Origin of the sequence: Pseudomonas sp. PLMAX, assembly GCF_046042685.1 — a bacterium.
GTDB lineage: Bacteria > Pseudomonadota > Gammaproteobacteria > Pseudomonadales > Pseudomonadaceae > Aquipseudomonas > Aquipseudomonas putida_AE.
The window spans coordinates 690,374-748,044 of record NZ_CP064949.1; the positions used below are offsets into that span (position 1 = coordinate 690,374).

Consider the following 57,671-nt stretch of genomic DNA (forward strand, 5'->3'; position numbering starts at 1 on the left):
TCTGCCGCCCCTGAACCCTCGAGCCCCGGCCTCCCATAAAGGTCGGTTCGGCCATGTCCTGCTGATCGGTGGCGACCGCGGTTTGGGCGGGGCGATCCTGTTGAGCGCGCAAAGCACACTGCGCAGTGGTGCGGGCATGGTCTCGGTGGCGACCCGTCCCGAGCATGTGCCCGCGGCGCTGGCGCGGATCCCTGAGGCGATGGTGTTGGGCACAACGTCGGCCAATCAATTAATGGATTTGCTTCAAAAGGTGTCCGTGTTGGTGGTTGGCCCTGGACTGGGGCAGGGCGCCTGGGGACGAAGCCTGTTATCGGCGGCCGCCAACGCACCCCTGCCGCAAGTCTGGGACGCCGATGCGTTGAACCTGCTGGCCGAGGGCCGGGTCAGCTTGCCCAAGGGCTGTGTGATCACGCCGCACCCGGGGGAAGCCGCGCGGTTGCTCGGGCTCAGCACGGCCGAGGTTCAGGCGGATCGCCCGGCGGCGGTTCATGCACTGAGCAAAAAATACAACGCAGTCGTCGTGCTCAAGGGCGCCGGCAGTCTGATCGCCTGCCCTGACGGGCGGCTTGCCCTGTGCCATCAGGGCCATCCGGCGATGGCCACCGCGGGGCTGGGTGATGTGTTGGCCGGTCTGGTCGGTGCACTGCTGGCACAGGGCATGGCGGCGTTTGACGCGACTTGCCTGGCGGTCTGGCTGCACGCCAACGCCGGTGAGCAACAAGGAAAATCGGGCCGTGGGCTGGCGGCCAGTGATCTGATACCAGCCATTCGTCAGTTGTTGGAGGAGCAAGCACCGTGTCTGAAGTAACCCTGTACCTGGCCGATGAGCAGGCCATGAGCGACTTTGGCGCACGCATCGCCCGTATCACCGAGGGGCATGGCCTGATCTTCCTTGAAGGTAATCTTGGCATGGGCAAAACCACCTTGTCCCGGGGTATCATCCGGGGCCTGGGGCATGTCGGCGCGGTCAAGAGCCCGACCTTCACCCTGGTCGAGCCCTACGAGATCGGCGACATCCGCGCCTTCCATTTCGACCTGTATCGCCTGGTCGATCCGGAGGAGCTGGAGTTTCTCGGCATCCGCGACTATTTCGAAGACGATGCCCTGTGCCTGATCGAGTGGCCCGATAAAGGTGCAGGCTTTTTGCCAAAGCCCGACCTGACCATTACCATTAGCCCGCAAGACAGCGGGCGTTCGCTGAAAATTTTATCCCAGGGCTCGCGTGGCGAGGCCTGGTGTGCCGCATTGGCATTGGAATCCAAATAGATGATGGGGTTAGGTATGCGCTTTCGCGCGTTGGTGGCTGCCGTAGGGGTGTTGTTTCTGGCGGTGACCGTCGACGCTGTGGCCGAGACGAAGGTCAACAGTGTTCGCCTGTGGCGGGCGCCGGATAACACGCGACTGGTGTTTGACCTGACCGGCCCCGTGCAGCACAGCGTCTTTACGCTGACGTCCCCGGATCGCCTGGTCATCGACATCAATGGCGCGAGCCTCGGTGCGCCGTTGAACGTCAACAGCGCGAACACCCCGATCACCGCCATGCGCTCGGCGCAGCGTACGCCGACCGACCTGCGGGTGGTCATCGACCTGAAAAAGGCCGTGACGCCAAAAAGCTTCTCCCTGGCGCCCAACGCCCAGTATGGCAATCGACTGGTGGTCGATCTGTTCGACAACCCGGCCGACGCCGCGCCGCCGCCAGCGCCAACCCCTTCGGTCGCCACAGTGCCGGCCGTGCCGGTCACGCCCTCGGAGCCGGCCATCAAGTTGCCGCCAGCACCGGCTGGCAAGCGCGACATCATTGTGGTGATCGACGCCGGTCACGGTGGCGAAGACCCGGGCGCCTCCGGCTCCCGCGGTCAGCGCGAGAAAGACGTGGTATTGGCCATCGCTCGCGAACTGCAGCGCCAGGTCAATGGCATGAAGGGTTTCCGTGCCGAGCTGACCCGCACCGGCGACTACTTCATTCCTCTGCGTGGCCGTACGGAAATCGCCCGCAAGAAAGGCGCCGACCTGTTCGTCTCGATTCACGCCGACGCCGCACCCTCTACCGCGGCCTTCGGTGCCTCGGTGTTCGCCCTGTCCGATCGCGGCGCCACTTCGGAAACCGCGCGCTGGCTGGCCGACAGTGAAAACCGTTCCGACCTGATCGGTGGTGCCGGCAACGTCAGCCTCGACGACAAGGACCGCATGCTGGCCGGTGTGTTGCTCGATCTGTCGATGACCGCGTCCCTGACCTCCAGCCTCAATGTCGGCCAGAAAGTCCTGAGCAACATCGGCCGGGTCACGCCGTTGCACAAGCAACGGGTCGAGCAGGCCGGGTTCATGGTGCTGAAGTCGCCGGACATCCCGTCGATCCTGGTCGAAACCGGGTTTATCTCCAACGCCAACGAGGCCTCGAAACTGGCTGCCGCGAGCCACCAGCAGGCGCTGGCACGTTCCATCAGCAGTGGCGTGCGCCAGTTCTTCCAGCAGAACCCGCCACCGGGCACCTACGTTGCCTGGCTGCGTGACTCCGGGAAGATCGCCCAAGGCCCCCGTGACCATCGGGTCAACCCGGGCGAGACGCTGGCGATGATCGCCGTGCGTTATCAAGTTTCTCCAGCCGCTGTGCGCAGTGCGAACAACCTGTCGAGCGATGAGCTGAAGATTGGTCAGCACCTGACCATCCCGGGTAATGATCTGGCGGCCAAAGAATGAATCAGGTCGTGAACAACGGCGCTCGCATCGAGCTGCTCAGCCCGCGACTGGCGAACCAGATTGCTGCGGGTGAGGTGGTCGAGCGCCCGGCTTCGGTGATCAAGGAGCTGCTGGAAAACAGCCTTGACTCCGGTGCGAAGCGCATCGATGTCGATGTGGAGCAGGGCGGCGTCAAGTTGTTGCGGGTGCGCGACGATGGCAGCGGCATTTCCGCCGATGACCTGCCGCTGGCCCTGGCGCGCCACGCCACCAGCAAGATCCGTAACCTGGAAGACCTCGAACAGGTCATGAGCCTGGGTTTTCGTGGTGAGGCCCTGGCATCGATCAGTTCAGTGGCGCGCCTGACCCTGACGTCTCGCACCCGTGATGCCGACCAGGCCTGGCAAGTCGAAACCGAAGGCCGTGACATGGCGCCCCGGGTGCAACCCGCGGCCCATCCGGTGGGCACCTCGGTCGAGGTGCGCGACCTTTTCTTCAATACTCCGGCGCGCCGCAAGTTTCTCAAGACCGAAAAAACCGAATTCGATCACCTGCAGGAAGTCATCCGGCGCCTGGCGCTGGCGCGGTTCGACGTGGCCTTTCACCTGCGCCATAACGGCAAGACCATCCTCAGCCTGCACGAAGCCCACGACGACGCGGCTCGCGCCCGGCGCGTGGCGGCCATCTGCGGGCCGGGTTTCCTGGAGCAGGCGCTGCCGATCGAAATCGAACGCAATGGCCTGCACCTGTGGGGCTGGGTCGGGTTGCCGACGTTCAACCGCAGCCAGGCGGATTTGCAGTATGTCTTCGTCAATGGCCGTGCCGTGCGCGACAAACTGGTGGCCCACGCCGTGCGCCAGGCTTATCGCGACGTGCTGTTCAATGGCCGGCATCCGACGTTCGTGCTGTTTTTCGAGGTCGATCCAACGGGCGTCGACGTCAACGTGCACCCCACCAAGCACGAAGTGCGCTTCCGTGAAGGGCGTATGGTCCATGATTTCCTCTATGGCACCTTGCACCGTGCCTTGGGCGATGTGCGGCCCGACGATCAGCTGGCGGCGCCGGTTACCACGGCCATCGTCCGGCCTACCGGCCTCGAAGCCGGTGAGTTTGGGCCCCAGGGCGAAATGCGCCTGGCCGCCAATGCGCTGCTGGAGCAACCCCAGGCCCAGCCGTCGTTCAATGCGCCAGCCGGTTCAGGCTCTGGCGCCGGATATCAGTATCAATACACTCCGCGACCGCAGTCAGCGGTTCCGGCTGCAGAAGCGCAGGCGGCCTATCGAGAGTTCTTCGCGCCGTTGCCCGAGGCCAACGCGGTTGCGCTGCCAGCCGGACAGGACGACATCCCGCCGCTGGGCTATGCGCTGGCCCAGCTCAAGGGCATCTACATCCTCTCGGAAAACGCCCAGGGGCTGGTGCTGGTGGACATGCATGCCGCTCATGAGCGGATCATGTACGAACGCCTGAAAGTCGCCATGGCCAGCGAGGGCTTGAGCGGGCAACCGCTGCTGGTGCCCGAATCCCTGGCGGTCAGCCAGCGTGAAGCCGATTGCGCCGAAGAACACATTGCCTGGTTCCAGCGCCTGGGCTTCGAGCTGCAGCGTCTCGGTCCGGAAACCCTGGCCATTCGGCAGATACCGGCCTTGCTCAAACAGGCTGAGGCCAATCGCCTGGTGGGTGACGTGTTGGCCGACCTGATGGAATATGGCACCAGCGACCGGATCCAGGCGCACCTGAACGAACTGCTCGGGACCATGGCCTGCCACGGTGCGGTCCGGGCCAATCGGCGTCTGGCCCTGCCGGAAATGAACGGTCTGCTGCGTGACATGGAAAACACCGAGCGCAGCGGTCAATGCAACCATGGCCGACCGACCTGGACCCAGCTGGGCCTGGACGATCTGGACAAACTGTTCTTGCGCGGTCGTTGATGAGCCAGCTCCCTCCTGCGATTTTCCTGATGGGCCCGACCGCCGCCGGCAAGACCGACCTGGCCATCGAACTCACCAAGGTCCTGCCTTGCGAGCTGATCAGCGTCGATTCGGCGCTGGTCTACCGCGGAATGGACATCGGCACCGCCAAGCCATCAAAAGAGCTGTTGGCGGAGTTTCCGCACCGTTTGATCGATATTCTCGATCCGGCCGAGGCTTATTCGGCGGCGGATTTCCGTCGCGATGCCCTGCAAGCCATGGCTGAGATCACCGCGCGGGGTAAGATTCCGCTGTTGGTGGGCGGCACGATGCTCTATTACAAGGCCTTGATCGAAGGGCTCGCGGATATGCCGGCCGCCGATCCGGATGTCCGCGCACAGATCGAGGAAGAGGCCGCCCGCCTTGGCTGGCAGGCGTTGCACGATCAGTTGGCGATCATTGACCCGGTTTCCGCGGCGCGTATTCATCCGAACGATCCCCAGCGTCTGAGTCGAGCACTGGAAGTTTTTCGTGTTAGCGGTCAGAGCATGACCGAGCTACGCTTGCAACAATCTGCGCAAAGTACTGAAGCAGCCGCTTCGGGACGGCAACAATTGCCCTATACTGTCGCGAACTTGGCCATTGCTCCGGCGAATCGCCTGGTACTGCACGAACGAATTAAACAAAGATTCACCTTAATGTTGGAACAGGGGTTCATTGACGAGGTCGTAGCCCTGCGTAATAGAAGTGACCTGCATACCGGGTTGCCGTCTATACGTGCGGTAGGCTATCGCCAAGTCTGGGATTACCTGGATGGCAAGCTGACGTCAGCCGAGATGCAGGAGCGTGGAATCATTGCCACGCGCCAATTGGCGAAGCGCCAGTTCACCTGGCTTCGCAGTTGGGCTGATTTACACTGGCTGGACAGCCTCGATTGCGACAATCTGCCGCGCGCCTTGAAATACCTGGGGACCATCTCCATATTGAGCTGAGTCCTTGCAATTGCCGTCTATCCTTGGGGGTGGGGCGGCCAAAGCCATCTGTTTACCTATTTTTTTATTTTGAATCCTTAAAGGAGTGCGGCACATGTCAAAAGGGCATTCGCTACAAGACCCTTACTTGAATACTTTACGTAAAGAGAAAGTTGGGGTGTCCATCTACCTGGTCAACGGTATCAAACTGCAAGGTACGATCGAGTCTTTCGACCAGTTCGTTATCCTGCTGAAAAACACCGTCAGCCAAATGGTCTACAAACACGCTATCTCTACAGTAGTGCCGGTTCGTCCAATTCGTCTGCCTAGCGCAACCGAATCGGAAGCGGGTGATGCTGAGCCAGGTAACGCCTGATAGGAGTCTCCTTTGTTCTTTGAGCGCCACGGTGGTGGTGAGCGAGTCATACTCGTTCACTTGGATGGACAGGACCCTGAGGCGCGCGAAGACCCGCAGGAGTTTCAGGAATTGGCTAATTCGGCCGGCGCCGAGACCGTTGCGTTTTTTAACGTGCCGCGTCATCGGCCAACCGCCAAATTCCTGATTGGCAGCGGCAAGGTCGAGGAACTGCGCGACCTGGTCAAAGCCGAAGAAGCCGATCTGGTGATCTTCAATCACGTCCTCACGCCCAGTCAGGAACGTAACCTCGAACGTGTTTTCGAGTGTCGCGTGATCGACCGTACCGGTCTGATTCTCGATATTTTCGCCCAGCGCGCCCGTACCCATGAAGGCAAGCTCCAGGTAGAACTGGCCCAGCTTGACCACATGAGCACCCGGCTGGTTCGCGGCTGGACTCACCTTGAGCGCCAGGGTGGCGGTATCGGCATGCGTGGCCCGGGTGAAACCCAGCTGGAAACCGACCGCCGCTTGCTGCGGGTTCGCCTGCGCCAGATCAAGGGCCGGCTGGAGAAGGTGCGCAGCCAGCGCGAACAGTCGCGCCGTGGTCGTTCGCGTGCGGATATCCCTACCGTGTCGCTGGTGGGCTATACCAACGCCGGTAAATCCACGCTGTTCAACAATGTGACGAAATCCGACGTCTACGCGGCTGACCAGTTGTTCGCCACGCTGGACCCGACCCTGCGTCGTCTGGATCTGGACGATCTGGGGCCGATTGTCCTGGCGGACACGGTAGGTTTCATTCGCCACTTGCCCCACAAGCTGGTCGAGGCATTTCGGTCTACCCTCGAAGAGTCGAGCAACTCCGACCTGTTGTTGCACGTGATCGATGCGGCGGAACCGGATCGCATGTTGCAGATCGAGCAGGTGATGGTGGTGCTGGGCGAGATTGGTGCCCAGGACTTGCCGATCCTCGAGGTCTATAACAAACTCGATTTGCTTGAAGGCGTTGAGCCACAAATCCAGCGCGACGAAAATGGCAAACCCCAGCGGGTCTGGCTGTCGGCGCGTGATGGCACTGGTCTGGAATTGCTTGAGCAAGCCATTGCCGAATTGCTTGGCAGTGATTTGTTTATCGGTACCCTGCGCTTGCCGCAACGATTCGCCCGACTGCGTGCGCAGTTTTTCGAACTCGGTGCGGTGCAAAAAGAAGAGCACGACGAAGAAGGCATCAGTTTGCTGGCCGTTCGTTTGCCCCGGGTCGAGTTGAATCGACTGGTAAGCCGCGAAGGATTGCAGCCGATGGAATTCATCGAGCAACACACTTTGCAATAAAAGCCTGAGAAAGCGGTTGTGCCGTGGTGACAGGCATTCTGTAGCATTGGTCGGCGCGCCGTGGGTGCGTCTTTGCTTTATCAGATGGAGAGCGCTATGGCTTGGAATGAGCCGGGTGGCAACTCGAATAATCAGGATCCATGGGGTGGCAAGCGCCGCAATAACGGCGACCGCAAGGGACCACCAGATCTCGACGAGGCCTTCCGAAAGCTGCAGGAAAGCCTGAACGGGTTGTTCGGTGGTGGCAAGAAACGCGGGGATGATGGGGGCGGTTCGGGCAAGAGCGGCGGCTTCGGCGGCCTGCTGGGCATCGGCCTGGTCGTGTTGGCGGCCGTTTGGCTGTACAGCGCGGTCTATGTCGTCGACGAGCAGGAGCAAGCTGTGGTGCTGCGCTTCGGCAAGTACTACGAAACCGTCGGTCCCGGCCTGAATATCTACTTCCCGCCGATCGACAAGAAGTACATGGAAAACGTCACGCGTGAGCGGGCGTATACCAAGCAGGGTCAAATGCTGACTGAAGACGAGAACATCGTCGAAGTGCCGCTGACCGTGCAGTACAAGATCAGCAACCTGCAGGACTTCGTGCTGAGCGTCGATCAGCCGGAAATCAGCCTGCAGCACGCGACCGACAGCGCCCTGCGCCATGTGGTGGGTTCCACCGCGATGGACCAGGTGCTGACCGAAGGTCGTGAGTTGATGGCCAGCGAAATCAAGGAGCGCCTGCAACGCTTCATGGATACCTATCGCACCGGTATCACCGTCACCCAGGTCAACGTACAGAGCGCAGCGGCACCGCGTGAAGTGCAGGAAGCCTTCGATGACGTGATCCGCGCCCGTGAAGACGAGCAGCGTTCGCGCAACCAGGCTGAAACCTATGCCAACGGCGTCGTGCCGGAAGCCCGTGGTCAGGCCCAGCGCATCCTTGAAGATGCCAATGGCTACCGTGACGAAACCGTCTCGCGCGCCAAGGGTGAGGCCGATCGCTTCACCAAACTGGTCGCCGAGTACCGCAAGGCACCTGAAGTCACCCGCCAGCGTCTGTACCTGGACACCATGCAGGAAGTCTTCAGCAACACCAGCAAGGTTCTCGTGACCGGCAACAAGAATGGCCAGAGCAACCTGCTGTACCTGCCTCTGGACAAGATGGTCGAAAGTGGTCGCAGCACCAGCACCCAGGTGACCGGTGCGGCAGCCAGCAGCAATGAAGCGAATGCGCGTGCGGCAGCTGATCTGCAGCAACAGCAAGCACGTACCAGGGAGAGTCGCTGATGAGCAATAAATCGCTGATCGCCCTTATTGTCGGCGTCGTCGTGGCGATCGCTGCCTGGAACTGCTTCTACATCGTGGCTCAGACCGAGCGTGCGGTGTTGCTGCAGTTCGGTCGCGTGGTCCAGGCCGATGTTCAGCCAGGCTTGCATGTGAAAGTGCCCTACGTTAACCAGGTGCGTAAATTTGACGCACGCCTGATGACGCTGGATGCACCGACGCAACGCTTCCTGACGCTGGAAAAGAAAGCCGTGATGGTCGATGCCTACGCCAAGTGGCGGGTGAAGGACGCCGAGCGTTTCTACACCGCGACTTCCGGTCTGAAGCAGATTGCCGACGAGCGTCTGTCCCGTCGTCTCGAGTCGGGCCTGCGTGACCAGTTCGGTAAGCGCACCTTGCACGAAGTGGTGTCCGGTGAGCGTGATGCGCTGATGGCGGATATCACCGCTTCGCTGAACAAGATGGCCGAAAAGGAGCTGGGCATCGAGGTTGTCGATGTTCGGGTCAAGACCATCGACCTGCCGAAGGAAGTGAACCGCAGCGTGTTCGAACGTATGAGCACCGAGCGTGAGCGTGAAGCTCGCGAGCACCGCGCCAAGGGTAACGAGCTGGCTGAAGGCATCCGTGCCGACGCCGATCGTCAACGCCGCGTGCTGCTGGCCGAAGCCTATCGTGAATCTGAAGAGATTCGCGGTGACGGTGACGCCCAGGCCGCTTCGATCTATTCCAAGGCCTACGGTCAGGATCAGGAGTTCTACGCGTTCTACCGTAGCCTGCGCGCCTACCGTGAAAGCTTCGCGAACAAATCCGACGTCATGGTCCTGGACCCAAGCAGTGACTTCTTCCACTACCTGGAAAAAGCCAAGCCTTGATACGACGTTGACCTGATTCATCCCGCCGGGCGGCTAAAACCTCTGGCGGGGTGATCCTTTGGGAAAACGTGTGTATGATGCGGCAGCCGGGAAATTCCCGGCTTTTTTGCGTCTGCACGTTTGATTGCTGTTTTGTGCAGGTGCCCGAGCTGAATGCTCGACAGGTTTTTCGAGGAAAGTGATTGGCGAAGCCGGTAGCAGGCGTTTCGCTTCGTTGCTCCTGCGTCCGATTTATGACCATGGGCTGATCATTTTCTGCTTCACTCAAGGCTCGGCCAAAGGCTGACCGCCCGGATACAGGGGAAGGCGTAATGGCAACGGTAGACCGCTGGCTTCTGCCAGATGGCATCGAAGAAGTACTGCCACCTGAAGCGGCGCGCATTGAAGTTGCGCGTCGTCAGGTGTTGGATCTGTTCCAGAGCTGGGGTTACGAGTTTGTCGTGACTCCCCATATCGAGTACCTGGAATCCCTGCTGACCGGCGCGGGCCAGGACCTGGACCTGCGGACCTTCAAGGTCATCGACCCGCAATCGGGCCGGCAGATGGGTTTCCGTGCCGACATCACGCCGCAAGTGGCGCGCATCGATGCGCACACCCTGCGTCGCGAAGGTCCGAGCCGCCTGTGTTACGCCGGCAGCGTGCTGCATGCCCAGCCGCGTGCCTTGTCGTCCTCGCGCAGCCCGATCCAGTTGGGCGCCGAGTTGTATGGCGATGCCAGCCCGAGCAGCGACGTGGAAGTCATCAGCCTGATGCTTGCCATGCTGCAACTGGCCGATGTGCCGGATGTGCACATGGACCTGGGGCATGTCGGTATCTACCGCGGCCTGGCCCGCGCCGCCGGTCTGTCCGGCGAAGTTGAACAACAGTTGTTCGATGCGTTGCAACGCAAGGCCATCGACGAGGTCATTACCTTGACCGAAGGCTTGCCGGCTGATCTGTCGGGCATGCTGCGTGCGTTGGTCGATCTGTGTGGCGGCCGTGAAGTGCTGGCGGCCGCGCGTGAGCGACTGGCCAAGGCCCCGGCCCCGGTGCTGGCGGCACTGGATGACTTGCTGGCGATTGCCGAGCGTCTGTCCGTGCGTTTCCCGGAGCTGCCGCTGTACTTCGACCTGGGCGAGCTGCGCGGTTACCACTACCACACCGGTGTGGTGTTCGCAGTGTTCGTTCCGGGTGTTGGCCAGTCCATCGCCCAGGGCGGTCGCTACGACGACATCGGCGCCGACTTCGGTCGTGCCCGTCCGGCCACCGGCTTCTCCACCGATTTGAAAACCCTGGTGACCCTGGGGCGTGCTGAGATCGAGCTACCGTCTGGCGGTATCTGGATGCCTGACAGTACGGATGCGGCACTCTGGCAGCAGGTTTGCCAGTTGCGCAGTGAGGGTCAGCGTGTCGTCCAGGCGTTGCCTGGGCAGCCATTGGCCGCCGCCCGTGAAGCGGACTGCGACCGGCAATTGATTCAGCAGAACGGGCTTTGGCAAGTATCGCCACTGGCTTCTTGAGTTTTCCTGCCGGCTGCCGCCGGCACCAAGTTTGCGCGAATGAGGACAAGTGTTATGGGTAAGAATGTCGTAGTCCTGGGCACCCAATGGGGTGATGAGGGCAAAGGCAAGATCGTTGATCTGCTGACCGAACATGCTGCCGCCGTAGTGCGCTACCAGGGTGGCCACAACGCAGGTCACACTCTGGTGATCGATGGCGAAAAAACTGTCTTGCACCTGATCCCGTCGGGCGTACTGCGCGAAGGCGTGCAGTGCCTGATCGGCAACGGCGTGGTGGTTGCACCTGACGCCCTGCTGCGCGAGATCACCAAGCTGGAAGAAAAAGGCGTACCGGTGCGCGAGCGCCTGCGTATCAGCCCGTCCTGCCCACTGATCCTGTCCTTCCACGTAGCGCTGGACCAGGCCCGTGAAAAGGCCCGCGGCGAGCTGAAGATCGGCACCACCGGTCGCGGCATCGGCCCGGCCTACGAAGACAAGGTTGCACGTCGTGGCCTGCGTGTGGGTGACCTGCTCAACATGCCGCGCTTTGAAGACAAACTGCGTGAACTGGTGGATTACCACAACTTCATGCTGGTGGGTTACTACAAAGAGCCAGCCATCGAATTCGAAAAGACCCTGGCCGAATGCAAAGAATACGCGGAGCTGCTCAAGCCGCTGATGCTGGACGTGACCGCCGAGCTGCACGACCTGCGTCGCGCTGGCAAAGACATCATGTTCGAAGGCGCCCAAGGCTCCCTGCTGGACATCGACCACGGTACCTACCCGTACGTGACCAGCTCTAACACCACCGCTGGCGGCGTAGCGACCGGTTCGGGTGTTGGCCCCATGTTCCTGGACTACATCCTGGGCATCACCAAGGCTTACACCACGCGTGTAGGTTCGGGTCCATTCCCGACTGAGTTGTTCGACGAAGTCGGTGCGCACCTGGCTAAACAAGGTCACGAGTTCGGCGCAACTACCGGCCGTGCCCGTCGCTGTGGCTGGTTCGACGCCGTTATCCTGCGTCGCGCTATCGACGTGAACAGCATCTCGGGCATCTGCCTGACCAAGCTGGACGTGCTCGACGGTCTGGAAACCATCAACATCTGCGTCGGCTATAAAGATGCAGAAGGCAACGCCGTTGCCCCGACTGATGCTGACAGCTACGTGGGCCTGCAGCCTGTGTACGAAGAAGTGCCGGGCTGGACCGAGTCGACCGTGGGTGCCAAAACCCTGGAAGAGCTGCCAGCTAACGCCCGTGCTTACATCAAACGCGTCGAAGAGCTGATCGGCGCGCCGATCGACATTATTTCGACGGGTCCGGACCGCAACGAAACCATCGTTCTGCGCCATCCGTTCGCTTGATAAGCTGTTGATGTAAAACACAAAGGCCCCTCAATAGGGGCCTTTGTCGTTTATGCCTGTCGAACGGCATGACCTTTGCTATTAGCTTTGCCTAAAGCGTCATTTTCGGGCGTGCCATCAATTTAATGGCGCTAATGCAGAGGGATTTCAAGTGTCGGCCGTTCTCTCATTGTTACAAAGCCGTTTGTTGCGGCCCGTATTCGTTACCCTCGGTATCGCCCTTTTGGTGCAGGTGCTGGTGGCCGTCGCGCTGACCCGGAGCACCGTGACCGCGCTGGAGGCCGATCTCGGTCAGCGCTTGGGCGCGGACAGCCAAAAACTCTCCGGTGAACTCGAGCAGGCGGGACGTGAAGTCACGTCGAGCCTCGACAGCCTGTCTGCCAGTACCCGTCAGCGCCTCACGGCTGGCTTGTCTACACGGCTGAAGGACGAGCAGGCGCAGTTGCGTGCGACCCTGGAAAAAGACCTGAAGGATTCCGCCAGCGACATGGCGCAGCTTCTGGCCTCGGTGGCTCCTCGTGCCATGTGGGACAACGACGTTCCGACCTTGTCCGAGTTCGCCCGTCGGGCCCAGCGCAACCCCAACGTCCTGTTCGTGGTGTATGACGACGCCACCGGCCAGCACCTGACGCGTTACCTCAACCGGGAAAACCCGATCAACAAGGCCCTTTTGGAAAAAGGCCAGGGCGAGCGTGCGCTGGACAAGGTGCTGGATGCGGCGAAGAACGATCCGTCGGTCTTCTACATCGAGGCATCGATCAACCCGAATGGCGTGGAAATCGGCAAGGTCCTGATGGGCGTCTCGACGGCCTCGGTGGAGGCTGATCTGGCAGCCCTGGACAAGCGCTTCTCGGCCTTGATCGCCAGCGGCGACCAGCTGGTGGGTGACAGCCTCAAAGGCGCGGCGGCGGACAGTGCAGCCGCCATGCGTGCGCGTCTGCAATCGGCCCAGTCCACAGCCGCTGAAATGAAAGCCAACACCACCAGCACCGTGCAGGAGGCCGCAGCAACCTTGCGCTGGCGTATCGGTGTGAGTCTGGCCGTGGTGGGCTTTGGTGTCCTGCTGTTGCTGGCGGTGGTGCTCGGGCGTCGAGTGGTCAATCGCCTGAAGATGCTGATTGTCGCCATGGATGACCTGGCGGCGGGCGAGGGCGATCTGACCAAGCGCGTGCAGATCAGCAGCAAGGACGAAATCGGTGATATGGCTTCGGCGGTCAATCGCTTTGTGGATAAATTGCAGCCGATCGTGCGCGAGGCGGGTGATGTCGCTCAGCGTACCGGTGTGGAAATCGGTGCCATGACGTTGCGTAACGCCGGGGCCGATGCGGCGGCAGGCATGCAGCGCGATGAGGTGGCGGAAAGCCTGCGGGCCCTGTCGCGAATGGCGGATGAAGCACAATCTGAAAGCCATGCCATGCAAGCGGCGTTGAAGCAGGTGGTGGATATTCGCCAGGCCACCGACGAAAACACCCGGACCTCGGCCAAAGTCGGCAACCTGATCGAAGCGTTGGCAGGCCAGGTCGAAACCGGCGCGCAAGTGATCGAGCGCCTGGCGCAGCAGAGCGAACAGATCGAGGTGGTGCTGACGGTGATCCACGGGATTGCCGAGCAGACCAACCTGCTGGCGCTGAACGCGGCCATTGAAGCAGCGCGCGCTGGCGAAACCGGGCGCGGCTTTGCAGTGGTGGCGGATGAGGTGCGCGCATTGGCGAGCAAGACGCAAAGCTCCACCGGCGATATCCAGGCGCACATCGTGGCGTTGCAGCAAGGCGCACGCGAAGCCGTGGCGGCCATCGGCCAGGCCGGGCGTCAGGCCAGCGAGGGCCTGTTGGTCCTGCGTGACAGCGCGCGGTTGCAGCAATCAGTGCAGGCTTCGGTCGAGCAGGTGCACACGGCGATCGGCCTGGCGACCCAGGCCGCCGAGCACCAGGCCCGCGGAGCCCAGGCGGTGCGTGGTCGGGTCGAGACTATTCATGTGCAGGCCGAGAAGGCGGCCCAGGCGGTGGTGGAAACCACTGCCAGCGGCAAAGTGCTCGATGGCCTGGCGGCGCAGCTGAAAGCGAGCCTGGGGCAGTTCAGGGCTTGATGTATTGCCTGGCCTGGCCCCTTCGCGAGCAAGCCCGCTCCCACAGTTGATCCATCGAACCTGTGGGAGCGAGCTTGCTCGCGATGACGGCCTCAACGGCTCAAATACATCCGAGTCGTCAGCAAATAAACCGGCAACCCCGACACCAGAATCAACAACGCCGCATAAGGCGCCGCCGCCGCAAACTCCACGTTCGCGGTATGCGCCCAGACCTCGGTAGCCAGGGTATTAAGCCCGGTCGGGCTCAACAGCAAGGTCGCCGTCAGCTCCTTCATCGCATCCAGGAACACCAGCGCAAACGCCGCCCCCAACGCCGGGAAAATGATCGGCAACGTCACCCGGCAAAACGCGCTGAACGAAGACGCGCCCAATGTGCGCGCGGCCTCTTCCAGTTGCGGTGCCGCCTTGTTCAGCGCCGTGCGAATAGGCGCCTGGGCCAGCGGCAAGAACAGCAGCGCGTAAGCGATCAGCAGCAGCGCCGACGTCTGGTACAGCACTGGCACATAGTGCAACGCGAAATACACCAGGGTCAGCGCAATCACCAGGCCTGGCAGCGCGTGCAGCAGATAGGGCAGGCGTTCGGCCCAGATCGCCAGCCGGCCTTTGTAGCGCACCACCAGCAATCCCACCGGCACCGCCAGGACAAGGCATAGCGCCGCGCCGCCCAATGACAACGCCAGGGACGAGAGCAACGCCTCACCGATGGCTGCCACCGGGAATGCCGCCGACGAGCCCACGGCCAGCCAGTAGGCCAGCATCCCCAGCGGAATGCCGCTGCCGATGATCGCCAGCAACAGGCAGTAGAGCTGCCCGGCCACCATCCAGTGGCCCAATCGGACCTGTTCTGCCTGTCGCGCCGCACCCTGGCCTGTACGCACGTGCCGGCCCTTACCGCGAACTCGCAGTTCCAGCCACAGCAACATCAGGCACAGCGCCAGCAGCACCGCCGAGAGCATCGCGGCGTTGGCGTTGCTGAACTCCAGCTCGAACTGCTGATAGATCGCGGTGGTGAAGGTTTGCAGGCCGATGATCGACAGCGCGCCGAATTCCACCAGCATGTGCAGGGCAATCAGCAGCGACCCCGCCAGCAGCGAAGGCCAGAGCAGGGGCAGGGTGACGCGGAAAAATACCCCCCAGCGATTCTGCCCCAGGGTGCGGGCAGACTCTTCCAGCGAGGGGTCGAGATTGCGCAGGGTGGCCGCCACCGGCAAAAAGATCAGCGGGTATTTGGACAGGCTCATCACCAAAATCGCCCCGCCGAGCCCTTCGAAATGCGCGCTCAGCGATACCCAGGTAAAACTGCTGACAAACGCCGGCACGGCGAACGGCAAGCACAGGATTACGCCCCACAAGCGCCGCCCCGGCAGACTGCTGCGCTCCAGCAGCCAGGCCAGCGACAGGCCAATCACGCCGCAGGCCAGCGTAACGCCGATCATCAGCGCCAGGGTATTGCGCAACAGGCCAAACACATAAGGCCGCCACAGCAAGTGCAGCGCCTCGGCCCAACCCGCTTGCCAGGCCTTCAGGCCGACGTAAGCCAAGGGCAGCAAGCTGAGCACCACCAGGAGCAGAACCGGCAGTACCAGCCAGGTGGAAGGCCGCTTGCGCCCTGGCACGTACCGCCCATGAGTGGCGGAGGCGGATAGCGAGGCGCTCATCAGTTCAGGCCAACCTCGCGTTCAAGTTCCAGGGCTTCTTCGGCATTGCCCAGGTCGGCGGGCGTGACGTTCGGCGCTTGCAGCTCGCTGAAAGGCTTGAGGCCGCGATCCGATTGCATGCCTTTGTGCAGCGGGTATTCGGCGGTGGTCTGGGTGATCACGCGCTGGCCTTCTTCGCTGGCCATGTAGGCGAGCAATTGCTGGGCTTCTTTTGGATGTTTGCTGGATTTCAGCACGGCCGCACTCGATACGGTAATCAGGCCGCCAACGTCGCCGCCGGTGAAGTAATGCAGTTTCGAATCGAGCTGGCCTTTTTCACGCTGCAAGGCGAACCAGTAGTAGTTGTTCACCAGTACCGTCGCCACTTCGCCGTTTTCCACGGCTTTGAGGGCGACCATGTTGTTGCTGTAGGTCTTGCCGAAGGCGCGCAGGCCGGTCAGCCATTCTTCGGCTGCTTCCATGCCATGCACCTTGATGATCGCCACGGCTTGTTCCTGGAACGCGCCGCTGGTGGGTACGAAGCCGACCTTGCCTTGCCATTTTGGATCGGAAAATTCCATCACCGACTTCGGCAGGTCTTTTTCGTCGATCAATTTAGGATTGAACGCGACGACGCGCACCCGGGCGGTGACGCCAATCCAGGTGCTGTCAGCGGCGACATAGTCCTTGGGCAGGACCGCCAGCGTGGCGTCGTCGGCCTTGGCCAGCAGGCCTTGCTCGCCAAGCTTGTTCAGGGGCGGCGACTCTTCGGTGTAGATCACGTCGGCGGGGGAGCGGTCACCTTCTTCGACGACCTGGCTGGCGAGCTGGTTGCTGCTGCCTTTGCGCACATTGACGTGAATGCCGGTCTTGGCTTCGAAGGCTTTGGCGACCGCGTCGCCGACTTCCTTGTGTTGGCCGTTATAGAGGGTCAGGGAAACAGGGTCGGCAGCCTGGGTGAGGGGAGTGGCGAGTGCCAGGCCGAGCAGGGTGGTGGTCAGGCCGCGGCGCAGGGTATTTCGAAACATCATTCGCAGGGTTCCTCACTGTCGCATTGCAAAAACTTGCAACAATGATAAACGATATTGTTTCTCAAATGGGCCTTGCGAGGCGCTTTGACCTTGTAGGAGCTGCCGCAGGCTGCGATCTTTTGATCTTAAAAACCAAAATCAAAAGGTCGCAGCCTGCGGCAGCTCCTACAGGGGGCGTATGCTTTTCAAAGGCCAGAAACGCAAAAACCCGCTTTCGCGGGTTTCTGTGAAATCCAAGGCCGTAACCTTGAATTTGAATTGGTGCCCAGAAGAAGACTCGAACTTCCACGACCTTGCGGTCACCAGCACCTGAAGCTGGCGTGTCTACCAATTTCACCATCTGGGCATTTCGTCTTCAGCGTTGCCGCTGTTGATGTGGCGCACTATACGGAGCGCAATTTGATCTGTAAACCCCTGATTTAAAATTATTAAATCAGATCTCAAAAATGCTTGAACCAGATCTCGAAAATGCAAAAACCCGCTTTCGCGGGTTTTTGTGTGAGCCTTGAAATTGAACTAATCTCAAGCTCGAAATTGGTGCCCAGAAGAAGACTCGAACTTCCACGACCTTGCGGTCACCAGCACCTGAAGCTGGCGTGTCTACCAATTTCACCATCTGGGCAGTATCGGCAACGTTGTCCGTCGTCGATGGCGCGCACTATACGGAGCGTCTTTTTAACTGTAAACCCCCGACACCAAAAAAACCTGAAAAATTTCACCAGTGGTATTCAAATCAACATTCTGGTGTCGATACAGGGCTTTAGATGGGGCGTCTTAGCCTGAAATTTCCCGTTTCATTACGCCTATGCCAAACTAACCCGTATATAGACAAGGTGAAAACTCTCTAATGGCCGATTGGCAGTCCCTCGATCCCGAGGCCGCTCGTGAAGCGGAAAAATATGAAAACCCCATTCCTAGCCGCGAACTGATCCTTCAGCACCTTGCTGATCGGGGTTCGCCTGCTAACCGCGAGCAACTGGTCGAAGAGTTTGGTCTGACCACGGAAGACCAGATCGAAGCCCTGCGCCGCCGCCTGCGCGCCATGGAGCGCGATGCTCAACTCATCTATACCCGTCGCGGCACGTATGCGCCGGTGGACAAGCTCGACCTGATCCTGGGTCGCATCAGCGGTCACCGCGACGGCTTCGGTTTCCTGGTGCCGGACGACGGCAGTGACGACCTGTTCATGAGCCCGGCGCAAATGCGCCTGGTGTTCGACGGCGACCGTGCACTGGCGCGTGTTTCCGGGCTGGACCGTCGCGGGCGCCGCGAAGGCATGATCGTCGAAGTGGTGTCCCGTGCCCACGAGACCATCGTCGGTCGCTATTTCGAAGAAGGCGGTATCGGTTTCGTTGTCGCGGATAACCCGAAGATCCAGCAGGAAGTGCTGGTGACGCCGGGCCGTAACGCCAACGCGCAGATCGGTCAGTTCGTCGAAGTGAAGATCACTCACTGGCCGACGCCACGCTTCCAGCCGCAAGGCGACGTGGTTGAAGTCGTGGGCAATTACATGGCGCCGGGCATGGAAATCGACGTTGCCCTGCGTACCTACGACATTCCGCACGTCTGGCCTGACGCCGTGCTCAAGGAGGCCGGCAAGCTCAAGCCGGAAGTCGAAGAGAAAGACAAAGAGAAACGCATCGACCTGCGTCATCTGCCGTTCGTCACCATCGACGGCGAAGATGCCCGCGACTTCGATGACGCGGTCTACTGCGAAGCCCGTCCGGGCAAGCTGCGCCTGTTCTCCGGCGGCTGGAAGTTGTACGTGGCGATTGCCGACGTATCCAGCTACGTGAAGCTCGGTTCGGCGCTGGATGCCGAGGCGCAGGTTCGCGGCAACTCGGTGTACTTCCCCGAGCGCGTGATTCCGATGCTGCCTGAGCAGTTGTCCAACGGCTTGTGCTCGCTGAACCCGCAGGTCGATCGCCTGGCCATGGTTTGCGAGATGACCATCTCCAAATCCGGCGAGATGACCGACTACTGCTTCTATGAAGCGGTGATCCACTCCCACGCCCGCCTGACCTACAACAAGGTCAGCGCGATGCTGGAAACGCCGAAAGCCACCGAAGCGCGCAAGCTGCGTGGCGAATACACCGATGTGGTGCCACACCTCAAACAGCTGTATTCGCTGTACAAAGTGTTGCTGGCCGCTCGTCATGTACGTGGCGCGATCGATTTTGAAACCCAGGAAACCCGGATCATCTTCGGTTCCGAGCGCAAGATCGCGGAAATCCGTCCGACCATCCGCAACGACGCGCACAAGCTGATCGAAGAATGCATGCTGGCGGCCAACGTGGCCACCGCCGAATTCCTCAAGAAGCACGAGATTCCTGCGCTGTACCGCGTGCACGACGGCCCGCCACCGGAGCGCCTGGAAAAACTGCGCGCCTTCCTCGGCGAGCTCGGCCTGTCCCTGCACAAAGGCAAGGACGGCCCGTCGCCGAAGGATTACCAGGCGTTGCTGGCCGGCATCAAGGATCGTCCGGATTTCCACCTGATCCAGACCGTGATGCTGCGTTCGTTGAGCCAGGCGGTGTACAGCGCCGATAACCAGGGCCACTTCGGCCTGAATTACGAGGCGTACACCCACTTTACTTCGCCGATCCGCCGCTACCCGGACTTGCTCACGCACCGGGCGATCCGCAGCGTGATCCATTCCAAGCAGGACACTCCGCACGTTCGCCGTGCCGGTGCGATGACCATTCCGAAAGCGCGCATCTATCCGTACGATGAGGCGGCCCTGGAGCAGCTCGGCGAGCAGTGCTCGATGAGCGAGCGCCGTGCCGACGAAGCGACCCGCGATGTGGTGAACTGGCTCAAGTGCGAGTTCATGAAAGATCGCGTGGGCGAGTCGTTCCCGGGTGTGATCACTGCCGTCACCGGCTTTGGCCTGTTCGTCGAGCTGACCGACATCTACGTCGAAGGCCTGGTGCACGTCACCGCGCTGCCGGGCGACTACTACCACTTCGACCCTGTGCACCACCGCCTGGCCGGTGAGCGTACCGGTCGCAGTTTCCGCCTGGGCGACACCGTTGAAGTGCGGGTCATGCGCGTCGACCTCGACGAGCGCAAGATCGACTTCGAGATGGCTGAAAAAACCATCAGCGCGCCGATCGGCCGCAAAAAGCGTGGCACCGAAACCGCAGCGCCTGCAGCGAAAGCCGAAGCAGAGCCGGCCCCGGCGAAAACCGGTCGTCGTCCTGCCAAGGAAAAGGCCGTCGAGGCTTATCGCCCGAGTGATGCGGCGGCGAAAAACGCTGAAGTGCGCAAGAGCCGTGAAATGAAGCAGGCGTTGCTCGCCGGCGCGAAAAGCGGCGGTAAAGCGGCGTCTGCGGGAAAGACCGGACGGTCGGCGCCTGAAAAGGCTGCCGGCGGCAAGCCAGCCAAACCGAGCAAACATCGTAAAGGCCCGCCAAAAGCGGGCTCGGCTCCAGCCAAGAGTGGCGGGGCGCGTAAACCTAAGGCCAAGCCATGAGTCAGTTGGAAAAAATCTATGGCGTGCATGCTGTAGAAGCGTTGTTGCGTCATCACCCGAAACGCGTCAAGCAGATCTGGCTGGCCGAAGGTCGCAATGACCCTCGGGTCCAGACGCTGATTGAGCTGGCCAACGAAAACCGCGTCCAGGTCGGCCAGGCCGAGCGCCGCGAAATGGACGCCTGGGTTGAAGGCGTGCACCAGGGCGTGGTCGCGGACGTGAGTCCGAGCCAGGTCTGGGGCGAGGCGATGCTTGACGAGTTGCTTGATCGCACCGACGGCGCGCCGTTGTTGCTGGTGCTCGACGGTGTGACCGATCCGCACAATCTTGGCGCCTGCCTGCGTTCCGCCGATGCGGCGGGCGCGCTGGCCGTGATCGTGCCGAAGGACAAGTCAGCGACCCTGACTCCTGTTGTACGAAAAATCGCCTGCGGTGCCGCGGAAGTGATTCCGTTGGTGGCCGTGACCAACCTGGCGCGCACCCTGGAAAAACTCCAGCAGCGTGGTTTGTGGGTTGTCGGTACGGCCGGTGAAGCCGAGGTCAGCCTGTATGACCAGGACCTGACCGGCCCGACCATCCTGATCATGGGCGCCGAAGGCAAAGGCATGCGTCGCCTGACCCGCGAGCATTGCGACTACCTGGTGAACCTGCCGATGGCCGGTAGCGTCAGCAGTCTCAACGTGTCCGTGGCGACCGGTGTTTGCCTGTTTGAAGCGCAGCGTCAGCGCAGCGTCAAAGCCAAGGCTGCCGCCAAAAAGGCTTGAGTCGTACGCGATCAAAATGTGGGAGCGGGCTTGCTCGCGAAAACGGAGTGTCATTCAGCGAAAATGCTGGATGTGATACCGTATTCGCGAGCAAGCCCGCTCCCACATTGGTTTTGTGCAAGGGCAAAGATAGGGGGTTGTTCAAATAATCACCAATTCCCTTGCGCCTCCCACGCCCCTTCTCTACAATTGCGCCCCTTGCTGTGATGGCAGGCACCCACGTGTCTAGCGTCCTCAAGTCCATAAGTGTCATTCACTCCTTGTCTGACCGCTTTTGAGCGGCAGGCTACAACCCGTAAGGAGCATTCATGCGTCATTACGAAATCATCTTTTTGGTCCACCCGGATCAAAGCGAGCAAGTCGGCGGCATGGTTGAGCGTTACACCAAGCTGATCGAAGAAGACGGCGGCAAAATCCACCGTCTGGAAGATTGGGGCCGTCGTCAACTGGCCTACGCAATCAACAATGTTCACAAGGCTCACTACGTGATGCTGAACGTTGAGTGCACCGGCAAGGCCCTGGCCGAGCTGGAAGACAACTTCCGCTACAACGATGCAGTGATCCGTAACCTGGTCATCCGTCGCGAAGAAGCCGTTACCGGCCAATCCGAGATGCTCAAGGCTGAAGAAAACCGCAGTGAGCGCCGTGAGCGTCGCGACCGTCCTGAGCACGAAGGCGCTGAAAGCGCTGATAGTGATGACAGCGACAACAGCGATAACGCTGACGAGTAATCCACGGACCTTTTAAGGAGCCTATCAAATGGCACGTTTCTTCCGTCGTCGTAAATTCTGCCGCTTCACCGCTGAAGACGTGAAAGAGATCGATTACAAAGATCTCAACACTCTGAAAGCCTACGTATCCGAGACCGGCAAAATCGTTCCAAGCCGCATCACCGGTACCAAAGCACGTTATCAGCGTCAGCTGGCCACCGCTATCAAGCGCGCCCGCTTCCTGGCCCTGCTGGCCTACACCGACAGCCACGGCCGCTGAGACCGGGCAGTCGACACGTAGCAAAGGATTGAATGTATGCGTGCCTTAGCTGAGTTCATCATGCGGGGCCGTATGCAGGCCACTCTCGTAGTGGCTGGATGCGCGGCATTGCCGTTGTTGTATTGGTTGGGTGCTGCCGCCGGATGCCTTGTGCTCCTGCGGCGCGGATTGAAGGACGCCCTCGGCGTTCTTGCTCTGGGACTGCTGCCGGCATTGATCTGGTGGCTTTACTCCGACGACCCACGGGCACTTCTGGTGCTGCTGGGGTCTGCGAGCCTTGCGTTGGTTTTGCGCGCAAGCGAGTCCTGGAACCGCGTGCTGCTGGTCAGCATAGCGATGGGAGTGGTGTTTTCAGTGGTGCTGGGGATGGCTTTTGGTCCCCAGATCGAGATGCTGGCGCAGGCTTTGATAAAAGTCATGCCGTCGTTACTCGGTGATGTCTACCAGCAGATGTCGGTAGACGAGCAAGCGCGTTTCGCGTCCCTGATTACACCGATCCTGACCGGCCTGATTGCGGCCCTGTTGCAAATCGTCAGTGTGCTGAGCCTGATTGTCGGGCGCTACTGGCAGGCGTTGTTGTACAACCCCGGTGGTTTTGGTCGCGAGTTTCGCGCCGTCCGAATCCCGCTGGGTCCCGCGATGTTGCTGCTGGCGGGCATGGTTGTGTCACCGAATCTCGGTGTCCAGATGTCCATGCTTGTACCGTTGTGCAGCGTACCGCTGGTTTTCGCCGGGCTGGCCCTGATTCACGGGCTGGTGGCGCAAAAGCGACTGGCCAAATTCTGGCTGGTGGGGTTGTACGTCACGCTGTTGCTGTTCATGCAGCTGATCTATCCGTTGCTGGTGGTCCTGGCCATCGTCGACAGCCTGATTGATTTTCGCGGTCGTCTGGCGCCGAAAGACGCCGATGATGCGAACGGTGAAGGTTAAAAGTTAAGAGGATTTTCACATGCAACTGATCCTTCTGGAAAAAGTCACCAACCTGGGCAACCTGGGTGACAAAGTGAACGTTAAGGCTGGTTACGGTCGTAACTACCTGCTGCCTTACGGCAAAGCTACCGCTGCGACCCCAGCCAACCTGGCTGCGTTCGAAGAGCGTCGTGCCGAGCTGGAAAAAGCCGCAGCAGATCGTAAATCGTCGGCTGAAAGCCGCGCTGCCCAACTGGCCGAGCTGGAAGTGACCATCACTGCCACCGCTGGCGACGAAGGCAAGCTGTTCGGTTCGATCGGTACTCACGACATCGCTGACGCACTGACCGCCTCCGGCGTTGAAGTAGCGAAAAGCGAAGTTCGTCTGCCGAACGGCACTATCCGTAACGTAGGTGAATTCGACGTAGCCGTGCACCTGCACGCCGAAGTTGAAGCCACCGTACGCGTTGTCGTGGTAGCAGCTTAAGCAGCACTTGTCGGCTGGCACCCTCGGGTGCTTGCCGGTAACATCGGGCACGATCCTGTTCACAGGTCGTGCCCTTTGTCTTTCTGGTAACACCTGTTTTCAAACCCCTGCTTTTCCTTAACAAACCAAGTGGCCATGAACGAAATTTCCGCTCCTGAGCAATACGATCTGCAAACCGCCGCGCTGAAGGTGCCGCCGCATTCCATCGAAGCCGAACAGGCTGTACTCGGTGGTCTGATGCTGGACAACAACGCTTGGGAGCGCGTGCTCGATCAAGTCTCCGACGGCGATTTCTATCGACATGACCACCGTCTGATCTTCCGTGCGATCGCCAAGCTGGCCGATCAGAACATGCCGATCGACGTCGTGACCCTGTCCGAGCAACTGGACAAGGAAGGCCAGACGTCCCAGGTCGGCGGCCTTGGTTACCTGGGCGAACTGGCGAAAAACACGCCATCGGTCGCCAACATCAAGGCCTATGCGCAGATCGTTCGTGAGCGGGCCACCTTGCGCCAGCTGATCGGCATCAGCACCGAAATCGCCGACAGCGCGTTCAACCCGGAAGGCCGCACCGCCGCCGAGATTCTCGACGAGGCCGAGCGGCAGATCTTCCAGATCGCCGAGGCCCGGCCGAAAACCGGTGGCCCTGTGGGTGTGAATGACCTGTTGACCAAGGCCATCGACCGCATCGACACCCTGTTCAACACCGACAACGCCATCACCGGCCTGTCCACTGGCTATACCGACCTCGACGAGAAGACCAGCGGCCTGCAGCCGGCCGACTTGATCATCGTCGCCGGCCGTCCGTCCATGGGTAAGACCACCTTTGCCATGAACCTGGTGGAAAACGCCGTGTTGCGCAGCGAGAAGGCGGTTCTGGTTTACTCGCTGGAGATGCCAGGCGAATCGCTGATCATGCGTATGCTGTCGTCCCTGGGGCGTATCGACCAGACCAAGGTCCGTTCCGGTCAGCTGGAAGACGACGATTGGCCACGCCTGACCTCGGCGGTCAACCTGCTCAACGATCGCAAGCTGTTCATCGACGATACCGCGGGCATCAGTCCGTCGGAAATGCGTGCGCGGACCCGGCGTCTGGTGCGTGAGCATGGCGAAGTCGGCCTGATCATGATCGACTATCTGCAGCTGATGCAGATCCCGGGCTCCAGCGGTGACAACCGAACCAACGAGATTTCCGAGATCTCCCGGTCCCTGAAAGCCCTGGCCAAGGAATTCAACTGCCCGGTGGTGGCACTGTCCCAGCTCAACCGTTCCCTGGAACAACGCCCGAACAAGCGCCCGGTGAACTCCGACTTGCGCGAATCCGGAGCGATCGAGCAGGACGCCGACGTGATCATGTTCGTGTATCGCGACGAGGTGTATCACCCCGAGACCGAGCACAAGGGCATTGCCGAGATCATCATCGGCAAGCAGCGGAACGGGCCGATCGGCTTTATTCGCCTGGCCTTTATCGGTAAGTACACGCGGTTCGAGAACCTGGCGCCGGGTAGCTATAACTTCGACGACGACGAATAAGTTTTATGGCGTCCTGAAAGGGGCCCATCGCTGGCAAGCCAGCTCCTGCAGGGGGCGCGTCCTACCTGTAGGAGCAAGCTTGCTCGCGATAGGGGCGACGTAATTTCCGACCACAGCCGTCGGAATTGGTCAAAATTTGTGCTATATTCCGCGCCCGCGAAATTCAATGAAAGCCAACACCGGTTATCGACATGCAAGCAGCCAAGCCGTTATTTGACTATCCCAAGTACTGGGCCGAATGTTTCGGGCCAGCGCCATTCCTGCCCATGAGCAGGGAGGAGATGGATCAGCTTGGCTGGGATTCCTGCGACATCATCATCGTCACCGGTGATGCGTACGTCGATCACCCGTCGTTCGGCATGGCGATCATCGGCCGGCTGCTGGAGTCCCAGGGCTTCCGCGTCGGCATCATTGCCCAGCCGAACTGGCAGTCCAAAGACGACTTCATGAAGCTCGGCGAGCCGAACCTGTTCTTCGGTGTCGCGGCCGGCAACATGGACTCGATGATCAACCGCTACACCGCCGACAAGAAAATCCGTTCCGATGACGCCTACACCCCGGGTGGTATGGCGGGCAAACGTCCGGACCGCGCGAGCCTGGTGTACAGCCAGCGCTGCAAGGAAGCTTACAAAAACGTGCCGATCGTTCTTGGCGGCATCGAAGCGTCCCTGCGCCGCATCGCCCACTACGATTACTGGCAGGACCGGGTGCGCAACTCGATCCTGATCGACGCCTGCGCCGACATCCTGCTCTACGGCAACGCCGAGCGTGCGATCGTCGAAGTCGCCCAGCGCTTGTCCTACGGTCACAAGATCGAAGACATCACCGACGTGCGCGGCACCGCGTTCATCCGTCGTGACACGCCAAAAGACTGGTACGAAGTCGACTCCACGCGCATCGACCGTCCGGGCAAGATCGACAAGATCATCAACCCGTACGTCAACACCCAGGACACCCAGGCCTGCGCCATCGAGCAGGAAAAGGGTCCAGTTGAAGACCCGCAGGAAGCCAAGGTCGTGCAGATCCTGGCAAGCCCGAAGATGACCCGCGACAAGACGGTGATCCGCCTGCCTTCGGTGGAAAAGGTCCGCAACGACGCGGTGCTCTACGCCCACGCCAACCGCGTGCTGCACCTGGAAACCAACCCGGGCAACGCCCGTGCCCTGGTCCAGAAGCACGGCGAAGTCGATGTCTGGTTCAACCCGCCACCGATTCCGATGACCACTGAAGAAATGGACTACGTGTTCGGCATGCCTTACGCCCGTATTCCGCACCCGGCGTACGGCAAGGAGAAGATCCCGGCCTACGACATGATCCGTTTCTCGGTGAACATCATGCGTGGCTGCTTCGGTGGCTGCACCTTCTGCTCGATCACCGAGCACGAAGGCCGGATCATCCAGAACCGTTCCCACGAATCGATCATTCGCGAGATCGAAGAAATTCGCGACAAGGTCCCCGGTTTTACCGGCGTGATTTCCGACCTGGGTGGCCCGACCGCGAACATGTATCGCATCGCCTGCAAGACCCCGGAAATCGAATCCGCGTGCCGCAAGCCATCGTGCGTGTTCCCTGGCATCTGCCCGAACCTGAACACCGACCACTCTGCCCTGATCAAGCTGTACCGCAGCGCCCGTGAATTGCCAGGTGTGAAGAAGATCCTGATTGCCTCCGGCCTGCGCTATGACCTCGCGGTCGAGTCGCCGGAATACGTTAAAGAGCTGGTGACCCACCACGTCGGTGGTTACCTGAAGATCGCCCCGGAACACACCGAGGAAGGTCCGCTCAACCAGATGATGAAACCGGGCATCGGCAGCTATGACAAGTTCAAGCGCATGTTCGAGAAGTACTCCAAGGAAGCAGGCAAGGAGCAGTACCTGATTCCGTACTTCATCGCTGCCCATCCGGGCACCACCGACGAAGACATGATGAACCTGGCGCTGTGGCTCAAGGGCAACGGTTTCCGTGCCGACCAGGTACAGGCGTTCTACCCGTCGCCGATGGCCACCGCCACCGCGATGTACCACTCGGGCAAGAACCCGCTGCGCAAGGTTACCTACAAGAGCGACGCGGTGACCATCGTCAAGAGCGAAGAGCAGCGCCGTCTGCACAAGGCGTTCCTGCGTTATCACGACCCGAAGGGCTGGCCGATGCTGCGTGAAGCATTGACCCGCATGGGCCGCGCCGACCTGATCGGGCCGGGCAAGAACCAGTTGATCCCGCTGCACCAGCCGTCCACCGACAGCTACCAGAGCGCCCGTCGCAAGAACTCGACGCCGGCCGGCAGCCACAAGGTTGCAGGGGAAAAGACCACCAAGATCCTGACCCAGCACACCGGTCTGCCACCACGCGCCAGCGATGGCGGCAACCCGTGGGACAAGCGTGAGCAAGCCAAGGCGGCGGCATTCGCCCGCAACCAGCAGGCGGCCAAGGAGCGCAAGGAAGCGGCCAAAGGCAAAGGGCCCAAGCCTGCGCGCAAGCCGGTTGTGCCGCGCTAAGCCGCGCTTGAGTTGAACAAAACGCCAACCTTCGGGTTGGCGTTTTGCATTGCGTACTGCACTGATCCCTGAAATGTGTCGGGGCGACTGGCCTCTTCGCGAGCAAGCCCGCTCCCACAGGTTCTGTTGCGAACACATAATCGCAGGCAACCTCAAACATTGTGGGAGCGGGCTTGCTCGCGAAGAGGCTGGTACAGCCAACGCTGAAGCAGGGTGACTACCCCGATCGCCACATTTACGTGCAACTCTCTCAAACCAATTTCCCGCATCGCCCGATTTTGGTGCTGTACTGCCTCCTGCAACGGGAGAAAGCGCCAGCACTGCGCGATGGCATAAGTCTTGCGCGCTTTCCAATACGCTTAGGGCTCGCAGGAGGCACGCCGTGTCGATTCATGTCGCATTGCATCACGTCACACATTATCGCTATGACCGCGCTGTCGAGCTGGGTCCGCAGATTGTTCGCCTGCGTCCGGCCGCCCACAGTCGCACGCGGATACTCTCCTATGCGCTGAAAGTCTCGCCCGAACAGCATTTCATCAACTGGCAGCAGGACCCACAGGGTAATTACCTGGCGCGGTTGGTGTTCCCTGAGAAAACCGACGAGCTACGCATCGAAGTCGATCTGCTGGCGGAAATGGCGGTGTTCAATCCGTTCGACTTTTTCCTCGAGCCCTACGCCGAAAAGATCCCATTCGCCTACGCCAGCGACGAGCGCAAGGAATTGGCCCCGTACCTGGAAACCCTGCCCCTGACGCCAAAGTTCCAGGCCTACCTGGACGGCATCGACCGCACACCTTTGCCGGCCGTGGATTTCCTCGTCGCGCTCAACCAGCGCCTGAGCGAAGACATCAACTACCTGATCCGCATGGAGCCGGGAGTGCAAACGCCCGAGCACACCCTGGAGCAGGCTTCCGGCTCCTGCCGCGATTCGGCATGGCTGCTGGTACAACTGCTGCGCAACCTGGGATTGGCCGCGCGTTTCGTGTCGGGTTACCTGATTCAACTGACCGCCGACCTGAAAAGCCTCGATGGCCCTTCCGGGACCGACGTGGATTTCACCGACCTGCACGCCTGGTGCGAGGTGTATCTGCCCGGTGCCGGCTGGATCGGCCTGGATGCGACCTCGGGGCTGTTTGCCGGTGAAGGACACATACCATTGGCCTGTAGTCCCGATCCGTCCTCTGCGGCACCGATCAGTGGCTTGGTGGAGCCCTGCGAGTGCGAATTCAGCCACGAAATGTCGGTGGAACGGATCTGGGAAGCTCCGCGGGTCACCAAGCCTTACACCGAAGAGCAGTGGCAGGCGATCCAGGCCCTTGGCCGGCAGATCGACGCCGACCTGTTGGCGGGCGATGTGCGCCTGACCATGGGCGGTGAGCCGACGTTCGTGTCCATCGATGACCCGGACGGCGCCGAGTGGAACACCGCGGCACTGGGGCCGACCAAGCGCCAGCTGTCCGCCGAACTGTTCCAGCGCATGCGTAAACGTTATGCCCCCCAAGGCCTGGTGCATTTTGGCCAGGGCAAGTGGTACCCCGGCGAGCAACTGCCACGCTGGTCGCTCAATTGCTATTGGCGCCGCGACGGTGTGCCGATCTGGCACAACAGCGCGCTGATCGCCGACGAGCAGCAGGATTATGGCGCCAATGGCGAACTGGCCGGGCGTTTCCTGGCGAGTGTCGCCGAGCGGTTAAAAATTCCGACACGCTTTGTGTTTCCCGCCTACGAAGACAATTTCTATTACCTCTGGCGCGAAGGCACTTTGCCGCAGAACGTCAGCGCCGAAGACTCGCGACTCGAGGAGCCCCTGGAGCGCGCGCGGTTGCGCAAAGTCTTCAGCCAGGGCCTGGACAAGGTGATTGGCCAGGTCCTGCCGCTCGCGCGCACCGCCAAGGGCGATCAATGGCAAAGCGGGCGCTGGTATCTGCGTGACGAGCACTGCCGGCTGGTGCCGGGGGACTCGCCGCTGGGGTATCGCCTGCCACTGGGTTCACAACCGTGGGTGAAGGCGGCGGAGTATCCGTTCATTCACCCCAACGATCCGAACCAGGATTTCCCGCCGCTGCCTGACACCGGGCAACTGCAGCGCCAGGGCACGGCGGCGCTGATTGAAGATCGGCCACCGAAGATCGATGAGTCCGCCGACTGGCTGACCCGCACCGCGTTCTGCGCCGAAGCGCGGGAAGGCCGGTTGTACCTGTTCCTGCCGCCGCTGGAGCGGGTCGAAGACTATCTGGAACTCGTCGCTGCCATCGAAGCCACCGCCGAGGAGCTGCATTGCCCGGTGTTGCTGGAAGGTTACGAGCCGCCGAGCGATCCGCGCCTGAGCAACTTTCGCATCACCCCTGATCCGGGCGTGATCGAAGTCAACGTGCAGCCCTCCGCGACCTGGGACGAACTGGTTGAACGCACCGAGTTTCTATATGAGGAAGCGCGCCAGACCCGGCTCACCACCGAGAAATTCATGATCGACGGCCGGCATACCGGCACCGGTGGGGGTAACCACTTCGTACTGGGGGGCGCGACACCGGCTGACTCACCGTTTCTGCGGCGTCCGGATTTGTTGCGCAGCCTGATCAGCTACTGGCATAACCATCCGTCGCTATCCTACCTGTTTTCCGGGCTGTTCATCGGGCCCACCTCCCAGGCCCCGCGTATCGACGAAGCACGCAACGACGCCTTGTATGAACTGGAAATTGCCTTCGCCCAGATGCCCGTGGGCGAGGAGTGCGCGCCCTGGCTGGTGGATCGATTGCTGCGCAACCTGTTGATCGACGTGACCGGCAATACCCATCGCGCCGAGTTCTGCATCGACAAACTCTATTCGCCGGATGGCGCGACCGGTCGCCTGGGCTTGCTGGAGTTGCGGGCCTTTGAAATGCCGCCCCATGCACGCATGAGCCTGGCCCAGCAGCTATTGCTGCGGGCGTTGGTCGCACGGTTCTGGCGCGAGCCATATGCACCACCAAAACTGGCGCGCTGGGGCACGGAGCTGCATGACCGGTTCCTGTTGCCGCACTTTATCGACCAGGATTTCGCCGACGTTATCGTCGATCTCAATGCCGCCGGTTATCAGGTGCGGGCAGAGTGGTTTGCGGCGCACCTGCAATTCCGCTTTCCCAAGGTCGGCGACTACGCCGTCAATGGCATCGAGCTGGAACTGCGCCAGGCCCTTGAGCCGTGGCATGTGCTGGGCGAGGAGGGCGCGGTCGGTGGCACGGTGCGTTACGTGGACTCGTCCCTTGAGCGCCTGCAGGTCAAGCTCAGCGGACTGCCGCCGCAACGCTACCTGCTGACCTGCAACGGCATACCTGTGCCGTTGCAGCCCACCGGGCGGGTCGGCGAGTTCGTCGCCGGGGTGCGCTTCCGTGCCTGGCAACCGGCCAACTGTCTGCAGCCGACCATCCCGGTCCATGCGCCGCTGGTGTTCGACCTGCTCGACACCTGGATGGGCCGTTCGCTGGGCGGTTGCCAGTACCACGTCGCCCATCCGGGCGGGCGCAATTACGAGACCTTGCCCGTCAACGCCAATGAAGCCGAGAGTCGGCGAATGGCGCGTTTTTTCCGTATCGGACACACGCCGGGGAAACTTCCGATACCGAATATGGAAATTAACGACGAGCTGCCGATGACACTCGATTTGCGACGTTTCTAATTCGTACGCGACGCCCGGATTTTTCGTCTATCCGGGTGTCATGAGCGTGCGTTAGTCTGACCGTTCATTGCTGTCTGCCGAGCTTTCCATGCCAGACCTGCTAGACCGCTACCCGCTGACGGCGGGCACCTATCACGAATTGCTCGACGACAGCGGGGCCGTACGGCCGCACTGGCGTCGGCTGTTCGACCAGTTGCAGCGCAGCACGCCCGCGCAGTTGGTGCAGCGTCAGGCGCTGTTGGCCCGGCAGATCCAGGAAAACGGCGTCACCTATAATGTCTATGCCGATCCCAAGGGCGCCGATCGACCCTGGGAGCTGGACTTGCTGCCCCATGTGATTGCCGCCGATGAGTGGGAGCAATTGTCCGCCGGCATCGCCCAGCGTGCGCGCTTGCTCAATGCCGTGCTGGCCGATCTCTATGGTCCGCAGCGCTTGATCGCCGAAGGTCTGCTGCCGACCGAGCTGGTCTTTGGCCACAACAATTTCCTCTGGCCCTGTCAGGGCATCCAGCCGCCTGACGGCGCCTTTTTGCATCTGTATGCCGTGGATCTGGCGCGTACGCCCGATGGCCGCTGGTGGGTAACGGCGGACCGCACTCAGGCGCCGTCCGGAGCTGGCTACGCCCTGGAAAACCGCACTATCGTGTCCCGGGCCTTTCCCGAGTTATACCGTGACCTGAAGGTGCAGCACCTGGCCGGATTTTTCCGTACCCTCCAGGAGACCCTGGCCCGCCAGGCGCCCAGCGATGAAGAGGCGCCCCTGGTGGTCCTGCTGACGCCGGGGCGTTTCAACGAAAGCTATTTCGAACACCTGTACCTGGCGCGGCAGCTCGGCTATCCGCTGGTGGAGGGCGGCGACCTGACGGTGCGTGATGCCACGGTCTACCTGAAGACCCTGAGCGGCCTGCGTCGGGTCCACGCGATCATGCGCCGGCTCGATGACGACTTCTGCGACCCGCTGGAATTGCGCACCGACTCCGCCTTGGGCGTACCGGGTCTGCTTGAGGCCGTGCGGCAGGGGCGGGTGCTGGTGGCCAACGCCCTCGGCAGCGGGGTGCTGGAATCGCCGGGCTTGCTGGGTTTCCTGCCGAAGATCAATCAATTCCTGTTTGGCGAAGAGCTGATCCTGCCGTCCATTGCCACCTGGTGGTGCGGTGAAGCGCCGGTGCTGGCCCAGGCCCTGGAAAAACTGCCGGAACTGCTGATAAAGCCAGCATTTCCGTCCCAGAGCTTTGCACCGGTGTTTGGTAGGGATTTGAGTGAATTACAGCGCGATGAGCTCGCCGAGCGCATGCAGGCGCGCCCTTATGCTTATGTTGCGCAAGAACTTGCCCAGCTGTCACAGGCGCCTGTCTGGCAGGCCGAGGATGGGCAATTGCAACCCCGGGCCATCGGCATGCGTGTGTATGCGGTGGCCAGTCGCGAAGGTTATCGGGTGTTGCCCGGTGGGTTGACCCGTGTGGCCGCCGAGGCGGATGCCGAAGTGGTGTCGATGCAGCGCGGCGGCGCAAGCAAAGACACCTGGGTGCTGGGGAATCGCCCACCCAGCGGCGAACAGTGGAAAACCCAACGCAACATCGGCGTGCATGATCTGGTGCGTCGCGATCCGTATCTGCCCTCACGGGTCGTGGAAAACCTGTTCTGGTTCGGCCGCTACTGCGAACGCTGCGATGACAGTGCACGGTTGCTGCGCATCATGCTGGCGCGGTATGTCGACGGCGATGACCCACAGGCCCTGGACGCCGCGGTTGATCTTGGCGAGCGACTGAACCTGCTACCCGATGAAGGTGAACTGCCCGAACGGTTGCTGGCCGCGATACTCGGCGCTGACTGGCCGTTCAGCCTGCGTTCCAACCTGCAGCGTTTGCAATGGGCGGCCTCTCAGGTGCGGGGCAAGCTCTCGCGGGAAAACTGGCAGGCGCTGGTGGAGTTGCAACGCGAAGCGATGGAACTCGAGACCGAGGAGCCGGACTTCGGTGAGCTGCTGGACTTCCTCAACCGGCTGGTGATGTCCCTGGCGGCACTGTCCGGTTTTGCCCTGGACGACATGACCCGGGACGAGGGCTGGCGATTCCTGATGATCGGCCGGCGCATCGAGCGCCTGCAGTTTCTCAGTGGCAGCCTGGCGGCGTTCCTGCGCGGCGCCGGGGCTTTCGATCAGGCGGGGCTGGAATGGTTGCTGGAGCTGGGCAACAGCAGCATCACCTATCGTTCGCGGTACCTCGCGGTGGCGCAATTGATCCCGGTGCTCGACCTGTTGTTGCTCGATGAGCAAAACCCGCATGCGGTACTGTTCCAGTTGAAATTGGTGACCCGCACGCTCAAGCACCTGTGCGACGATTTTGGTACCCCTCGCGAGGCGGGCCTGGCGCAGTTGGTGGAGCGTCTGGCGCGTTTCGACCTGGCCTGCCTGGAGAACCCGTTGTTTGGCGCCACCAGCGTGCGCGCCGCCATCGAAGGGCTGGCCGATCTGCTGCAAGAAATCGCCGATGCCAGCGGGCAGGTTTCGGATCGCCTGGCCTTGCGTCACTTTGCCCACGTTGATGATGTCAGCCAGCGCACGGTGTCCGTCTGATGAGCGCTCGCTACCAGATTTTCCACGATACCCATTATCACTACGACAGCCCGGTGTCCCTGGCCCAGCAGCTGGCGCATCTGTGGCCCAGGCCTTGTGCGTGGCAGCATTGCTCCGATCAGCAACTGCAGATCAGCCCGGACCCGACGTCGCGCCGCGATGAACTGGATGTGTTCGGCAATCCGCTGACCCGCCTGGCGTTCGAACGTCCCCATGATGAACTGCTGGTCAACGCCAGCCTGACGATCGAAGTGCTGCCCCGGCCTTTGGTCGACTTCAATCGGTCCCCAGCGTGGGAAGCCACCCGCAGCGCGCTGACCTACAGCAGCCAGCCGCTTGCGCCCGAAATGCTCGAAGCCTGCCGATACCGGTTCGAATCCCCTTATGTGCATCTGAAGCGCAACTTCGTCGAGTTTTCCGAGAGCTGCTTTCCGGCAGGAAGGCCGCTGTTGCTCGGCGTCCAGGCCTTGATGGAGAAAATCTTCAGCGAGTTTACTTTCGATGCCGAAGCGACGCAGGTCGCGACACCTTTGGTGGAAGTGCTGGAACGCCGGCGTGGGGTTTGCCAGGACTTTGCTCACCTGATGCTCGCATGCGTGCGCTCCCGTGGATTGGCCGCGCGTTATATCAGCGGCTACCTGCTGACCCAGCCACCACCCGGCCAACAGCGATTGATCGGTGCCGATGCTTCCCATGCCTGGGTGTCGGTGTATTGCCCGGTGTCGGGATGGGTGGATTTCGATCCGACCAACAATGTACAACCGGCGCTGGAGCACATCACCCTGGCCTGGGGCCGGGATTTCTCCGATGTGTCGCCGTTGCGTGGGGTCATTCTGGGGGGCGGCAACCATGATCCGGAAGTCCGCGTCACAGTGATGCCATTGTAGGAGCGGGGGTCAACAGCAAAGCTGCCAACCCCGGTCACAGATCCGTGGGCCTGATCAGATCATCCGGCCCGGAGGGACTCAGGCGTCTGGCGCCTGATCTTTCGGTGCGTCAACATCGTCATCTGCCGCGACTTCACCGTCAGGGTTCAGTGCCGCTTCGTCAGCCATTGCTTTCTTGCGCTGAAGTTTTTCCTCTTTCTTCTGTTCCTTGGCCAGGTCTCTCTGACGTTTGGCGAAGGAGTAATTGGGTTTGGCCATGGGCGATCCTCTGGGGTCGAAGGTGAGGTTTGAGCGGCGCGTATTCTGCCCTGTATCGGTGCCAAGTCGTTAGTCGGGTTTTTGCTCGACCCACTTGGGCGGTACGGTCGGCTGCCAGCGATCGAGGGCGTCGAGCAGCGTCTGCGGCGATTCGCTCACCTGCAGCATGTCACGGTGTGCTGCGCGAACGAAGCCTTCGCCGACGATGTGATCGAGAAAACCGGTGAGTTTGCTGTAAAAACCATTCACTTCCAGCAAACCCAGCGGTTTGCCGTGGTAGCCCAATTGGCCCCAGGTCCAGACTTCGAACAATTCTTCCAGGGTGCCCAGGCCGCCGGGCAGAGCGATGAAGGCATCGCTAAGTTCGGCCATCCGTGCCTTGCGTGCATGCATGCCGTCGACCACTTCCAGGCGGGTCAGGCCGCTGTGGCCGATTTCCTTGTCCTTGAGGCTCTGCGGGATGATGCCGATCACTTCGCCGCCGGCCGCCAATGCCGCGTCGGCAACAATGCCCATCAGCCCCACGGCGCCACCGCCGTAGACCAGGGTCAGCTTACGTTCGGCCAACGCCTGGCCAAGGGCCACGGCTGCTTCACGATAAGCCGGGTTGGTGCCAGTGCTGGCGCCGCAGAATACACAAACGGATGCTAGAGACATGCCTTACTCCAGGGTCGATCAGGGCCACAGAGTAAAGGCAGGCGCGCTGCGCTCCAAGGGCTAAACTTCGCGCCTGGGCGTTTCGCAGGTTCCGCTGGCACCGCAGGCATAGGCGGCGAGCAAGCTGCACAACAGGCTGTTGATGGACATGACAGACGCTCCGACAGATGAGGACGGTCTGATGATAGGGCCGGGGCAGACGCCTGGCTGGTAGATTGTCTCGATCGGTCTCATAGCCCGAAAGTTGTATACAATTTTTGCTTCAGGTCATAGGAACTTGCGAAGTTTTCAGGCAGTCTTCTGTTCATTCGCATTTTTCATTCACCCTGCCTTGGAGATTCACCATGTTTGCCAAACTTGTTGCGGTATCCCTGCTGACACTGGCCAGCAGCCAATTGATGGCTGCCGAGTGCGAGACCACCATTGATTCCACCGATCAAATGTCCTTCAGCACCAAGGCCATGGAAATCGACAAGAGCTGCAAGACCTTTACCGTCAAGCTGACTCACTCCGGCAATCTGCCGAAGAACGTCATGGGCCATAACTGGGTGTTGAGCAAAGAAGCCGACATGCAGCCGATCGCCACCGACGGCCTGAGCGCGGGCATCGACAAGAACTACCTGAAGGAAGGTGACGCGCGCGTTATCGCCCACACCAAGGTCATCGGCGCCAAGGAAACCGATTCTGTGACCTTCGATGTGTCGAAGCTCGATGCCAATGAAAAATACGGTTTCTTCTGCTCGTTCCCAGGCCACATCTCGATGATGAAAGGTACGGTTACCCTGAAGTAATCGAAATGCGTACAAAAAAAGCGTCCACCTGGGACGCTTTTTTTGTACTTGTAGGAGCTGCCGAAGGCTGCGATCTTTTGATCTTGCTCTTGAACAAAGTCAAAAGATCGCAGCCTCGTTTCACTCGACAGCTCCTACAGGTGTCGGCAGCTTACGGCGCAAACGGCATCACCCGCTTGTGATGAGTCTTGTTGTACGTATCGACGATGATCTTGAACGCTTCCTCACGCACCGGCTCACCGTGCAGGAAGGCGTCAATCTCGGCATAGGTCACGCCATGGGACGCTTCATCTGGTTTGCCCGGTGACAGGTCTTCGAGGTCGGCCGTCGGGATTTTCTCCACCAGCGATTCCGGCGCACCGAAGCTGCGGGCGATGGCGCGGACCTGGTTTTTCACCAGGCCGCTCAACGGTGCCAAATCGCAGGCGCCGTCACCAAACTTGGTGAAGAAACCCATCACCGCTTCCGCCGCATGATCGGTGCCGATCACCAGGCCATGGGCTGCACCCGCGATGGTGTACTGGGCGACCATGCGCATGCGCGCCTTGGTGTTGCCGAGCACGAAATCCACCGACACCGCGTGCTTGCCTTCGAACGCCGCGACTTCGTTGGCCAGGGATTTGACTGCCGGGCCGATGTTCACCGTGTGGCGCTCGTCCGGTTTGATGAAGTCCACCGAGGCCTGGGCGTCATGTTCATCGAACTGGGTTTCGTACGGCAGGCGCACGGCGATGAACTTGTAACTGTCGTCACCGCTACGCTCGCGCAATTCACGCATGGCGCGTTGGGCCAGCAGGCCGGCGGTCAGTGAGTCGACACCGCCACTGATGCCCAGCACCAGGGTCTTGAGCCCGGAATTGACCAGGCAATCCTGTATGAAGGTAATCCGCCTTGCGACTTCCGCTTCGAGGGCGGCTTCGTCGGCGAACGGCGGTTGTACCTTGAGCTGTTCAGCAATCTCACGCTGTACGGCTTGCATGAATTCACTCCTTGCTAGAGGGGGCAGGAACTTGGAAAACGTGTCGCAAATAGGCGACGAAATTCGGGTCTTTGCAATGAGTCTTGCCGGGCTCGTCGGAGATCTTTGCCACCGGCGCGCCGTTGCAGGCGGTCATTTTAAGCACGATGCTCATGGGTTCGACACCTGGAATGTCACAGGTCAGGTTGGTGCCGATGCCGAAGCTGACATTGATACGACCCCGCAGCGCGCGGAATATTTCCAGTGCCCCGGGCAGCGTCAGGCTGTCGGAGAAGGTCAGGGTCTTGCTCATCGGGTCGATGCCGAGCCTGTGGTAGTGCGCAATGGCCTTCTCTGCCCAGAGCACCGGATCACCGGAATCGTGGCGCAAACCGTCGAAGAGCTTGGCGAAAAACAGGTCGAAGTCGCCGAGGAAGGCATCGAGGGTAATGCAGTCGGTCAGGGCGATCCCCAGCAGGCCGCGGTATTCGCGGACCCAGCAATCGAGGGCGGCAATCTGGCTGTCGATCAGCCGCGGGCCGAGTTGCTGGTGGGCCATGATCCATTCGTGGGCCATTGTGCCCAGCGGCTTCATGTCCAACTCCCGGGACAGGTGCACGTTGCTGGTGCCGACGAAGCGCCCGGGGAAGTCGTGCTTGAGCACGTTCACAACCTCTTCCTGCACCCGGTACGAAAAGCGTCGGCGCGTGCCGAAGTCGGCTACCTGAAACTCGGACAATTCGTCGCCGCTGGCGTTGGCGGTCAGCCAGTCGAACTTGCGATAGAGCTGCTCGCGGGCCTGCTCCAGGACGATTTCCCGATAGCGATAGCGGTTACGCACTTCGCTGACGATCGCCAATATCGGCACTTCGAAGAGGATCACATGCAACCACGGACCACGCAGGCGGATGAACAGTTCACCATTTTCGATACCGGTGTGGAGGTAGCGCAGGTTGAAGCGAAACAGCCCGAGAAAACGCAGGAAATCCGGCTTGAGGAAGCTGATGTGCTCCAGAAAACCCAATTGGTCGGCGCTCAGGCTCAGCTCGGCCAGCCGTTCGATCTGGAAACGGATCTCCGCCAGATAGGGGCGCAAATCCTCGCTGTTACGGCAACGAAACTCCCATTCGACTTCTACGTTCGGGTAGTTGTGCAGCACCGCCTGCATCATCGTCAGTTTGTAGAAGTCGGTGTCGAGCAGGTTCTGCACGATGCGATCGGCAAACACACTCTCGCTCATAACGGGGGTTCTCCACATGGAATAAGGCTAGTGGCGCATAACGGTGATAGGGATTGCCAGTAATTTTTTAGTCTGCATCGGATCCCAGTGGGAGCGAGCTTGCTCGCGATAGCGGACTGACAGTCAATTAAAGTGTTGAATGTAATGACGTCATCGCGAGCAAGCTCGCTCCCACAGGGATGGCGTGCAACGCTAAATTTCCGGGCTATCAACCTGCTCCAGCATCCACTTCACGAAATCGCGCACCTTGGGCACTTCCGCCGAATGTTCCGGGTATGCCAGGTAATAGGCGTCGGTGCTGGGCATTGCATGCTGCCAGGGAATGACCAGTTTGCCGTCGGCCAGTTCCTCTTCCACCAGGAATCTTGGCAGCAGCGCCACGCCGCAGCCGACCTGCGCCGCGCGGATGCACATATAGAAAGTTTCAAAACGCGGGCCGTGGTAGCTGTGTTCGGTGTGGTAGCCCTGACTGTCGAACCAATCGTGCCAGGCCTGGGGGCGGGAGGCGTTTTGCAGCAGGACCAGGTCGGTGAGTTGCGTCGGGTCGGTGAACGGCGTGTCGGGCAGGCTGCCTGGCGCACACACGGGCACCAGCTCTTCGCTGAACAGTTTCAGGCATTCGGTACCGGGGCGTGAACCTTGGCCGAAGTAGAACGCCAGGTCGCTGCGCCCTTGCAGCAGGTCGTCGGCTTCCTGTTCGTTGCACAGGTCCAGATGGATCGACGGATGACGCAGGCGCCAACCCTTGAGGCGAGGCACCAGCCAGCGTGCGCCGAAGGTCGAGGGTGTGGAGACGCGCAGGACTTCGGTTTCACCGCCGTAGGAACGCAGGTAATGGGTCGACATCTCGACCTGGGTGAGGATTTTTCGTACTTCCACCAGGTACAGATCACCGGCTGGCGTCATTTGCAGGCGTCGGCGAACCCGGCGAAACAGCAGGTGCTGCAACAGCTCTTCCAGTTGCGCCACCTGTTTACTGACGGCGCTCTGGGTCAGGTTCAGCTCTTCCGCGGCCCGGGTGAAGCTCAGGTGGCGGGTCACGGCCTCGAAACACTGCAGCGCAGCGATCGAGGGCAAATAGCGTTTGTTCAGCATGGGCGATCCTTTTTGCTTGTCTCTTTATTGCCAGCAATGCACAGCATGAATAAACGGAATGATATCTCTCTTAATGGTCGTTTGTTGAGTAACCTCGGGAGCGCTAAAACTACAGGTCTGATCAGTCGTGATTCGGCGGCTGCACACGTTCCGTTTTTTGCTTGAGGAGTGACCCATGGTTGCCGCATTGCTTGATCGTCTTGGTGTAAACCCGGCCCTGTACCAGAACGGCAAGGTGCCGGTGCATTCGCCGATCGATGGCAGCACCCTTGCCACCGTCAACTGGGAAGGTGCCGCTGAAGTCGAGCAGCACATCAGTCGTGCAGATCATGCATTCGAACTGTGGCGCAAGGTTCCGGCACCCCGTCGCGGCGAGCTGGTGCGTCAACTGGGTGACATCCTGCGCGAATACAAGGCCGATCTCGGCGAGCTGGTGTCCTGGGAAGCGGGCAAGATCACCCAGGAAGGCCTGGGTGAAGTTCAGGAAATGATCGACATCTGCGACTTCGCCGTCGGCCTGTCCCGTCAACTGTACGGCTTGACCATCGCCTCCGAGCGTCCTGGCCACCATATGCGTGAAACCTGGCACCCGCTGGGCGTCGTCGGCGTGATCAGCGCCTTCAACTTCCCGGTTGCGGTCTGGGCCTGGAACGCTGCCCTGGCGCTGGTCTGCGGCAACCCGGTGATCTGGAAACCGTCGGAAAAGACTCCGCTGACCGCACTGGCCTGCCAGGCGCTGTTCGACCGCGTGCTGAAGAACTTCAGCGATGCACCGGCGGGCCTGAGCCAGGTCATCATTGGCGGCCGCGATGCCGGCGAAGCCCTGGTCGATGACCCGCGTGTCGCACTGGTCAGCGCCACGGGCAGCACCCGAATGGGCCGTGAAGTGGCACCGAAAATCGCTGCGCGTTTCGCTCGCAGCATCCTCGAATTGGGCGGCAACAACGCGATGATCCTCGGACCAAGCGCCGATCTGGACATGGCCGTTCGCGCGATTCTGTTCAGCGCCGTCGGCACTGCCGGCCAGCGCTGCACCACGCTGCGTCGCCTGATCGCCCACGAGTCGGTGAAAGAAGAAATCGTCACCCGCCTCAAGGCCGCCTACTCCAAGGTGCGCATCGGCCATCCGCTGGAAGGCAACCTGATCGGTCCGCTGATCGACAAGCAAAGCTTCGACAACATGCAGGACGCGCTGGAGCAGGCCCTGAGCGAAGGCGGCCGGGTGTTCGGCGGCAAGCGTCAGCTGGAAGACAAATTCCCCAATGCCTACTACGTTTCGCCGGCCATCGTCGAAATGCCGGAGCAGAGCGATGTGGTCTGCCATGAAACCTTCGCACCGATCCTGTACGTGGTCGGCTACAGCGATTTCAACGAAGCCCTTCGCTTGAACAACGCCGTGCCGCAAGGCCTGTCGTCGTGCATCTTCACCACCGACGTGCGTGAAGCCGAGCAGTTCATGTCGGCAGTGGGCAGTGACTGCGGCATCGCCAACGTCAACATCGGCCCGAGCGGGGCGGAAATCGGTGGTGCCTTTGGTGGCGAGAAAGAGACCGGTGGTGGTCGTGAGTCGGGCTCGGATGCTTGGCGCGGGTACATGCGCCGGCAGACCAATACCGTGAACTACTCGTTGGAGCTGCCGTTGGCGCAGGGGATTACGTTTGACTGAATCTCGAGTCAAACAATGATCCCCCTGTGGGAGCGGGCTTGCTCGCGAATGCAATCTGTCAGTCGACATTATTGGTGGCTGACATACCGCTTTCGCGAGCAAGCCCGCTCCCACACTGATTTGTGTGTTGGTTAGGTTTCTGTTGGAGTCTGGCAATGCCGTTACGCGAAGAGTGTCTGTGGGAAAAATTGACGCCACAAAGGCCCGACAATACGGCGCTCAAGGGTGAAGTGAAAGTCGATGTCTGCGTCATAGGCGCCGGTTTTACCGGGCTGTCGGCGGCGGTGCATCTGCTGGAACAGGGCAAGACAGTGTGTGTGCTCGAAGCCCATCGCGCCGGGCATGGCGGCTCGGGGCGCAACGTCGGGCTGGTCAATGCCGGTATGTGGATTCCACCGGACGAGATCGAAGCCGGGTTTGGCGAAGCGGTGGGCAGCCAGCTCAACCGCATGCTGGGGGCGGCGCCATCCCTGGTGTTCAGCCTTGTGGACAAGTACAACATCGATTGCCAATTGCGCCGCGAAGGCACGCTGCACATGGCGCACAACGCCCGTGGCGAAGCTGACTTGCGCAGTCGTGAAGAACAATGGAAACGCCGTGGCGCGCCCGTCGAGCTGCTGACCGGGCAAGCTTGCGAGCAAGCGACGGGGACCAAAAAAATTGCCGCGGCATTGCTCGATCGCCGTGCCGGCACGCTCAACCCAATGGCCTACACAACGGGATTGGCCAAGGCGGCCATCGGCCTGGGCGGTCAGTTGTTCGATCATTCCCCGGTCACCCGCCTCGAACGCCAGGGACAGCGCTGGTCGGTGCAAACCGCGCAGGGTTCCGTCCTGGCCGAACAGGTGGTGATCGCTTCCAACGCCTACACCGAAGGCGACTGGACCGAGTTGCGGCGCAATTTCTTCCCCGGTTATTACTATCAGGTGGCCTCGGTGCCTCTGACCGAAGACGCCGCGCAACAAATCCTGCCCGGTGGCCAGGGGTCCTGGGACACCCGCCAGGTGCTCAGCAGTATCCGCCGGGACAAAGACGGGCGCCTGCTGCTCGGCAGTCTCGGCAATGGCAACCAGAAGCCGGCCTGGTTTCTCAAGGCCTGGGCCGATCGGGTGCAGCAGCATTACTTCCCCTACCTCAAACCGGTGGAATGGGAGTGCACCTGGACCGGTTGCATCGCCTTTACCCCCGATCATCTGATGCGCCTGTTCGAACCTGCGCCCGGTTTAGTGGCAGTCACCGGTTACAACGGCCGGGGCGTGACCACGGGGACGGTGGTCGGCAAGGCCTTTGCCGATTACTTGTGTAACGGAAATCCTCAAGCGCTACCGATTCCCTTCGCGCCCATGCAGCCATTGGCCGGGGTGGGGTTGCGCAGCTGTCTGTACGAGGCGGGATTTTCGCTGTATCACGCGGGCCAGTGCTTGCGGATCGTGATCTGAATGTTGATTTTTGTAGTCGAAAGCGGCGCTTTTTCGATCAGCGGCTAGCCTGTAATGGTGCGGGTTGTAGCAGTCCCGCACCGGTAGTGTGCACTTCGGTGACGCACGTTGTTACAGGCTGGTTGCACGTCGTTTAGTGCCGCGGTTGCAATGATGGCGCAGGCGGGTTGCGCCTCAAAAAAATAATGGTTTTACCTTCCGCGGTTTAGACGGTTGCACGCCCAATGAAAATGGGCCCGAGACAGTCGAAATAATAATAAAGCAGCGACTTTTTTCAGAATAAAAAACCGATGGCACGGCCCTTGCTCTGAGCAGTCAGTGAAGTCGCAGTGCCAATTAAAAAAACCATGGAGCACCACCTCATGTCCCAGACGTTTTACAAGAAAGGTTTTCTGGCCCTCGCAGTGGCAGCTGCGTTGGGTGTTTCTGCGTTTGCTCAGGCCGACATCAAGATCGGCGTAGCGGGACCCATGACGGGCGCCAACGCGGCATTTGGCGAGCAGTACATGAAGGGTGCACAGGCAGCAGCCGATGCGGTGAACGCAGCGGGCGGCGTCAACGGGGAAAAAATCGTACTGGTCAAGGGCGATGACGCCTGCGAACCTAAACAGGCTGTGACGGTCGCCAAAGACCTGACCAACCAGAAAGTCGCCGGCGTGGTCGGTCACTTCTGCTCCTCGTCGACCATCCCGGCTTCCGAGATCTACGACGAAGCAGGCATCATCGCAATCACTCCAGGTTCCACCAACCCACAGGTAACCGAACGCGGCCTGAGCGCCATGTTCCGCATGTGCGGTCGTGACGACCAGCAAGGCATCGTGGCCGGCGACTACATCGTCGACGTGCTCAAGGGCAAGAAGGTTGTCGTGCTGCATGACAAGGACACCTACGGCCAAGGCCTGGCTGATGCCACCAAGGCCCAGCTGGTCAAGCGCGGCGTAACGCCAGTGCTGTACGAAGGCCTGACCCGTGGCGAGAAAGACTTCAGCACCATCGTGACCAAGATCCGCGGTGCCGGCGCCGACGTCGTCTACTTCGGTGGCCTGCACCCGGAAGCCGGTCCTCTGGTTCGCCAACTGCGTGAACAAGGCCTGAAAGACGTCAAGTTCATGTCCGACGACGGCATCGTGACCGACGAGCTGGTGACCACCGCTGGCGGTCCGCAATTCGTCGACGGCGTGCTGATGACCTTCGGTGCCGACCCACGCCTGCTGCCAGACAGCAAGACCGTGGTAGACGCCTTCCGCAAGGCCGGTACCGAGCCTGAAGGCTACACCCTGTACGCCTACGCTTCGGTCCAGACCCTCGCGGCGGCCTTCAACGGCGCCAAGTCCAACAAGGGCGAAGAAGCGGCTGCGTGGCTGAAGAAGAACACGGTCAAGACCGTCATGGGCGATAAGACCTGGGACAGCAAGGGCGACCTGAAAGTCTCCGACTACGTGGTTTACCAGTGGGACAAGGATGGCAAATACCACCAGCTGGAAAAACAGAAGTAAGGGCTGACCCGATCAGCTGAACCCCACTGATCCTTTGTAGGAGCGGGCTTGCCCGCGAAGGCGCCCGTTCAGTCGACATCAATGTTGGCTGGAACACTGCTTTCGCTGGCAAGCCAGCTCCTACAGGGGGACGTGGTCTCCAGCCTGATCGTGATTGACATTGCTCCGACGTAAATCTGTATTTTCCTTAGAGGAACCGCACAGCCACATGTGCAGGTTCTCATTGCGTGAGATTGCGTTATGGATGGTATTTTCCTGCAGCAACTGGTCAACGGCCTCACCCTCGGGTCGGTCTATGGCCTGATCGCCATCGGCTACACAATGGTCTATGGCATCATCGGCATGATCAACTTCGCCCACGGCGAGGTTTACATGATTTCCGCTTACCTCGCGGCAATCAGTCTGGCTCTGCTGGCATATTTCGGGATTGAATCCTTCCCTCTGCTGATGCTCGGCACCCTGATCTTCACCATCGTCGTCACGGCGGTGTATGGCTGGGTCATCGAGCGCGTCGCCTACAAACCCCTGCGTAACTCCACCCGACTGGCACCGCTGATCAGCGCCATCGGTATCTCGCTGATCCTGCAAAACTATGCGCAGATCGCCCAGGGCGCCAAGCAACAGGGCGTTCCCACGTTGCTCACGGGGGCCTGGCGTGTCGAGGTCGGCACAGGTTTTGTGCAGTTGACCTACACCAAGGTGTTCATTCTGGTCGCCGCGTTTGTCGGGATGGCCGCGCTGACCTACATCATCAAGTACACCAAGCTCGGCCGCATGTGCCGTGCGACCCAGCAAGACCGCAAGATGGCTTCGATCCTGGGGATCAACACCGACCGGGTGATTTCCTATGTGTTCATCATCGGTGCAGCGATGGCAGCCCTGGCCGGCGTGCTGATCACCATGAACTACGGCACGTTCGACTTCTATGCCGGCTTCATCATCGGCATCAAGGCGTTCACCGCCGCGGTGCTCGGCGGCATTGGTTCACTGCCAGGCGCCATGCTCGGCGGGATCATCCTCGGGATTTCCGAGTCGCTGTTCTCGGGCCTGGTGAACTCGGACTACAAAGACGTTTTCAGCTTCTCGCTGCTGGTTCTCGTTCTGGTCTTTCGGCCCCAAGGCCTGCTCGGCCGTCCTCTTGTGTCGAAGGTGTAAGCGATGTCCTCAACCACTAAAAAAACCATTGATCTCAAGAAAAGTCTGGTTGACGCGATTCTTGCCGGCCTGATCGCCCTGATCGTGTTCGGGCCGATTGTCGGGGTTGTCCTCGATGGCTATGGCTTCAACCTGGAAACCAGCCGCGTGGCGTGGATTGTCGCCATCGTCATGGCCGGTCGTTTTGCCTTGAGCATGTTCCTGCAGACCCCCAAGGGCTTGAGCATCCTCGAAGGTTTTGAAAGCACCGGTTCCGGGGTGCATGTACTGGCACCCGACTACAAGTCGCGGTTGCGCTGGATCATCCCGCTGATGATCGTCCTCGCCGTGGTGTTCCCGTTTTTCTCCAACTCCTACCTGCTGGGCGTGGTCATCCTCGGGCTGATCTACGTGCTGCTGGGCCTGGGGCTGAACATCGTGGTCGGCCTGGCCGGCCTGCTCGACCTGGGTTACGTGGCGTTCTACGCCATCGGTGCCTACGGCCTGGCGCTCGGTTATCAGTACCTGGGGTTGGGCTTCTGGACGGTGCTGCCGCTGGCGGCGATCGCCGCCGGGCTGGCTGGTTGCATCCTCGGTTTCCCGGTACTGCGCCTGCACGGTGACTACCTGGCGATCGTGACCCTGGGTTTTGGTGAAATCATCCGCTTGGTCCTCAACAACTGGCTGTCCCTGACCGGCGGCCCGAACGGCATGCCGGCACCCCTGCCGACCTTCTTCGGCCTGGAATTCGGCAAGCGCGCGAAGGATGGCGGCGTGCCGTTCCATGAGTTCTTCGGCATCGCCTACAACCCGGACGTGAAGTACTACTTCATCTACGCAGTGTTGTTCCTGGTGGTACTGGCCGTGCTGTACATCAAGCATCGTCTGGTCAAGATGCCGGTTGGTCGCGCCTGGGAAGCCCTGCGTGAAGACGAAATCGCCTGCCGCTCCATGGGCCTGAACCACGTGCTGGTCAAGCTCTCGGCCTTCACCATCGGCGCATCGACGGCGGGCCTGGCCGGCGTGTTCTTCGCCACCTACCAGGGCTTCGTCAACCCGACCTCGTTCACCTTCTTCGAATCGGCCCTGATCCTCGCCATTGTGGTCCTCGGCGGCATGGGTTCGACCATAGGCGTCGTCATTGCGGCCTTCGTCCTGACCGTGGCCCCGGAACTGCTGCGTGGCTTCGCCGAATACCGCGTGCTGCTGTTCGGCATCCTGATGGTGTTGATGATGATCTGGAGACCGCGTGGCCTGATTCGGATCAGCCGTACCGGTGTGACCCCGCGTAAAGGAGTAGCGCCATGAGCGAAGTCGTACTCTCCGTAGAGAAGCTGATGATGCACTTCGGCGGCATCAAGGCGTTGAATGATGTGAGCCTGAAGGTCAAGCGCAACTCGATCTTCGCCCTGATCGGCCCCAACGGTGCCGGCAAGACCACGGTGTTCAACTGTCTGACCGGTTTCTACAAGGCCTCCGGCGGCAAGATCGAACTCAACGTACGCGGGCAGCGGACCAACGTCATCCAGTTGCTGGGCGAATCGTTCAAGCCGACCGATTTCGTCTCGCCAAAAAACTTCATCACCCGGCTGCGCTACAAAATGTTCGGCGGCACCCACCTGGTGAACCGGGCGGGCCTGGCGCGGACCTTCCAGAACATTCGCCTGTTCAAGGAAATGTCGGTGCTGGAAAACCTGCTGGTGGCCCAGCACATGTGGGTCAACCGCAACATGCTGGCCGGCATCCTCAATACCAAGGGCTACCGCAAGGCCGAAAGCGATGCGCTGGACCACGCCTTCTACTGGCTGGAAGTGGTGGACCTGGTGGACTGCGCCAACCGCCTGGCCGGTGAACTGTCCTACGGCCAGCAACGCCGCCTGGAAATCGCCCGGGCCATGTGCACCCGTCCGCAGATCATCTGCCTCGACGAACCGGCCGCCGGCCTCAACCCTCAGGAAACCGAAGCGCTGAGCGCGATGATCCGGCTGCTGCGCGACGAGCACGATCTGACCGTGGTGCTGATCGAACACGACATGGGCATGGTAATGAGTATTTCCGACCACATCGTGGTGCTGGACCACGGCGTCGTCATCGCCGAGGGCGGTCCCGACGACATCCGCAACGACCCGAAAGTGATTGCCGCCTACCTCGGCGCCGATGAAGAGGAGGTGGTATGAGCCAACCCATCCTCGAACTCAAGGACCTGGATGTGTTCTACGGGCCGATCCAGGCCCTGAAGAACGTCTCGCTGCACATCAACGAAGGGGAAACCGTCAGCCTGATCGGCTCCAATGGTGCCGGCAAGTCGACCCTGCTGATGTCGATCTTCGGTCAGCCGCGGGCGGCGGACGGGCAGATCCTCTACCAGGGCGTGGACATCACCCACAAATCATCGCACTACATCGCCTCCAACGGCATCGCACAGTCGCCGGAAGGGCGGCGGGTGTTCCCCGACATGACCGTCGAGGAAAACCTGCTGATGGGCACCATCCCTATCGGTGACAAGTACGCCAAGGAAGACATGCAGCGCATGTTCCAGCTGTTCCCGCGGCTCGAAGAGCGGCGCACCCAGCGTGCGATGACCATGTCCGGTGGCGAGCAGCAGATGCTGGCCATCGCCCGGGCCCTGATGAGCCGGCCGAAATTGCTCTTGCTCGATGAGCCGAGCCTCGGGCTGGCACCCATCGTGGTCAAGCAGATCTTCGCGACCCTGCGGGAACTGGCCAAGACCGGCATGACCATTTTCCTGGTCGAGCAGAACGCCAACCACGCGCTGCGGCTGTCGGACCGGGCCTATGTGATGGTCAATGGCGAGATTCGCATGACCGGTACCGGCAAGGAGCTGTTGGTCAATGAGGATGTGCGTAACGCGTATCTCGGCGGGCACTAGGCCTTAGCGTCCAATAAAAACGCCCTGACGAAACCAGGGCGTTTTTTTTCGCCCGCGCAAATCCTGTAGGAGCTGTCTCGTGCAACGAGGCTGCGATCTTTTGATCTTGTTTTTAAAGATCAAGATCAAAAGATCGCAGCCTTCGGCAGCTCCTACAAGAGCGGCGGTGTGAGGTAAAGGGAAATTGTGGAAAACAAAATTGAGGACCTCCGAAAGCGCGACATAAAGCCGCTGCAAATAGTTGTTTTGTCACGGTTTTGACTTGTCCCCGTTTGCTGTGGAACTGGCTGTGAATAACGTGGGAGTAGCTGGCTGAACGCCTTTGAATACGTGGCTTGCAGCGCTATGGTTGTTTTTTGACCAGGTGTTTTTTCTGGCCTTCAAGGCGGCTTTGTCAACCTTTTTCTTGGTGAGGAAAGTGTGGCGCAATGCAGTGAACAAGCCTGTGGATAAGTCTGTGGTTAAACTCTGGAAAGACTCGGCTGAGGGCCGTGGTTACTGGCTTGGCGCCACCGTAGGCTTGACCGCCCGGTCGGGAAATTGACCCCTGGCTGCACAGCAGGCCAATGTGGGTCAAGCAAAAAAGTTTCAAATCAGCCCGCAAAGCCTTGTGGATAGCGGCTTTCAGCTTTTCCACTTGCCCCCAGAGACTGTGGAACGGCTTGTGGATAACGTGCGCGCACATGTCTGCAGGCCACGGCCGGCAAGGCGTTGCAAGCTTTGCTCGTTTTTTGTACAGATAGCACGCAGGTTGCCGCTGTGCGCAAGGCCGGGCATGCTGCCTGCTGATTTTCTATTCCAATGGCTGCCGATCAGCCGTAGCAAGGAGAACACCATGTCCAACACCCTGTTTATCACCGGCGCGACTTCCGGTTTTGGTGAAGCCTGTGCCCGACGTTTTGCCGAGGCCGGCTGGAAACTGGTGCTGACGGGGCGTCGTGAAGAGCGCCTCAACGCCCTGTGCGCCGAGTTGTCGAAGCAGACCGAGGTGCATGGCCTGGTGCTCGATGTGCGCGACCGCAAGGCCATGGAGGAAGCCATTGCCAACCTGCCGCCGTCCTTCGCCAAGCTGCGCGGACTTATCAACAACGCAGGCCTGGCCCTGGGTGTCGACCCGGCGCCCAAGTGCGACCTGGACGATTGGGACACCATGGTCGATACCAACATCAAAGGACTGATGTACAGCACGCGTCTGCTGCTGCCGCGCCTGATCGCCCATGGCCGTGGCGCCGGCATCGTCAACCTGGGATCCATCGCCGGCAACTACCCTTACCCGGGCAGCCATGTGTATGGCGCGAGCAAGGCGTTCGTCAAACAGTTCTCCCTGAACCTGCGCTGCGACCTTCAGGGAACCGGCGTGCGGGTCAGCAACATCGAACCGGGGCTGTGTGAGAGCGAGTTCTCCCTGGTGCGTTTCGCCGGAGACCAGGAGCGCTACAACGCCACCTACGCCGGTGCCGAACCGATCCAGCCACAAGACATTGCCGACACCATTTTCTGGGTCCTCAATGCGCCAGCGCATATCAACATCAACAGCCTGGAGCTGATGCCGGTGAGCCAGACCTGGGCCGGGTTTGCGATTGATCGCAGTGGTGGCAAGGCGTAAGACCGCGTTATGGCCAATCGCGAGCAAGCTCGCTCCCACAGGTATTGCGCCTAACCCTGTGGGAGCGGGCTTGCTCGCGAAGGGGGCGAAACAGACAGCGCCGGACATCAGCTAGACTCCTCACCCAACACCCCGCCGCACCCTGCGGCTCAAAGGTTCGAGGAGACCATGTGAGCAACCGAGGCGAGCAGGCGCTGCTCAAGCAATCGACCTTCCTGATGCTGGCCGTGGCGATCGCCGGTATCGTCACCGGCGTTGTCTCAGGCGCCCAATCCATCCTGTTCGATGGCTTCTTCTCGCTGATCGCGACCTTTATCAAGGTGCTGATGCTGATCACCGCAAAATTGATCGCCAAGGAAAGCAACCAGCGCTTCCAGTTTGGTTTCTGGCATCTGGAACCCATGGTGCTGCTGATCGAAGGCAGCTTCCTGTTGCTGATCGCCATCTACGCGTTTCTCAACGGTGTGTTCGGCATCATCAATGGTGGCCGCGAGATTGAGCTTGGGCTGGTGATCGTCTACGCGGCGGTGTTTACCGTCGTTGAGTTCGCCTATTTCTTCTACGTGCGCCATCGCAATCGAAAACTGAAATCAACGCTGCTGCAATTCGACAACATCAGCTGGCTGGTAGACGCGATGCTGTCGGCAGGGTTGCTGGTGAGCTTTCTCGCCGCGCTGTTGCTCAAAACCCAGGGTTACGCCGAGTGGGCGGTTTATGTCGATCCGCTGATCCTGATCCTGCTGGCCCTGAGCATGCTCGCGCCGGCCTTCAGGATTCTTGGCCCGGCATTGCGTGATGTGCTGGGAATCGCCCCGGATCAGCTGGACGACAAGGTGAATCAGGTGCTGGCGGAGGCGAAGATCGAGCATGGTTTCGACGACTACGTTTCCTACGTGCAGAAACACGGCCGGGCCTGTTTTATCGAGATTCACATCGTGTTGCCGACGGATTACCGGCTGCACAGCGTGGTGCAGCTGGATGCGCTGCGAGAGGAAATTTCCGCGAAGCTCGGCAAGCCTGATGCGGCGAGGTGGCTGACCATCAGCTTTACCGGGGACAAGAAGTGGATCGCGTAAATCCTGTAGGAGCTGCCGCAGGCTGCGATCTTTTAGCTGTCAGTCGAGATACTCAGCCAAGCCACGGTAACAAGTCGCCAAGTGATAAGGCGTAGTCGACGGCATGTCCCGACGGCTCACTTCACCGTGCTCGTCCCGGCATTCATACCAGCCACCCGCGTGCAGCGAGCGCTGTTGCAACGCCTGCAACTGGCGAAGTACCGCAGCCTCGCTGCCCGGCCGCAGGGTCAATGCACGCAGGTACTCGGCCTGGGCCCAGATTCGCTGCGTCGCGTCCCGAGAACCGCCGTCCGGCCCCAGGTCGAGCATGGCCCGCACGGCACCGGTCTGTGGATCGACACCCAGTTGTTCGGTGAAGGTAAAGGCGCGCTCCAGCGAAGCGTGCAAGGGTGAACCGCGCAGCAACTCGGACGACTCCAGCAGGAAATACCACTCGAACTGATGCCCCGGTTCGAACCAGTTATCCACAGCACCCAAGGGTTTTTCCATCAACACGCCGTGCTGCGGATCGATAAAACGCTGCTGCATCCCTGTGCATAAGTCGACAAGCGCCTGCTGCACGGCGAGGTCTTCACGCACTGCCAGCGTGGCGAGGAAGGCTTCAGCCAGGTGCATCAGCGGATTCTGCAGCGGTCCGCTGTTCAGCGATGACCAGTCACGATCCAGGCTCGCTTCGTAGAGGCCGTCGCCGCTGGCGAAACGTTGCGCGATCACTTCCAGGGCGGCGTTGAGCACCGATTCCACCAGCGGCTCGCGGACTTTGTCCCAGTAATGGGCGCTGGCGAACAGAATGAAGGCGTGGGTGTAGAGGTCTTTACGCTGATCCAGCGGCGCGCCTTGGGGGTCGATGCTGTAGAACCAGCCGCCGTGTTCGGCATCGTGGAAGTGACGCTGCAAGGAACGGAACAGCGCCGCCGCGCGTTCCTGCGCGCCTGGCACCTGATCGATCAGGCTGGCAAACAGATACAACTGCCGCGCGCAGGCCATGGCCCGGTAGCGTTGCGGGGGCAGCGGCGTGTGCTCGGCGTCCAGCGCCTCATAGGGCAGCGCCATGTCGGCATTCCAGCCGGGACCTTGCCAGAGCGGCACGATCACGTCCTGGAAGTGCTGTTGCACCGAGGCAAACAGGGCGGTCAGTTCAGGCTGGGAGGCGGAGCGGGAAACAGGCGGCATTGGCTGGCGTCGTCACGGCAGGGTTGATTGCGCGACATGTTAGCAGGCCTGAGGGATGTGGTGTCTGTCCGGCCGCCTTCGCGAGCAAGCCCGCTCCCACAGTGGAACTGTGTACACAGGACGAATGTGGGAGCGGGCTTGCTCGCGAAGAGGCCATCACAATCGATAGAGAGCTAGCCGGCCAACAACCAGACTCCGGTCGCCGCCGAAGCCGCACCCGCCAGTCGAACCAGCGGCGCCGCCACCTGAGGCAACACCCGCACCACCACATAACCGGCGGTATGCAGCGCTGCGGTCGCCGCCACAAACCCTGCCGCATACGCCCAAGGACTCGACATGTCCGGCAATTCCAGGCCATGGGCCACGCCATGGAACAATGCGAACAGTGCAGTGGCACCCATCGCCAGACTCAAAGGCGGACGCACCGCCAAGGCAACCGCCAGGCCCAACGCCAGCACAGACGCAGCAATCCCGCCTTCCATTACCGGCAGTTCCAACCCTTCAAACCCCAGCATCCCGCCAATCAGCATGGTGCCAACGAACGTGCACGGCAGCACCCAGCGCGCAGCACCTTGCTGCTGCGCCGCCCACAAGCCAACCGCGAGCATCGCCAACAGATGATCGAGGCCACCGATCGGGTGGCCGATGCCGGCGATCAAGCCATTGTCACCGTGCCCCGGGTGGGCCAGCGCAATGGCCGGTGTCAACAGCAGGGCCATGGCGCCCAGAATGCGTTTGAGTGTCATGCAGAAGCTTCCTTGTTGATAAGTCATGGTCAGGCTGCCGTCAGCAGGCCCTGGCGTTCGATGAAGGCGATGATCTCTTCCAGGCCCTGGCCGGTCTTCTGGTTGCTGAACACGAACGGCTTGCCGTTGCGCATGCGCGTGGTGTCGCTGTCCATCAGGGTCAGCGACGCACCCACCAGCGGCGCCAGGTCGATTTTATTGATCACCAGCAGATCGGATTTGCAGATCCCCGGTCCGCCTTTGCGTGGCAGCTTGTCGCCCGCGGAAACGTCGATCACGTAGATGGTCAGGTCGGACAGCTCCGGGCTGAAGGTGGCCGAGAGATTGTCGCCACCGGATTCCACCAGGATCAGGTCGAGCCCCGGGAAGCGGCGGTTCAACTGATCCACGGCTTCGAGGTTGATCGAGGCGTCTTCGCGGATCGCCGTGTGTGGGCAGCCGCCGGTTTCCACGCCGATGATGCGTTCCGGCGCCAACGCTTCGTTGCGCACCAGGAAATCCGCGTCTTCGCGGGTGTAGATGTCGTTGGTCACCACGGCCAGGTTGTAGCGTTCACGCAGGGCCAGGCATAGGGCCAGGGTCAGGGCGGTTTTGCCGGAACCGACCGGGCCGCCGATGCCGACGCGCAAAGGTTGGGTGTTCATGTGATTCTCCAAAATGAAAGGCCCTAGGAACGGAACAGGCGGCTGTACTGGCGCTCGTGGGCCATACACGCCAGGGACAGGCCAAACGCGGCGCTGCCATAGTGTTCGGGGTTGATTCGGGTAGCGTCCTGCTGGGCTTGTTGCAGCAGCGGCAGCAGTTCACTGGTCAGGCGCTGCGCGGCCTGCTGGCCCAATGGCAGGGTTTTCATCAGTACCGCCAGTTGGTTTTCCAGCCAGCTCCAAAGCCACGCGGCCAGCGCATCCTGCGGGCTGATCTGCCAGGCGCGAGCGGCCAGCGCCCAGCCCAGGGCCAGGTGGGGTTCGGGTCGTTGCTGGAGAAAGGCGCGCGCTGCTGAATCAAGCTCAGGCAGGCCGTTGAGCAACTGCTGCAAGGAGTAGCCCATTTGCCGGCTTTCCTGATGCAGCTCGCGGGTTTCCCGGCTGGCGCGGTGTTCTTCGCAACGCTGCAGCAGTTCGCTCCAGTTTTCCTCGGCCGCCGCCACGCAATGGGCGAGTAGCAGCGGCGCCTCGAAACGGGCGAGATTGAGCAGCAGCTGATCGCTGATCCAGCGGCGTGCGCTGTCGGGATCGTGCACACGGCCGTTGTCCACGGCCATTTCCAGGCCCTGGGAATAGCTGTAGCCGCCAATCGGCAACTGCGGACTGGCCAGGCGCAACAGGGCCCATGCAGGGTTCATGGGCGCACGCCGAACTGGTGCAGTTTTGGCGGGTAGTTGAAGTCTTCATCACTGTGGCGCGAATGATGATGGCCGCCGCCGTAGGCGCCGTGTTCAGGTTGAAACGCAGCTTCGATGGGCTCGGCCTCGGCGCCGAGGTGTTCGAGCATGGCCTTGAGCACGTAGTCGTCGAGCAGGCGCAACCAGCCGTCGCCCACTTGCAAGGCCACATGACGATTGCCCAGGTGATAGGCGGCACGGGTCAGTTCGAAGGCATTGGCGCAGGTGACGTGCAGCAATTGCTCGGGACGGGCACAGACACGGACAACGCGGCCATCCTCGGCTTGCAGACATTCGCCGTCATACAAGGGCGATTGACCCCGCTCCAAAAACAACCCGACGTCTTCGCCCTCGGCACTGAAACAGCGCAAACGGCTTTTGCTCCGGGCTTCGAAGGTCAAGTGAAGCTCGGCGGCCCAGTCGGGTTGAGGGTCGATTCTGCGATGAATCACCAGCATCGGAAAGCTTCCAGCAATGGACAATGCTCAGGCTAGAGCAAGGGGCTTGCCAATCCGGGGATGCGTAGGAAATACCTGTAGGAGGCGTAGGAAAAGTTTCTGGGTGTCGAGGATTTTGCCTGAAATTGGTGCACGGTTTTTTCCATGTGCACCAGGTTGAAGCCAGGCAGGTGTTCTTTCGCGGTGCTTACTCGGTACTGCCGAGCCCCTGCCAATGCTTGAGGCCGATAAAGATGAACCGCAGCTGTTGGGTAATCTTTGCCTGGGGCGTCAAGTGCTCGGGCAGCGCCTCGACCGGCGGATCGATAATGTCCGGCAAGGTGGCGAACACGCTTTTGACGATCAGGTCGGCCATGACGCTCAGGCCGGCCATGTCCAGGTGTTGCAGTTTCGGCATCAGGGACAGGTCGGCGGCCAGGTCCGAACTGATGTTTTCGCGCAGTCGACCGATGGCCAGGCGTACCGGTAACGAGCCACCGTACTGTTCCCTGGCCAGGAACAGGAATTGCGAACGGTTGGCTGACACCACATCGAGAAAAATCCGCACGGACGCGTCGATGATGCCGCCCATGACGAACTCGTTGTGGCGCACCAGGCGAATGGTTTCACGGAAGGTCTGGCCGACCTCGCTCACCAGCACCAGGCCGAGTTCATCCATATCGGTAAAATGCCGGTAGAAACCGGTAGGTACGATTCCGGCGGTTTTCGCCACTTCGCGCAGGCTCAGGCTGCCGAATCCTCGGCCGCCCTCCATCAAATGGCGGGCCGCGTCCATCAAGGCGTTACGGGTTTGTTGTTTCTGTTCGGCGCGGGGCAGCATCGCAAGGGCGTTTTCTGAAAAGGACTGCGGCGCACTCTAGCAAATCGGCTTTGCCGGCGTCGAATGACAGAGGGAATCAGGCGGGGAGGTACGGCTTCGATAAACGGAACAGCCAGAAAGTCAAAAGCCCAATCCGGTGATTGGGCTTTTTTTCGGGGCCGCCATGGGCTCAGCTCATAGCGCTGTTGCGTTCGATGACACGGTCACCACCGCCTTCGGCAACGGTTTGACCTGGGGTACGGTCGGAACCATCAGCGGCAACGGTTTGACCTTGTGGAGTCTGGTCGTAGCCGTCCTCTGCAACCGTTTGACCTTGTGGGGTTTGATCGTAGCCGTCTTCAGTGATCAGGCCTTTTTCTTTCAGGCGATCGTTACCACCTTCGGCAATGGTTTGACCTGGAGTGCGGTCGGAGCCATCAGCGGCGACGGTTTGGCTGAACACCGAGTGAGTGTCTTTGACTTGCGGGGTAGCCTGGTCAGCGGCTGGCAGTGCAAAAGCGGTGCTGGCCAGCATTGAAAGTGTAAGGCTAAGGAGAAGTTGGCGTTTCATGATGGGGTGCTCCGTAGGAGTGCGATAAATTGGGTACGAGGGCAATGCTACTCTCGATAAGTCGATATAAAAGTTCATAAACGCAATGTTAATAATCAACGGAATTGATTGTTCTCTACAGCCCTTGTAAACCGGGCCTTTGCGACGCACTGCGGTGGGTATTTTCGACTCACTCGCGCCACGCAAAAGTGCGTTGCCGGTAACGCCGGACGGGAGGAGGGGGCCGCGTTGAACACCGTCAATTGCGGCTAAATCGGCTTTTCGATTAAACCTGCGGGCCATTTTCCAGTCGTAGATTGCATGACGGGCCGGTTCTGGCCCTGCGTTTCTCCTGAGCATCGCGATCGTGGCGCTCAGCCGTATCAGGAGCTCTGTGCAATGACGCGCACCCGTAAGATTCTCGCCTGGACCTTGGCCAGCTTCGTTGTGTTGTTGGCTGTGCTGGTGCTGGTCATCGTGTTCTTCGACTGGAACCGGATCAAACCACCCCTCAACGCCAAGGTGTCCGAAGAACTGCACCGCCCTTTCGCCATCAACGGCAATCTGGCGGTGGTCTGGCAGCGCGAGCCCGACGAGGGTGGCTGGCGGGCCTGGGTGCCCTGGCCGCACGTGGTGGCGGAAGACCTGAGCCTGGGCAACCCGGACTGGTCGAAGGCACCGCAGATGGCCAGCCTCAAGCGCGTCGAGTTGCGCATCTCGCCCCTGGCCTTGTTGGCACAGCGCGTGGTGATCCCGCGCATCGACCTCACTGAGCCCAATGCCCAGTTGCAGCGCCTGGCCGACGGTCGTGCCAACTGGACCTTCAAGTTCGACCCGAAAGACCCGAACGCCGAGCCCTCACCCTGGGTGGTGGACATCGGCGCGATCGGCTTCGACAAGGGACATGTCACCCTCGACGACCAGAGCCTGAAAACCCAACTGGACCTGCTGATCGACCCCCTGGGCAAGCCGATTCCCTTCAGCGAAATCGTCGGCGACAAAGCGGCGAAAACCGCGTCCGAGCAGGGCGGCGCACCGCAGGATTACGCGTTTGCCCTGAAGGTCAAAGGCCAGTATCACGGTCAGAAACTCACCGGTCAGGGCAAGATCGGCGGCTTGCTGGCGCTGCAGGACGCGGCCCGGCCGTTTCCGCTGCAGGCGCAAGCGAAGATTGCCGATACCAGCGTCGAGCTGGCCGGCACGCTGACCGATCCACTGAATCTGGGCGCCCTGGATCTGCGCCTGAAACTGGCCGGCGCCAGCCTGGGCAACCTCTATCCCCTGACCGGCGTGACCCTGCCGGATACGCCGCCCTATGCCACCGACGGCCATCTGATCGCCAAGCTGCATGAGCCGGGCGGTGCGGTATTTCGTTATGAGGAATTCAACGGCACGATCGGCGCGAGCGACATCCATGGCAGCCTGACCTACGTCGCTGGCAAGCCACGGCCCAAACTCAGCGGTTCGCTGCTCTCCAATCAATTGTTGTTTGCCGACCTGGCCCCGTTG

General features: G+C 60.8%; 48 protein-coding genes and 2 tRNA genes (2 of these 50 running past the window's edge). 34 read left to right on the plus strand and 16 right to left on the minus strand.

Annotation, left to right across the window (positions count from 1 at the left end; all coding sequences use genetic code 11):
- The 12 genes from DKB71_RS03110 to DKB71_RS03165 form a co-directional block, all read left to right on the plus strand.
- Nucleotides 1-808: the 3' portion of an NAD(P)H-hydrate dehydratase gene (locus tag DKB71_RS03110; RefSeq protein WP_408599596.1), read on the plus strand. It extends 692 nt beyond the left edge of the window; only the last 808 of its 1,500 coding nucleotides appear in the window; the start codon falls outside the window, past its left edge; its stop codon occupies nucleotides 806-808.
- On the plus strand, nucleotides 796-1,266 hold the full coding sequence (gene tsaE / locus DKB71_RS03115; RefSeq protein WP_274076797.1) for a tRNA (adenosine(37)-N6)-threonylcarbamoyltransferase complex ATPase subunit type 1 TsaE: 471 nt from the start codon (nucleotides 796-798) through the stop codon (nucleotides 1,264-1,266). The genes DKB71_RS03110 and tsaE overlap by 13 nt, the downstream gene beginning before the upstream one ends.
- Nucleotides 1,267-2,697, plus strand: coding sequence for an N-acetylmuramoyl-L-alanine amidase (locus DKB71_RS03120; RefSeq protein WP_408599597.1), 1,431 nt, complete (start codon nucleotides 1,267-1,269; stop codon nucleotides 2,695-2,697).
- Nucleotides 2,694-4,604, plus strand: coding sequence for a DNA mismatch repair endonuclease MutL (mutL, locus tag DKB71_RS03125; RefSeq protein WP_408599598.1), 1,911 nt, complete (start codon nucleotides 2,694-2,696; stop codon nucleotides 4,602-4,604). The genes DKB71_RS03120 and mutL overlap by 4 nt, the downstream gene beginning before the upstream one ends.
- On the plus strand, nucleotides 4,604-5,575 hold the full coding sequence (miaA, locus tag DKB71_RS03130; RefSeq protein ID WP_408599599.1) for a tRNA (adenosine(37)-N6)-dimethylallyltransferase MiaA: 972 nt from the start codon (nucleotides 4,604-4,606) through the stop codon (nucleotides 5,573-5,575). The genes mutL and miaA overlap by 1 nt, the downstream gene beginning before the upstream one ends.
- A 94-nt stretch (nucleotides 5,576-5,669) precedes the next feature.
- On the plus strand, nucleotides 5,670-5,930 hold the full coding sequence (gene hfq, locus DKB71_RS03135) for an RNA chaperone Hfq (RefSeq protein WP_007902656.1): 261 nt from the start codon (nucleotides 5,670-5,672) through the stop codon (nucleotides 5,928-5,930).
- Nucleotides 5,931-5,942: 12 nt separating this feature from the next.
- Complete coding sequence (hflX, locus tag DKB71_RS03140; RefSeq protein ID WP_046819838.1) at nucleotides 5,943-7,244, plus strand: ribosome rescue GTPase HflX; 1,302 nt, start codon at nucleotides 5,943-5,945, stop codon at nucleotides 7,242-7,244.
- Between the two features lie 96 nt (nucleotides 7,245-7,340).
- Nucleotides 7,341-8,513: an FtsH protease activity modulator HflK gene (gene hflK / locus DKB71_RS03145; protein WP_323607459.1), complete on the plus strand. Its 1,173-nt coding sequence runs from the start codon at nucleotides 7,341-7,343 to the stop codon at nucleotides 8,511-8,513.
- Nucleotides 8,513-9,382 (plus strand): protease modulator HflC, encoded by an 870-nt coding sequence (hflC, locus tag DKB71_RS03150; RefSeq protein WP_090465431.1) that lies wholly within the window; start codon nucleotides 8,513-8,515, stop codon nucleotides 9,380-9,382. Before hflK ends, hflC begins: the two co-directional genes overlap by 1 nt.
- A 311-nt stretch (nucleotides 9,383-9,693) precedes the next feature.
- Entirely contained in the window at nucleotides 9,694-10,881 is a 1,188-nt protein-coding gene (locus DKB71_RS03155; RefSeq protein ID WP_090328525.1) for an ATP phosphoribosyltransferase regulatory subunit, read from the plus strand.
- 54 nt (nucleotides 10,882-10,935) lie between these two features.
- Nucleotides 10,936-12,225, plus strand: a complete 1,290-nt coding sequence (locus DKB71_RS03160; RefSeq protein WP_016984782.1) for an adenylosuccinate synthase — start codon at nucleotides 10,936-10,938, stop codon at nucleotides 12,223-12,225.
- A 151-nt stretch (nucleotides 12,226-12,376) separates the two neighbouring features.
- Entirely contained in the window at nucleotides 12,377-14,311 is a 1,935-nt protein-coding gene (locus tag DKB71_RS03165; RefSeq protein WP_274076803.1) for a methyl-accepting chemotaxis protein, read from the plus strand.
- 92 nt (nucleotides 14,312-14,403) lie between these two features.
- On the opposite strand, the gene DKB71_RS03170 is transcribed toward DKB71_RS03165, so the two are convergent.
- The 4 genes from DKB71_RS03170 to DKB71_RS03185 all read right to left on the minus strand — a co-directional run bounded on the left by DKB71_RS03170 (nucleotide 14,404) and on the right by DKB71_RS03185 (nucleotide 17,601).
- Nucleotides 14,404-15,969, minus strand: a complete 1,566-nt coding sequence (locus DKB71_RS03170; protein WP_408599600.1) for an ABC transporter permease — start codon at nucleotides 15,967-15,969, stop codon at nucleotides 14,404-14,406.
- Nucleotides 15,969-16,979 (minus strand): extracellular solute-binding protein, encoded by a 1,011-nt coding sequence (locus DKB71_RS03175; protein WP_274076805.1) that lies wholly within the window; start codon nucleotides 16,977-16,979, stop codon nucleotides 15,969-15,971. The genes DKB71_RS03170 and DKB71_RS03175 overlap by 1 nt, the downstream gene beginning before the upstream one ends.
- Before the next feature lie 259 nt (nucleotides 16,980-17,238).
- Nucleotides 17,239-17,325: transfer RNA gene (locus tag DKB71_RS03180), tRNA-Leu, on the minus strand.
- A 189-nt stretch (nucleotides 17,326-17,514) separates the two neighbouring features.
- Nucleotides 17,515-17,601 (minus strand) — tRNA-Leu (locus tag DKB71_RS03185).
- A 225-nt stretch (nucleotides 17,602-17,826) separates the two neighbouring features.
- On the opposite strand from DKB71_RS03185, the gene rnr reads away from it, so the two are divergent.
- From rnr to DKB71_RS03240, 11 genes are all read left to right on the plus strand, one after another.
- Nucleotides 17,827-20,454, plus strand: a complete 2,628-nt coding sequence (gene rnr, locus DKB71_RS03190) for a ribonuclease R (protein WP_274076806.1) — start codon at nucleotides 17,827-17,829, stop codon at nucleotides 20,452-20,454.
- Nucleotides 20,451-21,218, plus strand: coding sequence for a 23S rRNA (guanosine(2251)-2'-O)-methyltransferase RlmB (gene rlmB, locus DKB71_RS03195; protein ID WP_408599601.1), 768 nt, complete (start codon nucleotides 20,451-20,453; stop codon nucleotides 21,216-21,218). Before rnr ends, rlmB begins: the two co-directional genes overlap by 4 nt.
- Before the next feature lie 308 nt (nucleotides 21,219-21,526).
- On the plus strand, nucleotides 21,527-21,949 hold the full coding sequence (gene rpsF / locus DKB71_RS03200; RefSeq protein WP_003217491.1) for a 30S ribosomal protein S6: 423 nt from the start codon (nucleotides 21,527-21,529) through the stop codon (nucleotides 21,947-21,949).
- Nucleotides 21,950-21,977: 28 nt separating this feature from the next.
- Nucleotides 21,978-22,208: a 30S ribosomal protein S18 gene (gene rpsR / locus DKB71_RS03205; RefSeq protein ID WP_002551829.1), complete on the plus strand. Its 231-nt coding sequence runs from the start codon at nucleotides 21,978-21,980 to the stop codon at nucleotides 22,206-22,208.
- A 36-nt stretch (nucleotides 22,209-22,244) separates the two neighbouring features.
- Nucleotides 22,245-23,138 carry a hypothetical protein gene (locus DKB71_RS03210; RefSeq protein WP_046819829.1) on the plus strand — a complete coding sequence of 298 codons (894 nt, stop codon included), beginning with the start codon at nucleotides 22,245-22,247 and terminating at the stop codon, nucleotides 23,136-23,138.
- Nucleotides 23,139-23,157: 19 nt separating this feature from the next.
- Entirely contained in the window at nucleotides 23,158-23,604 is a 447-nt protein-coding gene (rplI, locus tag DKB71_RS03215) for a 50S ribosomal protein L9 (protein WP_008058981.1), read from the plus strand.
- Between the two features lie 135 nt (nucleotides 23,605-23,739).
- Nucleotides 23,740-25,137, plus strand: a complete 1,398-nt coding sequence (gene dnaB / locus DKB71_RS03220; RefSeq protein ID WP_008058980.1) for a replicative DNA helicase — start codon at nucleotides 23,740-23,742, stop codon at nucleotides 25,135-25,137.
- Between the two features lie 191 nt (nucleotides 25,138-25,328).
- On the plus strand, nucleotides 25,329-27,632 hold the full coding sequence (locus DKB71_RS03225) for a YgiQ family radical SAM protein (protein ID WP_274076807.1): 2,304 nt from the start codon (nucleotides 25,329-25,331) through the stop codon (nucleotides 27,630-27,632).
- 382 nt (nucleotides 27,633-28,014) lie between these two features.
- Nucleotides 28,015-31,287: a DUF2126 domain-containing protein gene (locus DKB71_RS03230; RefSeq protein WP_408599602.1), complete on the plus strand. Its 3,273-nt coding sequence runs from the start codon at nucleotides 28,015-28,017 to the stop codon at nucleotides 31,285-31,287.
- Between the two features lie 88 nt (nucleotides 31,288-31,375).
- Nucleotides 31,376-33,862 (plus strand): circularly permuted type 2 ATP-grasp protein, encoded by a 2,487-nt coding sequence (locus DKB71_RS03235; RefSeq protein WP_408599603.1) that lies wholly within the window; start codon nucleotides 31,376-31,378, stop codon nucleotides 33,860-33,862.
- Nucleotides 33,862-34,749, plus strand: a complete 888-nt coding sequence (locus DKB71_RS03240; protein ID WP_408599604.1) for a transglutaminase N-terminal domain-containing protein — start codon at nucleotides 33,862-33,864, stop codon at nucleotides 34,747-34,749. Before DKB71_RS03235 ends, DKB71_RS03240 begins: the two co-directional genes overlap by 1 nt.
- Before the next feature lie 78 nt (nucleotides 34,750-34,827).
- On the opposite strand, the gene DKB71_RS03245 is transcribed toward DKB71_RS03240, so the two are convergent.
- Nucleotides 34,828-35,007, minus strand: coding sequence for a hypothetical protein (locus DKB71_RS03245; protein ID WP_046819824.1), 180 nt, complete (start codon nucleotides 35,005-35,007; stop codon nucleotides 34,828-34,830).
- A 69-nt stretch (nucleotides 35,008-35,076) separates the two neighbouring features.
- The gene (locus DKB71_RS03250) at nucleotides 35,077-35,664 is read right to left on the minus strand and encodes a TIGR00730 family Rossman fold protein (protein ID WP_274076811.1); all 588 of its coding nucleotides are present in this window, start codon (nucleotides 35,662-35,664) and stop codon (nucleotides 35,077-35,079) included.
- A gap of 344 nt (nucleotides 35,665-36,008) precedes the next feature.
- Between DKB71_RS03250 and azu the strand changes: the two genes are divergently transcribed.
- Entirely contained in the window at nucleotides 36,009-36,455 is a 447-nt protein-coding gene (azu, locus tag DKB71_RS03255) for an azurin (protein ID WP_274076812.1), read from the plus strand.
- Nucleotides 36,456-36,606: 151 nt separating this feature from the next.
- On the opposite strand, the gene nadE is transcribed toward azu, so the two are convergent.
- From nadE to DKB71_RS03270, 3 genes are all read right to left on the minus strand, one after another.
- Nucleotides 36,607-37,434, minus strand: coding sequence for an ammonia-dependent NAD(+) synthetase (gene nadE / locus DKB71_RS03260; protein WP_274076813.1), 828 nt, complete (start codon nucleotides 37,432-37,434; stop codon nucleotides 36,607-36,609).
- Nucleotides 37,435-37,438: 4 nt separating this feature from the next.
- Nucleotides 37,439-38,653: a nicotinate phosphoribosyltransferase gene (gene pncB, locus DKB71_RS03265; protein WP_408599605.1), complete on the minus strand. Its 1,215-nt coding sequence runs from the start codon at nucleotides 38,651-38,653 to the stop codon at nucleotides 37,439-37,441.
- Between the two features lie 192 nt (nucleotides 38,654-38,845).
- A complete protein-coding gene (locus DKB71_RS03270; RefSeq protein WP_274076815.1) occupies nucleotides 38,846-39,748 on the minus strand; it encodes a LysR family transcriptional regulator in 903 nt (300 codons plus the stop codon).
- Nucleotides 39,749-39,923: 175 nt separating this feature from the next.
- On the opposite strand from DKB71_RS03270, the gene DKB71_RS03275 reads away from it, so the two are divergent.
- The 9 genes from DKB71_RS03275 to DKB71_RS03315 all read left to right on the plus strand — a co-directional run bounded on the left by DKB71_RS03275 (nucleotide 39,924) and on the right by DKB71_RS03315 (nucleotide 51,055).
- Entirely contained in the window at nucleotides 39,924-41,414 is a 1,491-nt protein-coding gene (locus DKB71_RS03275) for an aldehyde dehydrogenase family protein (protein WP_274076816.1), read from the plus strand.
- Nucleotides 41,415-41,569: 155 nt separating this feature from the next.
- A complete protein-coding gene (locus tag DKB71_RS03280) occupies nucleotides 41,570-42,853 on the plus strand; it encodes an FAD-binding oxidoreductase (RefSeq protein ID WP_274076817.1) in 1,284 nt (427 codons plus the stop codon).
- A 362-nt stretch (nucleotides 42,854-43,215) separates the two neighbouring features.
- Entirely contained in the window at nucleotides 43,216-44,349 is a 1,134-nt protein-coding gene (locus DKB71_RS03285; RefSeq protein WP_274076818.1) for a branched-chain amino acid ABC transporter substrate-binding protein, read from the plus strand.
- Between the two features lie 240 nt (nucleotides 44,350-44,589).
- Nucleotides 44,590-45,504, plus strand: coding sequence for an ABC transporter permease subunit (locus DKB71_RS03290; RefSeq protein WP_046819754.1), 915 nt, complete (start codon nucleotides 44,590-44,592; stop codon nucleotides 45,502-45,504).
- A 3-nt stretch (nucleotides 45,505-45,507) separates the two neighbouring features.
- Nucleotides 45,508-46,791 carry a high-affinity branched-chain amino acid ABC transporter permease LivM gene (livM, locus tag DKB71_RS03295; protein WP_408599606.1) on the plus strand — a complete coding sequence of 428 codons (1,284 nt, stop codon included), beginning with the start codon at nucleotides 45,508-45,510 and terminating at the stop codon, nucleotides 46,789-46,791.
- Nucleotides 46,788-47,660 (plus strand): ABC transporter ATP-binding protein, encoded by an 873-nt coding sequence (locus DKB71_RS03300; protein ID WP_274076820.1) that lies wholly within the window; start codon nucleotides 46,788-46,790, stop codon nucleotides 47,658-47,660. The genes livM and DKB71_RS03300 overlap by 4 nt, the downstream gene beginning before the upstream one ends.
- A complete protein-coding gene (locus DKB71_RS03305; protein ID WP_274076821.1) occupies nucleotides 47,657-48,373 on the plus strand; it encodes an ABC transporter ATP-binding protein in 717 nt (238 codons plus the stop codon). Before DKB71_RS03300 ends, DKB71_RS03305 begins: the two co-directional genes overlap by 4 nt.
- An 835-nt stretch (nucleotides 48,374-49,208) precedes the next feature.
- Nucleotides 49,209-49,979, plus strand: coding sequence for an SDR family oxidoreductase (locus DKB71_RS03310; protein WP_274076822.1), 771 nt, complete (start codon nucleotides 49,209-49,211; stop codon nucleotides 49,977-49,979).
- A 170-nt stretch (nucleotides 49,980-50,149) separates the two neighbouring features.
- Complete coding sequence (locus tag DKB71_RS03315; protein WP_274076823.1) at nucleotides 50,150-51,055, plus strand: cation diffusion facilitator family transporter; 906 nt, start codon at nucleotides 50,150-50,152, stop codon at nucleotides 51,053-51,055.
- A gap of 39 nt (nucleotides 51,056-51,094) precedes the next feature.
- Here DKB71_RS03315 and DKB71_RS03320 read toward each other — a convergent pair whose 3' ends face one another.
- The 7 genes from DKB71_RS03320 to DKB71_RS03350 all read right to left on the minus strand — a co-directional run bounded on the left by DKB71_RS03320 (nucleotide 51,095) and on the right by DKB71_RS03350 (nucleotide 56,183).
- Nucleotides 51,095-52,228: an AGE family epimerase/isomerase gene (locus DKB71_RS03320; protein ID WP_408599607.1), complete on the minus strand. Its 1,134-nt coding sequence runs from the start codon at nucleotides 52,226-52,228 to the stop codon at nucleotides 51,095-51,097.
- A gap of 173 nt (nucleotides 52,229-52,401) precedes the next feature.
- Nucleotides 52,402-52,974 (minus strand): HupE/UreJ family protein, encoded by a 573-nt coding sequence (locus DKB71_RS03325; RefSeq protein ID WP_408599608.1) that lies wholly within the window; start codon nucleotides 52,972-52,974, stop codon nucleotides 52,402-52,404.
- A 29-nt stretch (nucleotides 52,975-53,003) separates the two neighbouring features.
- Nucleotides 53,004-53,618 carry an urease accessory protein UreG gene (gene ureG, locus DKB71_RS03330; RefSeq protein ID WP_274076826.1) on the minus strand — a complete coding sequence of 205 codons (615 nt, stop codon included), beginning with the start codon at nucleotides 53,616-53,618 and terminating at the stop codon, nucleotides 53,004-53,006.
- A 23-nt stretch (nucleotides 53,619-53,641) separates the two neighbouring features.
- Nucleotides 53,642-54,316 carry an urease accessory protein UreF gene (locus DKB71_RS03335; RefSeq protein WP_274076827.1) on the minus strand — a complete coding sequence of 225 codons (675 nt, stop codon included), beginning with the start codon at nucleotides 54,314-54,316 and terminating at the stop codon, nucleotides 53,642-53,644.
- A complete protein-coding gene (gene ureE, locus DKB71_RS03340; protein WP_408599609.1) occupies nucleotides 54,313-54,813 on the minus strand; it encodes an urease accessory protein UreE in 501 nt (166 codons plus the stop codon). The genes DKB71_RS03335 and ureE overlap by 4 nt, the downstream gene beginning before the upstream one ends.
- Before the next feature lie 187 nt (nucleotides 54,814-55,000).
- Nucleotides 55,001-55,633: a TetR family transcriptional regulator gene (locus tag DKB71_RS03345; protein ID WP_274076829.1), complete on the minus strand. Its 633-nt coding sequence runs from the start codon at nucleotides 55,631-55,633 to the stop codon at nucleotides 55,001-55,003.
- Between the two features lie 169 nt (nucleotides 55,634-55,802).
- A complete protein-coding gene (locus tag DKB71_RS03350) occupies nucleotides 55,803-56,183 on the minus strand; it encodes a hypothetical protein (protein ID WP_274076830.1) in 381 nt (126 codons plus the stop codon).
- A gap of 378 nt (nucleotides 56,184-56,561) precedes the next feature.
- On the opposite strand from DKB71_RS03350, the gene DKB71_RS03355 reads away from it, so the two are divergent.
- Nucleotides 56,562-57,671, plus strand: the 5' portion of a protein-coding gene (locus DKB71_RS03355) for an AsmA family protein (protein WP_408599610.1). 960 nt of this gene lie beyond the right edge of the window; only the first 1,110 of its 2,070 coding nucleotides appear in the window; the start codon lies at nucleotides 56,562-56,564; the stop codon falls past the right edge of the window.

Excerpts from the sequence above, each read along its gene's own strand:
- DKB71_RS03270 (WP_274076815.1), bottom strand. The coding sequence starts at position 39,748 with ATGCTGAACAAACGCTATTTGCCCTCGATCGCTGCGCTGCAGTGTTTC.
- hflC (WP_090465431.1), top strand. The coding sequence starts at position 8,513 with ATGAGCAATAAATCGCTGATCGCCCTTATTGTCGGCGTCGTCGTGGCG.
- mutL (WP_408599598.1), top strand. The coding sequence starts at position 2,694 with ATGAATCAGGTCGTGAACAACGGCGCTCGCATCGAGCTGCTCAGCCCG.
- miaA (WP_408599599.1), top strand. The coding sequence starts at position 4,604 with ATGAGCCAGCTCCCTCCTGCGATTTTCCTGATGGGCCCGACCGCCGCC.
- DKB71_RS03275 (WP_274076816.1), top strand. The coding sequence starts at position 39,924 with ATGGTTGCCGCATTGCTTGATCGTCTTGGTGTAAACCCGGCCCTGTAC.
- ureG (WP_274076826.1), bottom strand. The coding sequence starts at position 53,618 with ATGAACACCCAACCTTTGCGCGTCGGCATCGGCGGCCCGGTCGGTTCC.
- DKB71_RS03310 (WP_274076822.1), top strand. The coding sequence starts at position 49,209 with ATGTCCAACACCCTGTTTATCACCGGCGCGACTTCCGGTTTTGGTGAA.
- rpsF (WP_003217491.1), top strand. The coding sequence starts at position 21,527 with ATGCGTCATTACGAAATCATCTTTTTGGTCCACCCGGATCAAAGCGAG.
- DKB71_RS03245 (WP_046819824.1), bottom strand. The coding sequence starts at position 35,007 with ATGGCCAAACCCAATTACTCCTTCGCCAAACGTCAGAGAGACCTGGCC.
- DKB71_RS03350 (WP_274076830.1), bottom strand. The coding sequence starts at position 56,183 with ATGAAACGCCAACTTCTCCTTAGCCTTACACTTTCAATGCTGGCCAGC.
- DKB71_RS03225 (WP_274076807.1), top strand. The coding sequence starts at position 25,329 with ATGCAAGCAGCCAAGCCGTTATTTGACTATCCCAAGTACTGGGCCGAA.
- pncB (WP_408599605.1), bottom strand. The coding sequence starts at position 38,653 with ATGAGCGAGAGTGTGTTTGCCGATCGCATCGTGCAGAACCTGCTCGAC.
- dnaB (WP_008058980.1), top strand. The coding sequence starts at position 23,740 with ATGAACGAAATTTCCGCTCCTGAGCAATACGATCTGCAAACCGCCGCG.
- DKB71_RS03290 (WP_046819754.1), top strand. The coding sequence starts at position 44,590 with ATGGATGGTATTTTCCTGCAGCAACTGGTCAACGGCCTCACCCTCGGG.
- DKB71_RS03305 (WP_274076821.1), top strand. The coding sequence starts at position 47,657 with ATGAGCCAACCCATCCTCGAACTCAAGGACCTGGATGTGTTCTACGGG.
- DKB71_RS03280 (WP_274076817.1), top strand. The coding sequence starts at position 41,570 with ATGCCGTTACGCGAAGAGTGTCTGTGGGAAAAATTGACGCCACAAAGG.
- DKB71_RS03285 (WP_274076818.1), top strand. The coding sequence starts at position 43,216 with ATGTCCCAGACGTTTTACAAGAAAGGTTTTCTGGCCCTCGCAGTGGCA.
- DKB71_RS03250 (WP_274076811.1), bottom strand. The coding sequence starts at position 35,664 with ATGTCTCTAGCATCCGTTTGTGTATTCTGCGGCGCCAGCACTGGCACC.
- DKB71_RS03155 (WP_090328525.1), top strand. The coding sequence starts at position 9,694 with ATGGCAACGGTAGACCGCTGGCTTCTGCCAGATGGCATCGAAGAAGTA.
- DKB71_RS03325 (WP_408599608.1), bottom strand. The coding sequence starts at position 52,974 with ATGACACTCAAACGCATTCTGGGCGCCATGGCCCTGCTGTTGACACCG.
- nadE (WP_274076813.1), bottom strand. The coding sequence starts at position 37,434 with ATGCAAGCCGTACAGCGTGAGATTGCTGAACAGCTCAAGGTACAACCG.
- livM (WP_408599606.1), top strand. The coding sequence starts at position 45,508 with ATGTCCTCAACCACTAAAAAAACCATTGATCTCAAGAAAAGTCTGGTT.
- DKB71_RS03120 (WP_408599597.1), top strand. The coding sequence starts at position 1,267 with ATGATGGGGTTAGGTATGCGCTTTCGCGCGTTGGTGGCTGCCGTAGGG.
- DKB71_RS03175 (WP_274076805.1), bottom strand. The coding sequence starts at position 16,979 with ATGATGTTTCGAAATACCCTGCGCCGCGGCCTGACCACCACCCTGCTC.
- azu (WP_274076812.1), top strand. The coding sequence starts at position 36,009 with ATGTTTGCCAAACTTGTTGCGGTATCCCTGCTGACACTGGCCAGCAGC.
- DKB71_RS03170 (WP_408599600.1), bottom strand. The coding sequence starts at position 15,969 with ATGAGCGCCTCGCTATCCGCCTCCGCCACTCATGGGCGGTACGTGCCA.
- DKB71_RS03345 (WP_274076829.1), bottom strand. The coding sequence starts at position 55,633 with ATGCTGCCCCGCGCCGAACAGAAACAACAAACCCGTAACGCCTTGATG.
- rplI (WP_008058981.1), top strand. The coding sequence starts at position 23,158 with ATGCAACTGATCCTTCTGGAAAAAGTCACCAACCTGGGCAACCTGGGT.
- DKB71_RS03320 (WP_408599607.1), bottom strand. The coding sequence starts at position 52,228 with ATGCCGCCTGTTTCCCGCTCCGCCTCCCAGCCTGAACTGACCGCCCTG.
- rnr (WP_274076806.1), top strand. The coding sequence starts at position 17,827 with ATGGCCGATTGGCAGTCCCTCGATCCCGAGGCCGCTCGTGAAGCGGAA.
- rlmB (WP_408599601.1), top strand. The coding sequence starts at position 20,451 with ATGAGTCAGTTGGAAAAAATCTATGGCGTGCATGCTGTAGAAGCGTTG.
- DKB71_RS03335 (WP_274076827.1), bottom strand. The coding sequence starts at position 54,316 with ATGAACCCTGCATGGGCCCTGTTGCGCCTGGCCAGTCCGCAGTTGCCG.
- hfq (WP_007902656.1), top strand. The coding sequence starts at position 5,670 with ATGTCAAAAGGGCATTCGCTACAAGACCCTTACTTGAATACTTTACGT.
- DKB71_RS03210 (WP_046819829.1), top strand. The coding sequence starts at position 22,245 with ATGCGTGCCTTAGCTGAGTTCATCATGCGGGGCCGTATGCAGGCCACT.
- DKB71_RS03160 (WP_016984782.1), top strand. The coding sequence starts at position 10,936 with ATGGGTAAGAATGTCGTAGTCCTGGGCACCCAATGGGGTGATGAGGGC.
- DKB71_RS03240 (WP_408599604.1), top strand. The coding sequence starts at position 33,862 with ATGAGCGCTCGCTACCAGATTTTCCACGATACCCATTATCACTACGAC.
- DKB71_RS03235 (WP_408599603.1), top strand. The coding sequence starts at position 31,376 with ATGCCAGACCTGCTAGACCGCTACCCGCTGACGGCGGGCACCTATCAC.
- ureE (WP_408599609.1), bottom strand. The coding sequence starts at position 54,813 with ATGCTGGTGATTCATCGCAGAATCGACCCTCAACCCGACTGGGCCGCC.
- rpsR (WP_002551829.1), top strand. The coding sequence starts at position 21,978 with ATGGCACGTTTCTTCCGTCGTCGTAAATTCTGCCGCTTCACCGCTGAA.
- hflK (WP_323607459.1), top strand. The coding sequence starts at position 7,341 with ATGGCTTGGAATGAGCCGGGTGGCAACTCGAATAATCAGGATCCATGG.
- DKB71_RS03300 (WP_274076820.1), top strand. The coding sequence starts at position 46,788 with ATGAGCGAAGTCGTACTCTCCGTAGAGAAGCTGATGATGCACTTCGGC.